Annotated in this window: 45 protein-coding genes and 1 pseudogene (1 of these 46 running past the window's edge); 39 read left to right on the top strand and 7 right to left on the bottom strand. The window is 64.5% G+C overall.

Features of this window, described 5'->3' with window-relative positions; translation table 11 throughout:
* The coding region (locus tag RLDS_RS48280; RefSeq protein ID WP_021224335.1) for a zincin-like metallopeptidase domain-containing protein at window positions 1-503 on the top strand (503 nt) is incomplete at its 5' end.
* 3 nt (window positions 504-506) lie between these two features.
* On the opposite strand, the gene RLDS_RS48275 is transcribed toward RLDS_RS48280, so the two are convergent.
* Entirely contained in the window at window positions 507-923 is a 417-nt protein-coding gene (locus tag RLDS_RS48275) for a MerR family transcriptional regulator (RefSeq protein ID WP_016744720.1), read from the bottom strand.
* 74 nt (window positions 924-997) lie between these two features.
* On the opposite strand from RLDS_RS48275, the gene RLDS_RS48270 reads away from it, so the two are divergent.
* From RLDS_RS48270 to RLDS_RS0128690, 8 genes and pseudogenes are all read left to right on the top strand, one after another.
* Entirely contained in the window at window positions 998-1,357 is a 360-nt protein-coding gene (locus RLDS_RS48270) for a hypothetical protein (RefSeq protein ID WP_021224336.1), read from the top strand.
* The gene (locus RLDS_RS48265; RefSeq protein WP_021224337.1) at window positions 1,350-1,574 is read left to right on the top strand and encodes a GDCCVxC domain-containing (seleno)protein; all 225 of its coding nucleotides are present in this window, start codon (window positions 1,350-1,352) and stop codon (window positions 1,572-1,574) included. The genes RLDS_RS48270 and RLDS_RS48265 overlap by 8 nt, the downstream gene beginning before the upstream one ends.
* A 12-nt stretch (window positions 1,575-1,586) precedes the next feature.
* On the top strand, window positions 1,587-2,366 hold the full coding sequence (gene merB, locus RLDS_RS48260; protein ID WP_021224338.1) for an organomercurial lyase: 780 nt from the start codon (window positions 1,587-1,589) through the stop codon (window positions 2,364-2,366).
* Window positions 2,348-3,697, top strand: a complete 1,350-nt coding sequence (locus RLDS_RS48255) for a dihydrolipoyl dehydrogenase family protein (RefSeq protein WP_016744716.1) — start codon at window positions 2,348-2,350, stop codon at window positions 3,695-3,697. Before merB ends, RLDS_RS48255 begins: the two co-directional genes overlap by 19 nt.
* A gap of 378 nt (window positions 3,698-4,075) precedes the next feature.
* Window positions 4,076-4,339, top strand: a pseudogene (locus tag RLDS_RS57040) (zincin-like metallopeptidase domain-containing protein); the annotation flags it as partial.
* The gene (locus tag RLDS_RS48245) at window positions 4,336-4,791 is read left to right on the top strand and encodes a DUF2958 domain-containing protein (RefSeq protein ID WP_021227604.1); all 456 of its coding nucleotides are present in this window, start codon (window positions 4,336-4,338) and stop codon (window positions 4,789-4,791) included. The pseudogene RLDS_RS57040 and the gene RLDS_RS48245, both read left to right, overlap by 4 nt.
* An 88-nt stretch (window positions 4,792-4,879) precedes the next feature.
* Complete coding sequence (locus tag RLDS_RS48240) at window positions 4,880-6,778, top strand: ParB/RepB/Spo0J family partition protein (protein ID WP_021227603.1); 1,899 nt, start codon at window positions 4,880-4,882, stop codon at window positions 6,776-6,778.
* A complete protein-coding gene (locus RLDS_RS0128690; protein WP_021227602.1) occupies window positions 6,778-7,329 on the top strand; it encodes a hypothetical protein in 552 nt (183 codons plus the stop codon). The genes RLDS_RS48240 and RLDS_RS0128690 overlap by 1 nt, the downstream gene beginning before the upstream one ends.
* 50 nt (window positions 7,330-7,379) lie before the next feature.
* Here RLDS_RS0128690 and RLDS_RS56370 read toward each other — a convergent pair whose 3' ends face one another.
* On the bottom strand, window positions 7,380-7,556 hold the full coding sequence (locus RLDS_RS56370) for a hypothetical protein (RefSeq protein ID WP_161626749.1): 177 nt from the start codon (window positions 7,554-7,556) through the stop codon (window positions 7,380-7,382).
* 938 nt (window positions 7,557-8,494) lie between these two features.
* Between RLDS_RS56370 and RLDS_RS48235 the strand changes: the two genes are divergently transcribed.
* The 6 genes from RLDS_RS48235 (at window position 8,495) to rlxS (ending at window position 13,117) form a co-directional block, all read left to right on the top strand.
* Window positions 8,495-8,812, top strand: coding sequence for a DUF736 domain-containing protein (locus RLDS_RS48235; RefSeq protein WP_021227600.1), 318 nt, complete (start codon window positions 8,495-8,497; stop codon window positions 8,810-8,812).
* A 225-nt stretch (window positions 8,813-9,037) separates the two neighbouring features.
* Window positions 9,038-9,277 carry a helix-turn-helix domain-containing protein gene (locus RLDS_RS48230; protein ID WP_021227599.1) on the top strand — a complete coding sequence of 80 codons (240 nt, stop codon included), beginning with the start codon at window positions 9,038-9,040 and terminating at the stop codon, window positions 9,275-9,277.
* Window positions 9,270-9,857 carry a S26 family signal peptidase gene (locus RLDS_RS48225; RefSeq protein WP_021227598.1) on the top strand — a complete coding sequence of 196 codons (588 nt, stop codon included), beginning with the start codon at window positions 9,270-9,272 and terminating at the stop codon, window positions 9,855-9,857. Before RLDS_RS48230 ends, RLDS_RS48225 begins: the two co-directional genes overlap by 8 nt.
* On the top strand, window positions 9,845-10,501 hold the full coding sequence (locus tag RLDS_RS48220; protein ID WP_021227597.1) for a lytic transglycosylase domain-containing protein: 657 nt from the start codon (window positions 9,845-9,847) through the stop codon (window positions 10,499-10,501). The genes RLDS_RS48225 and RLDS_RS48220 overlap by 13 nt, the downstream gene beginning before the upstream one ends.
* 210 nt (window positions 10,502-10,711) lie before the next feature.
* On the top strand, window positions 10,712-10,840 hold the full coding sequence (locus tag RLDS_RS57225; RefSeq protein WP_021227596.1) for a hypothetical protein: 129 nt from the start codon (window positions 10,712-10,714) through the stop codon (window positions 10,838-10,840).
* A 300-nt stretch (window positions 10,841-11,140) separates the two neighbouring features.
* Complete coding sequence (gene rlxS / locus RLDS_RS48215; protein WP_021227595.1) at window positions 11,141-13,117, top strand: relaxase/mobilization nuclease RlxS; 1,977 nt, start codon at window positions 11,141-11,143, stop codon at window positions 13,115-13,117.
* Window positions 13,118-13,582: 465 nt separating this feature from the next.
* Here the strand turns inward: rlxS and RLDS_RS48210 are convergent, their stop codons facing one another.
* Complete coding sequence (locus RLDS_RS48210) at window positions 13,583-14,887, bottom strand: radical SAM protein (RefSeq protein ID WP_021227594.1); 1,305 nt, start codon at window positions 14,885-14,887, stop codon at window positions 13,583-13,585.
* 130 nt (window positions 14,888-15,017) lie between these two features.
* Here RLDS_RS48210 and RLDS_RS48205 point away from each other — a divergent pair, with 130 nt between their 5' ends.
* A complete protein-coding gene (locus tag RLDS_RS48205; protein ID WP_021227593.1) occupies window positions 15,018-15,680 on the top strand; it encodes an OmpW/AlkL family protein in 663 nt (220 codons plus the stop codon).
* Window positions 15,681-15,775: 95 nt separating this feature from the next.
* The gene (locus RLDS_RS48200) at window positions 15,776-16,783 is read left to right on the top strand and encodes a 2-hydroxyacid dehydrogenase (protein ID WP_021227592.1); all 1,008 of its coding nucleotides are present in this window, start codon (window positions 15,776-15,778) and stop codon (window positions 16,781-16,783) included.
* A gap of 22 nt (window positions 16,784-16,805) precedes the next feature.
* Here RLDS_RS48200 and RLDS_RS48195 read toward each other — a convergent pair whose 3' ends face one another.
* Entirely contained in the window at window positions 16,806-17,309 is a 504-nt protein-coding gene (locus tag RLDS_RS48195) for a GNAT family N-acetyltransferase (RefSeq protein WP_040603882.1), read from the bottom strand.
* A gap of 10 nt (window positions 17,310-17,319) precedes the next feature.
* Window positions 17,320-17,682, bottom strand: a complete 363-nt coding sequence (locus tag RLDS_RS48190; RefSeq protein ID WP_021227590.1) for a hypothetical protein — start codon at window positions 17,680-17,682, stop codon at window positions 17,320-17,322.
* A 119-nt stretch (window positions 17,683-17,801) separates the two neighbouring features.
* Here RLDS_RS48190 and RLDS_RS48185 point away from each other — a divergent pair, with 119 nt between their 5' ends.
* The 13 genes from RLDS_RS48185 (at window position 17,802) to RLDS_RS54705 (ending at window position 31,568) form a co-directional block, all read left to right on the top strand.
* On the top strand, window positions 17,802-18,617 hold the full coding sequence (locus RLDS_RS48185) for a universal stress protein (protein WP_021227589.1): 816 nt from the start codon (window positions 17,802-17,804) through the stop codon (window positions 18,615-18,617).
* A 20-nt stretch (window positions 18,618-18,637) separates the two neighbouring features.
* Window positions 18,638-19,783 carry a sensor histidine kinase gene (locus RLDS_RS48180; RefSeq protein WP_021227588.1) on the top strand — a complete coding sequence of 382 codons (1,146 nt, stop codon included), beginning with the start codon at window positions 18,638-18,640 and terminating at the stop codon, window positions 19,781-19,783.
* Window positions 19,784-19,798: 15 nt separating this feature from the next.
* Entirely contained in the window at window positions 19,799-20,404 is a 606-nt protein-coding gene (gene fixJ, locus RLDS_RS48175) for a response regulator FixJ (protein WP_021227587.1), read from the top strand.
* A 131-nt stretch (window positions 20,405-20,535) separates the two neighbouring features.
* Window positions 20,536-21,279, top strand: a complete 744-nt coding sequence (locus RLDS_RS48170) for a Crp/Fnr family transcriptional regulator (protein WP_021227586.1) — start codon at window positions 20,536-20,538, stop codon at window positions 21,277-21,279.
* 147 nt (window positions 21,280-21,426) lie between these two features.
* Entirely contained in the window at window positions 21,427-23,085 is a 1,659-nt protein-coding gene (gene ccoN / locus RLDS_RS48165; protein ID WP_031298779.1) for a cytochrome-c oxidase, cbb3-type subunit I, read from the top strand.
* Window positions 23,086-23,097: 12 nt separating this feature from the next.
* Entirely contained in the window at window positions 23,098-23,832 is a 735-nt protein-coding gene (gene ccoO / locus RLDS_RS48160) for a cytochrome-c oxidase, cbb3-type subunit II (protein WP_021227584.1), read from the top strand.
* Entirely contained in the window at window positions 23,829-24,005 is a 177-nt protein-coding gene (locus RLDS_RS48155; protein WP_021227583.1) for a cbb3-type cytochrome c oxidase subunit 3, read from the top strand. The genes ccoO and RLDS_RS48155 overlap by 4 nt, the downstream gene beginning before the upstream one ends.
* Window positions 23,998-24,918 carry a cytochrome-c oxidase, cbb3-type subunit III gene (gene ccoP, locus RLDS_RS48150; RefSeq protein ID WP_021227582.1) on the top strand — a complete coding sequence of 307 codons (921 nt, stop codon included), beginning with the start codon at window positions 23,998-24,000 and terminating at the stop codon, window positions 24,916-24,918. The genes RLDS_RS48155 and ccoP overlap by 8 nt, the downstream gene beginning before the upstream one ends.
* Window positions 24,919-24,939: 21 nt before the next feature.
* A complete protein-coding gene (gene ccoG, locus RLDS_RS48145) occupies window positions 24,940-26,376 on the top strand; it encodes a cytochrome c oxidase accessory protein CcoG (protein ID WP_021227581.1) in 1,437 nt (478 codons plus the stop codon).
* Complete coding sequence (locus RLDS_RS48140) at window positions 26,376-26,849, top strand: FixH family protein (protein ID WP_021227580.1); 474 nt, start codon at window positions 26,376-26,378, stop codon at window positions 26,847-26,849. The genes ccoG and RLDS_RS48140 overlap by 1 nt, the downstream gene beginning before the upstream one ends.
* Entirely contained in the window at window positions 26,849-28,984 is a 2,136-nt protein-coding gene (locus tag RLDS_RS48135; protein WP_021227579.1) for a heavy metal translocating P-type ATPase, read from the top strand. The genes RLDS_RS48140 and RLDS_RS48135 overlap by 1 nt, the downstream gene beginning before the upstream one ends.
* The gene (gene ccoS, locus RLDS_RS48130; protein WP_021227578.1) at window positions 28,981-29,127 is read left to right on the top strand and encodes a cbb3-type cytochrome oxidase assembly protein CcoS; all 147 of its coding nucleotides are present in this window, start codon (window positions 28,981-28,983) and stop codon (window positions 29,125-29,127) included. The genes RLDS_RS48135 and ccoS overlap by 4 nt, the downstream gene beginning before the upstream one ends.
* Window positions 29,128-30,302: 1,175 nt before the next feature.
* Window positions 30,303-31,568, top strand: a complete 1,266-nt coding sequence (locus RLDS_RS54705; RefSeq protein WP_021227575.1) for a GGDEF domain-containing protein — start codon at window positions 30,303-30,305, stop codon at window positions 31,566-31,568.
* A gap of 399 nt (window positions 31,569-31,967) precedes the next feature.
* On the opposite strand, the gene RLDS_RS48115 is transcribed toward RLDS_RS54705, so the two are convergent.
* Window positions 31,968-32,600 (bottom strand): tyrosine-type recombinase/integrase, encoded by a 633-nt coding sequence (locus RLDS_RS48115; RefSeq protein WP_021227574.1) that lies wholly within the window; start codon window positions 32,598-32,600, stop codon window positions 31,968-31,970.
* Between the two features lie 362 nt (window positions 32,601-32,962).
* Window positions 32,963-33,388, bottom strand: a complete 426-nt coding sequence (locus tag RLDS_RS48110) for an RrF2 family transcriptional regulator (protein ID WP_009824050.1) — start codon at window positions 33,386-33,388, stop codon at window positions 32,963-32,965.
* A 92-nt stretch (window positions 33,389-33,480) separates the two neighbouring features.
* On the opposite strand from RLDS_RS48110, the gene RLDS_RS48105 reads away from it, so the two are divergent.
* The 9 genes from RLDS_RS48105 to RLDS_RS48065 all read left to right on the top strand — a co-directional run.
* Window positions 33,481-33,918, top strand: a complete 438-nt coding sequence (locus tag RLDS_RS48105) for a group III truncated hemoglobin (RefSeq protein ID WP_009824051.1) — start codon at window positions 33,481-33,483, stop codon at window positions 33,916-33,918.
* A gap of 16 nt (window positions 33,919-33,934) precedes the next feature.
* Complete coding sequence (locus RLDS_RS48100) at window positions 33,935-34,621, top strand: alternative oxidase (RefSeq protein ID WP_021227573.1); 687 nt, start codon at window positions 33,935-33,937, stop codon at window positions 34,619-34,621.
* Window positions 34,622-34,623: 2 nt separating this feature from the next.
* Complete coding sequence (locus RLDS_RS48095; RefSeq protein WP_009824053.1) at window positions 34,624-34,902, top strand: DUF1971 domain-containing protein; 279 nt, start codon at window positions 34,624-34,626, stop codon at window positions 34,900-34,902.
* A gap of 49 nt (window positions 34,903-34,951) precedes the next feature.
* Entirely contained in the window at window positions 34,952-36,163 is a 1,212-nt protein-coding gene (hmpA, locus tag RLDS_RS48090) for an NO-inducible flavohemoprotein (protein ID WP_021227572.1), read from the top strand.
* A 56-nt stretch (window positions 36,164-36,219) separates the two neighbouring features.
* On the top strand, window positions 36,220-37,245 hold the full coding sequence (locus tag RLDS_RS48085) for an HPP family protein (RefSeq protein WP_009824055.1): 1,026 nt from the start codon (window positions 36,220-36,222) through the stop codon (window positions 37,243-37,245).
* Window positions 37,246-37,530: 285 nt separating this feature from the next.
* Window positions 37,531-38,112 carry an ANTAR domain-containing response regulator gene (locus tag RLDS_RS48080; RefSeq protein ID WP_009824056.1) on the top strand — a complete coding sequence of 194 codons (582 nt, stop codon included), beginning with the start codon at window positions 37,531-37,533 and terminating at the stop codon, window positions 38,110-38,112.
* Window positions 38,109-39,323 carry a CmpA/NrtA family ABC transporter substrate-binding protein gene (locus tag RLDS_RS48075; protein ID WP_009824057.1) on the top strand — a complete coding sequence of 405 codons (1,215 nt, stop codon included), beginning with the start codon at window positions 38,109-38,111 and terminating at the stop codon, window positions 39,321-39,323. The genes RLDS_RS48080 and RLDS_RS48075 overlap by 4 nt, the downstream gene beginning before the upstream one ends.
* A 218-nt stretch (window positions 39,324-39,541) precedes the next feature.
* Window positions 39,542-40,786 carry a nitrate/nitrite transporter gene (locus RLDS_RS48070; RefSeq protein WP_009824058.1) on the top strand — a complete coding sequence of 415 codons (1,245 nt, stop codon included), beginning with the start codon at window positions 39,542-39,544 and terminating at the stop codon, window positions 40,784-40,786.
* 79 nt (window positions 40,787-40,865) lie between these two features.
* Window positions 40,866-41,104 carry the start of a hypothetical protein gene (locus RLDS_RS48065; protein ID WP_009824059.1) on the top strand. It continues 970 nt past the right edge of the window, so the window shows 239 of its 1,209 coding nt (coding positions 1-239); its start codon is at window positions 40,866-40,868; the stop codon falls past the right edge of the window.

Genomic DNA, 41,104 nt, shown 5'->3' with positions numbered 1-41,104 from the left:
CGTTCAGCCTGTTCAACGCCGATCAGGTCGATGGCTACGCGCCCGAACCGGCGCCGGACCTGCCTGAGAGCGAACGCCTCGCCGCCGCCGAAGCCTTCATCGCCGCGCTCGGCATCGATACTGTCTACGGCTCGGCCAGCGCCTATTATCATATCGCCGAAGACCGCATTCACATGCCGGATTTCAGCGCCTTCCACGATGCCCACGGCTTCTACGCCACCCACATTCACGAAGCGGCTCATGCCAGTGGCGCAGCCCATCGGCTTGACCGGGATTTCAGCGCCAAGTGGACCAGGCACGCGCTCGCCATGGAGGAAGCGACCGCCGAACTGACCGCATCGTTCCTGCTCGCCGATCTTGGGATCGCGCACGAACCGCGACCCGATCATGCGGCCTACATCGCCTCCTGGCTGCAACTGCTCAAGGACGAGCCTCGGGCGATCTTCACCGCGGCGAGCAAGGCGCAGGCGGCAGCCGACTGGATGCACGCCCGACAGCCGTAATGCTCACGCGACCCGCACTTCGGCGCCAAGTGTGTCGAGCAGCGGACAGCCCGGATCCCGACCGGCATCGCAGGCGCGCACCGAGTCGGCCAGAACCCGTTCCATCCGCTTGAGGTCCGCGATCCGCGCGCGTACGTCCTTCAGGTGCGACGCCGCGAGCTCGCGCACCTCGGCGCAGGAGGCCTGACCGCCAACCGCGAGTCCGAGCAAGGCGCGTACCTCGTCCAGGGTAAAGCCCAGCTCCCTCGCGCGGCGCACGAAGCCCAGGCGAGCCACGTCCTCCCGGCCATAGCTGCGGTAGCGGCCCCGCCGCGGCGGAGCGGGCAGCAGCCCGATCCGCTCGTAATAGCGGATCGTCTCGATGTTGCATCCGGTGCGGCGTGAGAGTTCGCCGATCTGGATCGCGCCGGTTGCGGCCATCCCCAAAATACCTCTTGAGTCTGTAGTCGCTACAGATGTTAGGACAGCTCAATGCCCGCCACAAGGAGTCGCCCGTGACCCAGACGCCAAGCCCGCCTAAGGGGATCGGCACCGCCACGCTCACGCTGGCGGGGATCGCTGCGGCGTTCGGCGTCGCCGCCTGCTGTGCGCTGCCGATCCTCTTCGCATCCGCCGGGATCGGCGCAGCTTGGCTCGGCGGCGTGGCCATTGTCGCCGCGCCGTATCGCACGCCGCTTCTCCTCATTGGCGCATTGTGCCTGCTTGCCGGCGCGGCGCTGCTGTTGCGCCAGCAAGTTACGGCGGCGCGCTGTGGGCCGGGCGGCATATGCACGCCGCGCTGGATGCGTGTTCTCACGCTCATCGGATTGCTGCTCGGTGCGGCCCTGCTCTGGGCAGGCTATCGCTATGTCTGATGCCACCCCCGAGCTGCGCTCGACGCTGACCTGTCCCCACTGCGGTCATCGGGCGACGGAGACCATGCCGACCAATGCCTGCCAGTATTTCTACGACTGCCGGGGTTGCGGCGCGGTCCTCAAGCCCAAGCCGGGCGATTGCTGCGTCTATTGCTCCTACGGCGACGTGCCCTGTCCGCCGATCCAGGAGAGCGGCGGCAAGGCGTGCTGCGGCTGAGGAGGGCGGGCGATGGCGCGCGCATCATCCGCTGAAGCCGCCTTTGGATCGACGGTTACATTTCCCGGCGGTGCCGTTGTCCCGGACTGGAGCGCAGTCACAACACCCAGCGCCCGCGCAGCCCTGACGGCACTGTTCGCGGCGTTCATCGGTTCGAAGTGGCGCGGGATGGACGGCGTCGAGGAGCGGGTCCGGCGCGCCGTGCTTCAAGCCTATGCTGCCGATGGTCGCTCGCCGGTGCCGGCACAGATCGCCGCCGCATCGGGACTCCCCTCCGGCGAGGTCGGCTCGGCCCTGCAGCGGCTCGCCGGGCGCGATCTCGTGGTCCTCGACGGCGCGGGCCGGGTGACCGGCGCCTATCCGTTCACCGACGGCCCCAGCGAACATCAAGTCGAAGTCAGCGGAGTGACCATGAGCGCCATGTGCGCCATCGACGCGTTGGGGATCGGCGCCATGCTGGAGCGGGACTGCATGATCCGCTCGGCCTGCCGCCAGTGCCGGCGCACGCTCGCCATCCATACCCCCAGCCGCGGCCGCGAGCTGGAAGAGGTTGAGCCGGGCGCGATCGTCGTCTGGTCCGGCCGTCGCTATGCCAGTGGCTGCGCGGCATCGTCGCTCTGCACCTTGCAGGCCTTCTTCTGCGATGACGATCATCTGGCGGCCTGGTGCGCGAGCGGTCCGGTCGGAGCCGATGACGGCATTCGTCTGTGCCTGGCCGAAGCGCTCGAGGTTGGGCGCGCGATTTTTGCGCCGATGCGGATGGAGATGCGACCATGGCTTCCTACGACCTGATCGTCATCGGCAGTGGCACGGCAGCGCAGGTCGCGGTCGGCCGGGTCCGTGCCGCTGGATGGTCCGTCGCCGTCATCGATCACCGTCCGTTCGGCGGCACCTGTGCGCTGCGTGGCTGCGATCCCAAGAGGATGCTGGTCAGCGGCGAGGAAGCGATCGACGCGGCAAGGCGCATGGCCAGACATGGCGTCGACGGCACGCTGGCGATCGACTGGCCCGACCTGATGGCGTTCAAGCGGACCTTCACCGATCCGATCCCCGCCAAGCAGGCGCACCGCTACGCCGAGCTCGGTGTCGACGCATTACACGGTGTTGCTCGCTTTGCCGGCCCAGACACGATCGTGGTGGAAGGCCGGACATTGCGGGCCCGCCATATCCTGATCGCCAGCGGCGCGCGTCCAGTCCCGCTCGGCATTCCGGGCGAAGATCTGGTGAGCACAAGCGATGCGTTCCTGGAGCTTCAGGCCCTGCCGCGCCGGATCGTGCTGATCGGCGGCGGCTATGTCGCTGCGGAGTTCTCGCATCTGGCGGCCCGAGCGGGCGCAGAGGTCACCATCCTACAGCGGGCCGAGCGGCTCCTGCCGCACTTCGATCCCGACCTGGTGGGCTGGCTGACGCCCCGGTTCGAGGCGCTCGGCATCCGCGTCGAGACCGGTGCCACCGTTACCCGGGTCGAGCGCAGCGGGAGCGGTCTGCTGGTCCACGCCGAGCGCCAGGGCGAGCCTGATCTCAGCGTCGCCGCCGATCTCGTCGTTCATGCCGCCGGGCGCGGTCCTGACCTCAAGGCGCTCGACCTGTCCGCCGGCGAGGTGGCGGTGCAGGACGGGCGCCTGCAGCTCGACGCGCATCTGCGGAGCATTTCCAACCCGCGGGTCTATGCCGCCGGCGACGCTGCCGGAGTCGGGCCGCGGCTGACGCCGGTGTCCAGCCACGATGCCAAGGTAGTTGCCGCCAACCTCCTGGATGGCCCGACGCACCAGCCGGACTATCGCGGCGTGCCGAGCGTGGCCTTCACTCTGCCGCCGATCGCCGCCGTCGGACTGTCAGAGGAGGCGGCGCGCCGCGGCGGCGTCGCGCTCCGGGTCAACGCAGCCTCGACGCCAGACTGGTTCACCGCCCGCCGCCTCGCCGAGCCGGTCTACGGCCATAAGCTGCTGATCGACGAGGACACGGACCTCATCCTCGGCGCGCATCTCGTGGGGCCGAACGCCGACGAGGTAATCAACGTTTTCGGTCTGGCAATCCGCCACGGCCTCACCGCGGCCGATCTTCGCTCCACCATGTTCGCCTATCCGACCGGCGCCTCCGACGTCGGCTACATGCTGACTTAACGCACGAGCGCCACTGCCATGGCGGCCGATCCCTCGCGCGATCGGCCGCTTCGCGATGCATGTCGATGCGGGCTGTCGCCCGCCATTAAGCGGACGCCGCTTGCGCGGCGGCTCCGATTTTTTGGCCTCTCCCTCGATGCGGGAGTGGTCGGCGCTCCCTGCTAGGCCCGCCGCGGCGCGCTGCAAGCCTCGGCTTCGCCGGGCTGCTCCATTTCATTTCGCCCCTGCGGGTGCAGCCCGCCGCTTCAGCAGGCCTCTCCGGTCGCTCTCGCCGCCCACCCCCGCCTCGGGGGAGGCCATGGGGCTTTTGGGCAGTGCTGGAGGCAACCGATGGTTTTCACCTTCCAACCGCCATTTTGGGCTGGACTGTCAGGATATGTCGCCGAAATGGGGTCCGCCTTCCTCTGCGCGGCGCTGGGCATCGTGCCGACCGTGCGCCATGCCGATTATATCGGCTCATGGCTGGAGGTGCTGCGCGAGGATAATCGCGCCATCTTCCGCGCCGCAGGTGCCGCCAGCAAGGCGGCCGATTGGCTGCTGTCCCGCCATCGCGAATCACAGGGCGCCGTCGCGGGCATTGAGGAACCGACCAGCACCGCCGAACCGGCCAGCACCGTCGAACAGGAAAGGAAGGCGGCATGATCCTCCTCACTCCCGATATTCGTCAGGCGCTGCGCGCCAATGCTTGTCGCAGCGCTGCCAGCCGAGCGCGGGGAGAGACGTTCGATCCTCGCTGTGACGCGCGTGACTCGCTGCGACCAGCGGTCAAATTCTTCAATCCACTGGGCGCCGCCACTTGGCTGGCCACCGAACTTTATGAAGACGGCGATACGCTCTTCGGCCTCGCCGACCTTGGCTTCGGATGCCCGGAAATGGGCGTCTTCTCCCTTATGGAGATTGAGAGCGTCCGACTGCCCTACGGCATGCGGATCGAGCGCGATGAGGGATTTTATAGCCCCCACAGTCTGTCCCGCTGGGCGGCTACCGCCCGACGTGCAGGCTCTATCATTCACGCCGAACAGCTTCTGAGACACGCCGCGGCCGATGCGGCTTTCGACCTTCCGACCGATCCATTCCAAGGAGCGGCAGGATGACGCGCGGCGCGTAACGCCGCATTTCCGTAAAGCCGGGCCGCCCAACTCGCCAAAGATCGACGGCCCGGCACTCACAAGGAGTAGACCCATGAAACTCGATTTCATCCCGCTCGACAAGCTGTCAGTCAGCAAGGCCAATATGCGCTTTTCCAGAAGCGCTCCCGATGTGTCGGACATCCTGCCGACCGTGCGCAAGCGCGGCGTGATCCAGCCGATCATCGTGCGCCCCAATCCCTGTCCCGAGCTTGTCGGGCTGGAGGCGACCGAAGGTCAACGGTGCGCGCCCGATGCCTTCGAAATCCTCGCTGGTTCCCGCCGCTATCATGCCGCCATGATCGTCGCGGCGGAGAAGCGGGCCATGGGCGAGGCCGACAGCGAAATCGCGCTGCTGCCCTGCGCCATCCTTGAAGAGGGCGACGACGCCGACGCCGTGGAAGCCTCGATGATCGAAAATATGGCCCGGCGCGATGCCGATGAAGTGACCCAGTGGGAGAGCTTCACCCGGTTGGTGAAGGAAGGGCGCAAGACGCACGACATCGCCGCAACCTTCGGCCTGCCCGAACTCACCGTCAGGCGGGTGCTGGCGCTGGGCAATCTTCTGCCCCGCATCCGCCGCCTCTATGCCGCCGACGAGATCGATCGGGCGACCGTCCGCCATCTGACGCTCGCATCCAAGAGCCAGCAAAAGGCATGGCTTGCCCTGCTGGACGATGAGGATGCCCACACGCCTGTGGGCCATCAGCTAAAGGCCTGGCTCCTGGGCGGCCAGTCCATCGGCACCCATCATGCCCTGTTCGATGTCGAAGCGAGCGGCCTTGCCGTCATCGCCGACCTGTTCGGCGAGCATGCCTATTTCGCCGATGCCGACGGCTTCTGGAAGGCGCAGGACGCCGCCATCCACGACCGGCGAGAAGCCTGTCTGGACGAGGGCTGGAATGAGGTCGTCATCGTGCCGCCCGCCGAGCATTTCTCGACATGGGAATATGTGAAGGCAAGCAAGCGCCATGGTGGCCGCATCTATGTCGATGTGCGCGGCACCGGTGAAGTCATCTTCCATGAAGGCTATCTGACCCGCAAGGAAGCCGAGCGGATCGAAAAAGGGCAGTGCGCAGGAACAGGCGGGAAGGTCGTGCGCCCCGAAATCACCTCGACCATGGCGACCTATCTCGACCTTCATCGCCATGCCGCCGTGCGCGCCGCCCTCACCAGTGCCCCCACTGTCGCACTGCGCCTGATGGTGGCCCATGTCATCGTCGGTTCGCCCCTCTGGCGGGTCGATGTCGAACCGCAGACCAGCCGGAATGAAGCGGTCGCGGAAAGCATCGAGAATGCGGTCGGCGAGGCGGATTTCGACCATATGCGGCGCAAGGCGCTGGCCCTGCTCGGCTTCGACGCGGAAGAACCCGCCATCATCGGCGGGCTTGGCGGCGACTTCGGCCCCAATACCGGCCTTGTCGCGCTTTTCCTCACCCTGCTCGATCTTGATGATGCGCAGGTCATGGATCTGATCGCCATCGTCATGGGCGAAAGCCTCGCCAGCGGCAGCGCCGCCGTCGATGCCGTTGGCCTCCATCTTGGCATCGACATGGCCGACTATTGGCAGGCCGATGCCGCCTTTTTCGAGCTGCTGCGCGACCGCGAGATAGTGGGCCATCTGGTCGCGGACGTCACCAGCCCCTCGGTTGCGGCCTCCAATGCGAACGAGAAGACAAAGACCTTGAAGGCCATCATCCGTGATGCGCTCGACGGCACCAATGGCCGCGACAAGAAAGATCGCTGGGTGCCACGCTGGATGCAGTTCCCACCCTCGGGCTATTCGCAGCGTGGTGGAGCCGGAACCATCGCGGCCCATGGGGCGGCGATGAAAGCGAAGGAGGCGCATGACAGCGCCAGAGCCGAACCGGACATGCCCGATCCCGCTACCCCCGCCAGCGTCATGTCGCTGCCTGACGACGGTGAGGAAGGAGACGCCCGGCTTGCGGCCTGATGGTATCGCGCGGGCGGCGCTTCGTCGCCGCCCGCCTCGCCATTGCCTTCGAAAAATCGGCGCGCCGTCGCGGTTCCGGCCCCGGCGCGCTTATCGGGATTTTCATCATGGTAGACCGGGTTTCTCTCTCCATTACGCTGGGCGGCGATCTACCCGCCGCGCTGCGCGGCGATCTCCTTGCCTGCATCCAGAATGAAGGGCTGGCTCGCGATTATGACGCGGACGCCTTCACGGCAGACGACTTCCCGAGCGACGCATCGCTATCTCTCTACGCGCATGAGGTCGCATGGGGACGGGTCGATCTGCTGGAAGGATTTTGCGCAAGCCATGGCCTGTCCTATGTCCGCTGGTCGGGCGGCTGCGCCGCGCAGTTCGGCCCGGAACGCGCGGTGTTCAATGGAGCCGGCGAGGTTCGCCTCTTTGCTGCTGACGAAGATGATAGGCTGGTCATCGACATCGACCGCGCCAAGAGGCTGGGCAGCTATGAGGCGATCATGGCCCATTTCGCTGCGGGTGATCTGTTGGTGCCGCCCTTACGCTTTCTGGCCTGAAAATCGGTCGCGCCCCGGCCCGCATGAGCGGGCCGGGGCGCGGATCATCGCTACCGCTTGCGATCCTGTTCTTCCTTGCGCGCAGCCTCTTCTTCGGTCGTGTCGCGGGCAATATCGTCCGCATCGCCAGGCGGCTCGCTGCGACCTTCCTGCGGCACATCATCGATCTGATCGTCCTGCACATCGGCCTGATCCTGTGCGCCGTCCTTGGGATCGGGTTCCATCATCGCTCTCCTGCCGTCTGCAACCCAACCTGCGACCGTGCGCGATGTTCCGGTTGTTACGCCATGTCGCTATGGACCGATGCCTCGGTGAGATCGGCACCAGTCGGGCTTCGCGCGACCGCGCGGCCACCCGTTGGCATGGTATCTGGCCACCAGCCTCGCAGCCAGATCCCTGCCCTGAAGTCTCACCATCGCGACCGTCCGGGCATAGCTGCGGCGGACCCGCTCGAAGCGAGGATTGCTGCCTTCGATCTCGCCTTTTGAGCCATGTTTTTGCCGCTTCACCCCGGCGGCGTTCGGCCGCATATTTTGCGTTACAAGCCTGGGTTTCAGGCGCGTCGATCCCCGCGAAAGGGACGAGCTCGCCGCTCGTCAGCCGGCATGTATCGCCATCGCTGACATGGCGCAGCGTCCCTTTCGACTGCGCGCCCGAGATTGGCATAGATGGCGCGGGTTGGTCGCTTGCGCAGGCGACATGGGCGCAAGCGCCAGCAGGCCTATTGCGCCCATCCCCGCAGCATCGATCGCACGTCACCCATTCGCAGATCCATAGTGGGCATTGCGATAAGGCACGGCGCGCGGCTTGTCGAAAACGGGCCTCCATATCGAGCGGATCACGGGTTGATCGGTGCCGGGGCGTTGCGATTTTCAGGGGCTCCACAAGGATGGCGAGGGCTTGTCTTTCCTTCTTGTCACTGTCGCCGATCACGCCTGGCTGAGTGCGTTGACCTGGCAGCGTCTCGGTCGCCTCACGAAACCATCGGCCCGCCCCCATTTCCCCGCCGTTCCGGCTCCTCGCGGTCGCTTCGCTCCAAATGGCGGCGCGTCCTCCGGTCCTCCGCTTGCCGCTACGGCCTGCCGGTTCGGTGGCTCGCCTCGCGCTGCCGAACGGTCCGCACGCCCGGCGGATCGGCCGCAGGGCAGTTTGAAGGAGACTTATCATGCCTGCCATCGGATATGTTCAGCGCCTGGAAAACGGCAGCTTCAAGGGCGTCCTCAAGACCCTCGCGGTCCGCGCCGAGATCGAAATCATCCCCAATCGCGGCAAGGTCGGCGATCAGCCCGATTACCGCATCCTTACTGGCGGCAGCGAGTTGGGCGGCGGGTGGATCCGTACCGGCGAAGTCTCGGGCCGGGAATATATCCGCGTCGCCATGGCGGCCCCGGAGCTTGGCGCCCGCACCATCTATGCCAATCTTGGGCGCGCCGCCGGCCAGGATGACGAGGACAGCTATGCCCTCATCTGGAACCCGGACTGACCTGAAGACCCCCGCGCCGCACGGCGCGGGGGTCTGATCATATCGCCGAAAAAAATCAGCCAAGCGAGCAGCTGCAAAGGAGGGACCAAGCCGCCCGGGGGACTGGACCAAGGGGGTGTCGAATTTCGAAGGGCGCAAATCGACACTCCCGCGCCTGCGCTCCAACCCCGATCACCACCCCGTCGGACCGCCATTTCACCCACGCGGTCGGCAGGAGAGACGATCATGGGCGAGAGTGAAATCGCGCGCGCCGAGCAGGCGCGCAAGGGCAGTCCATTTCTCAATACCGCGCAGGCCGCCCATTATATTGGCCTGAGCTATCGCACGCTCGAACAGATGCGCTGGAACGGTCTGGGACCAAGCTTCCGCCGGCACGGTCGGTTCGTCCGCTACCATATCGACGATCTCGATAGCTGGTCGCGCAGCACCCAGGGCGACACCGACAAAGGAGGGCGCGATGCCTAAGCGCCCGCGCCGACAGGCCCCCGCGCCGTTGCTCGAATGGGTGCCGCCGCTTACCCGGCAAAGCCGGTTCAGGCGCAGGCCCATTCTTCTTCTGATCACTATCGGCACCGGCCTCATGGGTGCGGCGACGGCACTCGATTATCTGATATGCCCCGCGCCACGGCTCGTGTGGAACGCGTCGGCCAGCGCACCGATCGGCCTGTGGCGCGTTCATCCCGGCGTCCCGCTTGCACGCGGCGATATGGTCCTGGCCCATATGCCGGCAAGGGTACGCCAACTTGCCGCCTCACGTCATTATATACCGGCCAATGTTCCGCTGCTGAAGCGAATCGTCGCCCGCGACGGCGACGATGTTTGTGCGCTCGGGGACGCAATCTATGTGAATGGAGCCCCTGTCGCCAAGCGGCTCGTCCGCGACCGCATGGGCCGCATCCTGCCAAGATGGGAAGGCTGCGAGACGTTAGGGGGCAGTCGTCTTTTCCTTCTGATGGACCGCGCGGACTCTTTCGACAGCCGCTATTTCGGGCCGCTGGAACCCGAAGCGATCATCGGCAAGGCGAACCCGCTATGGCTCCGCTGATCCGCATCCTTGCCGCAGCCATGCTGCTGATGTCGCCGGATCCCGGTACGGCGCAGCGGGAGATGCCGCGCGCGGCGGCAGGCGCTGCGATCGAACGCTGGCGCCCCCTCATCACGCAAGCGGCCCAGCGCTTTGGCGTGCCCGAAGCCTGGATTGTCGCGGTCATGAAGGCGGAAAGCGGGGGGCATACGCATCTTGACGGACACCCGATCGTCAGCCGGGCAGGGGCGATGGGCCTCATGCAATTGATGCCGGGAACCTGGGCGGCGATGCGCGCCCGGCATGGTCTGGGTTCCGATCCGCACGATCCGCACGACAATATCCTGGCGGGCACGGCCTATCTGCGCATCATGTATGACAGCTTTGGCTATCCCGGCCTATTTGCAGCCTATAATGCAGGCCCAGGTCGCTATTCCGAGCATCTGCGATCAGGCCGGGCGCTGCCCGCCGAGACGCGCCTCTATATCGAGGCTACCTCGGCGAAGGCCCCCATGCCCCCTCCAGTCCTGTCGGGTACGCAGCTCTTCTTCACCCTCAATGTCGCCTTGAAGCCCGCGGCCAGCCCCGCCTCCAAGGATGACGCGACCGCGCCCCGGTCTCTCATTATCGCACCATCAGCACCGCGGGCGGAGGGTTCCAGATGACAGCGCGGCGCCCTGACGAGAGGAAAAAATCCGCTCAGTCATTCCCAGTGTCCGGCAGGCAGCAGGCCGCCTCAAGGACGATGGTACCCCCAATTTTGCTGACGCAAAATCGGCACCCCCATCGCCGCTGGCGCGGCCGCTTCGCGGTCCTTGACCCGGCCCGCTCCCTGCCGGGCGCAGCCTCCTGTCTTTCAGGATCAGGAGGTCAAAATGACACTTCAGCAGCATATCGACGAGCTTCGGGCCGAACTCGAATGGAACGAGGATCCAGCCGAAATTCGGCAGATCAAGGCCGAACTGGAGGCCGCCCTGGCGGCACGGGATCGACCCGATGGCTAAGGAGGAATTGGAAGCGGCCGGCAATGCCGCTCCTGCTCTCTCTGCTTCTCGAGGGAGGCGCCGGATCGGAAGAAAGGTCTGTGATCGTGGGGATGGGGCTAAGGCAAGATGAAAGAAATGGCGCCATGCCCTCCGGACATCACGCCATAAGCCGTTGTCTGCACATCGTTTTTTCTGACTTTTGGTATGGCGCCACTATCGGGGACATGGTGCTATGGCCGGTTCAAGCTGCTGAATTGAGGCCTTTTCTTATGGCGCCATGGCTGCTTTGGCGCGTTCCGCCCGGTCAGGTGTCCCGTCATGGAGGATGATGATGTCGAACCCCGGCTCGGCCGGATGCGCACCACGCCGATCCGGCGCGGCAGGAGCTATATGAGCCAGGTGCTGCGCGCCACCAATCTGGCGGGCGGCATGGCGGGACCGGGAGGGCAGCGTGGTCGCTTTCACGGCAACCGCTCCGGCGTGGGTGTCGGTGTTGGCCGCGTGCTCGCCTCGCGCGATCATTTCGCGGCGTGGCGGCAGCGCCGGGTCATCGTCAAATCTCGGATCGTTCGCCTTGACCGTGCCAAGGGTATGAATGCTGCCCGTGCGCACCTGCGCTACATCCAGCGCGATGGCGTCACCCGCGACGGCGCGCCGGGCCAGCTCTATTCGGCCGATCAGGACAAGGTCGATGGCCGCGCCTTCCTCGATCGGGCGGACGGCGACCCGCACCAGTTCCGCTTCATCGTTTCGCCGGAAGACGGCCAGCATTATGATGACCTCCAATCCCTGACCCGCCGCCTCATGACGCAGATGGAGCAGGATTTGGGCACGAAGCTGGATTGGGTCGCTGCCGATCACTTCAACACCGGCCGTCCCCATACCCATATCATCCTGCGCGGGAAGGATGAGCGCGGATATGATCTCGTCATTGCCCGCGACTATATCACGCAAGGCATTCGCGAGCGGGCGGCGGAGCTGGTGTCGCTGGACCTTGGCCCGCGTGCCGACATCGAGATCGAGGATCGGCTTCGTTGCGAGATGGATCAGGAGCGGTTGACCAGTATCGATCGCCGGCTGCTTCGCGACATGGATAGCGACCGCGCGGTGGTAACGTCCTTGGCCGATCCGTTGCAGCAGAGCCTGCGCGCTGGCCGGCTCCAGAAGCTCGGGCGACTGGGGCTGGCCGATGAGGTCGAACCGGGGCGCTGGCGACTGGCCGAGGGCATGGACGATGTGCTGCGCCGTATGGGGGAACGCGGCGACATCATCCGCATGATGCAGCGTGCCTTCACCGAGCATGGCCTGGAGCGGGCGCCGGGCGACTATGTGATCGCCGATCCCGCGCGGATGACGCCTATCGTCGGGCGGGTGGTCGAGCGAGGCCTGTCCGAGGAACTGGATGACCGCCATTATCTGATCGTCGACGGGATCGATGGGCGCAGCCATTATGTCGACATCGGCAAGGGCGAGGCGGTGGAGCCGATCCCGCCCGGCGCTGTCGTGCGCATCGAGCCGGAATCGATCGAGGCGCGGGCGGTGGACCGCACGATTGCCGAGGTCGCCGCTGCCCATGGCGGGCGCTATTCCATCGACCTGCATCTGCGTCATGATCCAGCCGCGACCGAGAGCTTTGCTGAAACCCATGTCCGCAGGCTGGAGGCCATGCGTAAAGCCAAGGGTAGCGTGGAGCGCGAGGCGGATGGCACATGGGTTATCGCGCCTGACCATGTCGAGCGGGCGGCGGCGTTCGAGGCGCACCGTGCGAAGGCAACACCCGTGATCGTCCATACCCTGGCTTCCCTGCCGCTGGATCGGCAGGCCGGAGCCGACGGCGCAACCTGGCTCGATCGCGAACTGCTCTCGGCCGATCCGATGCCGCTGCGTGAGGCCGGGTTCGGGGCCGAGGTCCGGGAAGCCATTGACCGGCGACGGCAGTGGCTGATCGCGGAAGGGCTGGCACAGGAAGAACAGGGACGCGTGATGGTCCGCGCGAACCTGCTCTCGACGCTACGCCGTCGGGAACTGAACCTGATCACCGGTCAGCTCTCCGACCAGCTCGGCCTCGCCTATACCGAGCCCAGGCCGGGCGAGCGGATTGACGGCATTTATCGTCGCCCCGTCGAGCTTGCTTCCGGCCGCTACGCCCTGATTGAGAACAGCCGGGAGTTCACCCTCGTTCCGTGGCGGCCGGTTCTGGATCGCCACATCGGCAAGAAGGTGTCCGGCCTCATGCGCGGTGACAGCATCAATTGGACGATCGGCAGGCAGCGCAGCGGGCCGTCGATTTCATGATGGGGGAATGACTGGGTCTGGCCGGTAGGCGAATGACCGCTTCGAATGTGGAATGGAGGGATAGCTGACGTTCACAGCGCGGCAGTTTGCGACGACTTAAAGCCGTTCCGACGCCGCGGACGGAATGTCGAGTTACGCCAGAACCGGTCATTCAAGGCTTAATCAGCCGGCAAGCGCATCCGCGTGACTTTACGCAGTTCAGCGGCTCATCTTCATTTTTTTGGAAGCGCTCACCTTTTTAGATCCAGCGGATCGCCGAAACCGCTCCGCCTCTCGCGATCGGCGTTGCACAGCAGAACATGGCAGGCACTGCCCTGCGCGGGTTGTCTTGGCGTATGGCGACGGTCGATCGGAACCCAGCCAGGCGGCGGCGCGCCGCAAAATGGGATGGAGCGCGCAACCGCCGGTGCCGGCAGAGCCCCCGCCGCCAGATTGAGGCAAGCAGAAGCCGCTAGCCATGCCGCGCTAGACCGCATGGCTGAAGCGCCTTTCCTCAGCCGCCAGATAGGCGTCGAACCGTGCTGCAATGACCCGCGCATAGGGACGAGCGGCCGGTGTCAGAAGCATGCGTCCCTCGCTGCGCCGGACTAGCCCCAGCGCCTCGAAATCCGACAGATCGGGCATGGGTGTCGCACCCGGATGGGCCTCGCCCCGGCAGAGCAGTGCCTCTATGATGCGCCCCCGCCGCCGGTCTTCCCCATCGCGGATGAGCCCGCGAGAGGCAGTAAGCCGGTCGGCGGCGATCCGCTCGCGCCAGGCCCCGGCGCGCTTCTCATTCTGAACCAGCAGATCGGGAAAGGCGCTGATCGCGCTCGCGCCCATTCCGATGAGTATGTCGGCGTCATCGTCGGTGAAGCCCTGGAAATTGCGCCGCAGTCGCCCCTCGCGCGTGGCCTGCGCCAGCCCGTCGCCGGGGAGGGCGAAATGATCGAAACCGATCGCTTCATACCCTGCGGCGATCAGCCGCTCGTGCCCCTGCGCCGCCATGGCGAAGCGGGTTGCCAGATCCGGCAGGTCGTTGGCGTCGATCCGCTGCTGGCGCGGCAGAAGGCGTGGCATATGGGCATAGCCAAACAGCGCGATCCGTGCGGGCGCAAGCACGATGCTGGCGTCCAGCGTAGCGATGAGGTCTTCAATTGTCTGTCCCGGCAGGCCGTACATCAGGTCGAAACCGGTCGCCACGCCGGCGCGGGCGAAGCCCTCCACCGCGCGCTTCACCAGGTCGTGCGGCTGAATGCGACCGATCCGCGCCTGCACCGCCGGTGCGAAGGTCTGCACGCCCAGATTGACGCGACTTACCCCCATAGCCGCCATCGTCGTGATCCACTGGTTGTCCAGTCGGCGGGGGTCCAGCTCCACCGAGATCTGCGCATCATGCGCATCGAAACAGCGGCTCAGTTGTTGCGACAACCGGACGAAATCAACCAGCGGCAGGGAATTGGGACTGCCTCCCCCAAAGGCGATGCGCCGCACCCGGCCGCGGCCGGACAAGCGCGTCGTAATAATTGCTATTTCGCGCTCCAGCGCCTCGATATAGGCAGTCAGGCGTTGGATGCGATTAGCCGCTCCGGTGTTGCAGCCGCAATACCAGCAGATATCATGACAATAGGGAATATGGACATAGAGGGAGAGCGACGTGTCCGTCTCCAGTGCGTCCAGCCGTGCCATCAATTCAGCCTCTCCCACAGCATCGCTGAACTGGGCTGCGGTGGGATAGCTGGTGTAGCGCGGCACCGGCCGCGCGAGCAGATCGGGATAATAGGTCCACATACGCACGTGATCGCACGGGCGCGGTCAGTGCACATTGCGCCATGTCAAATAACGCGTTGCGCCGGATCAATGTCCAATCGGCCGATGGGGCTCAAAGGGCAGTCACCAACCAGAAGGGAAGGAGACCCCTATGAACAGGACAGTCCTATTGCTGGGCGCCGCAGCCATTGCCGCCGCGCTCGCCACGCCGGCGCAGGCGAAACAGGGCGATGTGCTGATCCGCCTGCGCGGCATCATCGTCGCGCCCAACGAAAAAAGTGGTAGTGTGCTGCCTGGGTTCCCCGGCGAAAAGGTGAGCATCGATAATGCAATCACGCCGGAGATCGACTTCACCTGGATGGCGGCCGACCATATCGGCTTCGAACTGATCGCAGCGACCACCAAGCATAGCGCCAGTGGTCGTACCGGCACGACGGGCAGCATCGGCAAGCTCGCTTCCACCTGGGTGCTGCCACCGACCCTCACGGCGCAATATCATTTCGTGCCCCAGGGCAAGGTGCGTCCATATGCAGGTGCCGGCATCAACTACACGCTGTTCTACAATGAGGACGCTTCCACGGCTCTGGAGGGCGCTGTCGGCAAGACCAAGGTGCACATGTCCGACAGCTTCGGCTGGGCGGCGCAGGCCGGCGTGGACATCGACCTGACCGATAAGGTCTTCCTGAACTTCGACATCAAATATATCGACATCGACACCGACGCGCGGCTTAGCACGAGCGCTGCGGGCGTACAGAAGGTCCATGTGGAGCTAGACCCACTGGTCTTCGGCGTTGGCTTGGGTATGCGCTTCTGACCTCCGAGAGGGGTGCCGCCGCTGAAACGGTGCCCTTTTCCGTTTGCGGGTATCCGAACCATTGACCGCCCAACTGGTCCTGCCACTATGCGGCCATGCGCATCGCGATCTTTGGCACCAAGGACTATGATCGGCAGTTCCTGAGCGGGGCCAATGTCGTGCACGGGCATGAGCTCCATTTCCTGGAACCCCGGCTGGATGAGAGCACGGCGCCTCTGGCGCAGGGGTTTCCGGCTGTTTGCATCTTCGTCAACGACCGGGCCGACGCTGCCGTGCTGGAACGGCTGGCGGCGCAGGGCACGCGACTGGTGGCGTTGCGCTGTGCGGGGTACAACAATGTGGACCTCCGGACTGCGGCGCGGCTGGGTGTCGCTGTCGTACGGGTGCCAGCCTATTCGCCGCATGCCGTCGCCGAGTTCACTATTGCGCTGCTGCTGGCACTCGACCGCAAGGTGCATCGCGCCTGGGCGCGGGTGCGGGAGAATAATTTTTCGTTGGACGGCCTGATTGGCCGCAACCTGCACGGTCGTACCGCAGGTGTCATCGGCACCGGCCGGATCGGCGCGCTGGTGGCGCGCACGCTACAACTAGGCTTCGGCTGCCAAGTGTTGGCGAGCGACGTCGTCGAGGATCCGGAGCTGGCGGCGATGGGCGTCTCCTATGTGCCGCCCGCCGAGTTGTTGGAGCGGGCCGAGATCGTCTCGCTGCATTGCCCGCTGACACCGCAGACGCGCCATATCATCGACGCCGATGCAATCGCGAAGGCGCGCGAGGGGCTGGTAATCGTCAACACGAGCCGTGGTGCGCTCATCGACACGCGGGCGCTGATCGCCGGACTCAAGGCCCGCAGGATCGGCGGCGTCGCGCTCGACGTCTATGAGCAGGAGGCCGATCTCTTCTTCGAGGACCTGTCGAACGAGATCATCGAAGACGACGATTTCCAGCGCCTGCTGACCTTCCCCAATGTTCTCGTTACCGGCCACCAGGCCTTCCTGACGCAGGAGGCGCTCGAAGGCATTGCCGAGACGACGCTGGCGAACATTAGCGATTTCGAGGCGGGACGGCCTCTTGCGAACAGCATCGATCCGGCGCTGGCACGGTAGCGCCTCTCGGTGCCAGCGCTGTTCAGAAACAGCGCTCCAGCATCACTAGGGTAGCATCGCCATCCACGGCTCGCGCGGAGAAACCCTTCTCCCGCTCCAGCGAGATCGCGGCGTGATTTTCGCGACTTTCGATCGAACGCAGCCGGCGGATGCCCCAGTGCCGGGCCTCGACGGCTGCGTGATCGAGCAGAGTCCAGCCGATGCCGCGTCCCTTATAGTCAGCATCGATGGAGATCGCGACTTCTGCGCTCTCCCCGGTCCGGTCGGCTGCGAGCGTGGCGGCAGCGATAATCTCGTCCGTGCCGGGCAGGAAGGCGAGGAAGGTCTCGCGCCGGTGATAGTCGAAGTCGATGATGTCCTTTGCTTGCGCCGCCGTCAGGTGGCGGATCGAGGACAGGAAGCGGAACCGGCGATCCTCGTCCGACACCCGGTCGAAGAAGTCGATCACCGCGGCGGCATCGGCGGGCGTGGCAGGGCGGACCGCGAGGCTGAAGCCGGCGCGGGTTTCGAGATAAATCATAGCCATGTCCTTTCGTTTAGGCGGGCGCGAGGCCCTTGACCAAGAAGGGGAGCTGCGCGCCGTCGGGCTCCGTCAGCGTCAGATAGCTGCCCGGCCGGACGCTGTGCGCGTCCAGCCGGAATATCCTTTCGTCATCCTCTTCCCCGCGGGCATAGGACAGCACCCACCCCTCCGGCGTCCGCAGCAGATAACCGCGCCGATCCGGCTCGTTCGGCCAGAAGCGGCGGGCGGTCGCCAGTTCAGGGTGGGTCCGATATTCCTGCTCGTCGATCAGCCCGTCGGATTGCAGCGGCAGGCGCAGCACATAGCTGCGCGCCGCCGAACCATTGGGGAAACCCTCCGTGCGGGCCAGTTCCAGGCGTATCGTCGTCCATGTCATGGCCTCTCTTTCCGGTTTCCGGGCGTCCGAAGAAATAAGGACTATCCCTGATGGTGCGATCCCGGACCTCCGGCCTAAGAAAAGGCGATCGGAAGCATCCGCTCGGAAAGGCCGGGGCCATGAAATCGATATTGCTTCATATCCATGACGATCTGGGTCAGGAAAGCCGGCTTCAGGCCGCCTTCGACATCGCGCGGGCGACCAGTGCCCATATCCGCTGCGTTCAGGTGACGATGCTGCCGGATTTGGTGGCGGCCGATCTCTATGGCGGTGCGGGCTTCGCGCCGACGATCATGGCGGAACTGCGGGACATCGACCGCAAGGCGCGGACGGAGGTCGAGGCGCGGCTGGCGCGGGAAGGCGTGCAATGGGACTGGATTCAGTGCGAGGGCGAGGCCGTGAGCGGTATCCTGTCCGCCGCACGCCTGGCCGACCTGATCGTGGCAACCCTGCCGCGAGGGCCGCGCAGCGGCATGCACGACCCGCTTTCCATCGTCCCGGACCTGGCGCTGGGCCGCTGCGGACCGGTACTGGGCGTACCGCAGGCGGCGACGCGCTTCGCCGTTGCCGGGCGGGCTCTGGTGGCCTGGGACGGGTCGCAGGAAGCCGGCGCTGCGCTCCGCTCCGCCGTTCCGCTCCTCAAACTGGCGGATGCGGTGCTGGTCGTGACGATCGAGGAGGGCGGGAAGGATGTCTTGCCGGCCACTGACGCGCTGGAATATCTGTCCCGCCATGGCATCGAGGCCGAATTGCGTAGCTGGCCGCGGCAGGAGCAAACTGTTGACGAGGCGCTGCTGCGCGTCGTGGGCGACCTAGCGATCGATTGGATCGTCATGGGCGCATACGGCCATAGCCGGTTGCGCGAAACGGTGTTTGGCGGCGTAACCCGCCGCCTGCTGCGCGACGCGCCCGTCCCGCTCTTGCTGGCGCACTGAAAGGGCGGCATGGTCGCGGCATGGCGGTGGCGGATGACGAAACGGACGGGCTGAGCGCGCGCGCGCACAGCTTGGAGCAGGCCCTCCTGGGATCGATCCTGGCGACCGTGCCCGATGCGCTGATCGTCATCGACATGGCAGGGCGCATCGTGTCCTTCGGCGCGGCGGCGCAGCGCATGTTTCAATATGCCGAAAGCGATGTGCTGGGCGAGAATATCTCGATGCTGATGCCATCCCCGGATCGGGAGCGGCACGACGGCTATATCGGCCATTATCTGACGACGGGCGAAAAACGGATCATCGGCATAGGACGGCTGACCAGCGCGCGGCGGCGGGACGGGTCCACTTTCCCCATCGAACTGTCAGTGGGCGAGGTGAACGACGGGACGCGGCGGCTATTCACCGGCTTCATCCGCGATCTCACCGAACGGCAGCAGGCGGAGCGGCGTGTCGCCGATCTCCAGGCGGAACTGGCCCATGCCAGCCGCCTGACCGCAATGGGCACACTGGCCTCCGCCCTCGCGCACGAGCTGAACCAGCCGCTGACCGCGATCGCCAACTATATGGAGGCAGGGCGCGACCTGCTGGACGCCGAAGGCCCGGTCGATCGCGACATGCTGCACGAGGCGATGGCCGAAAGTGCCGGCCAAGCTCTCCGCGCGGGGGAGATCATCCGGTCGCTGCGCGAATTCATCCGGCAGGGCGAAACCCTGCGCCGGCCCGAGGCGCTGCGCGGCGTTCTTGCAGAGGGCGTCGCGCTGGCCTTTATCGGTGTGGACAGCCGGGGCATCGATATGGACATCGCCGTCGACCGGCAGGTGGACAAGGTGCTGGTCAACCGGGTGCAACTCCAGCAGGTGATCATCAACCTGGTCAAGAATGCGGTAGAGGCGATGCAGAACTGCCCCGCGCGCATTCTGCGCCTGACTGCCAACCCGACGGAGAACGGCCGTGTGGAGGTCGTTGTCGCCGATAGCGGGCCGGGACTGGACCCGGAAATGTCGCGCACCCTCTTCACCCCCTTCACCACCACCAAAGCGCAGGGGATGGGCCTCGGCCTCTCGATCAGCCAGACCATCGTGGAGGGGCATGGCGGCCGCATCTGGGCCACGCCGTCGCAATGGGGCGGCACCGCCTTCCATTTCACCCTGGACGCCGCGGACTAGCAACGGAAGACCGGCATGAGCGAACCCTACATCATCTATGTCGTGGACGATGACGAGGCGATCCGCCGCTCGCTGTCCTTCATGCTCCGGACCAGCGGCTATGCCGTGCGCCTGTTCGCGGGCGGTCTGGAGTTCCTGAAGGAGGCGGGCACGCTGCCGCGCGGCTGTGTGCTGCTCGACGTGCGCATGCCCGACATTGACGGGCTGGAGGTGCAGCGGGAACTGCGCGCGCGCGGCATTACCCTGCCGGTCGTAATCATGACCGGCCATGGCGATGTCGACATGGCGGTCGCGGCGATGAAGACGGGCGCCAGCGACTTCATCGAAAAGCCCTTTGAGAAGGCAGCGCTGCTTGCCTGTATCGAGGCCGCCAAGGCGCTGTCCCTGGCGGAACGCGGCGCCATCGCGCGCGCTGAGGAGGCGCGGGCGCGGCTCAACGTGCTGACGGATCGCGAACGCGACGTGCTGGACGGGCTCGTGCAGGGCCTGCCCAATAAGAGCATCGCCTACGATCTGGGGATCAGTCCCAGGACAGTGGAAATTCACCGTGCCAACCTGATGCAAAAGCTGAGGGTGAAGAGTCTGGCTGAGGCGCTGCGTATCGCCTTTCATGCCGGATAGAGGAGGCGAAGAAATCATCAGCTTGATGAGTGAAGCCTGACACGCAATTTCCAGTTTCATTCCTTCGACGCCGCCCACCGATAGGGACATTTACGGATAGGTCGCGGCCTGCGCTCTCGTCATCCAGCGGCATGGATATGCGATTTGACATGACGCAAAATGGCGCCTTCTCGACCCCGGCACGATCCTGCGGCAGCCAGTGCTGCAACGCTTGCGTCGTCCGCGACCGTGCCATCTGCGCGGACCTTAACGAAGGTGATCGCGATGCGCTGAGCCGCCTGGGACGGCGGGTCACTTTGCAGGCCGGTCAAACCGTTATGTGGGAAGGGGACGATAGCATGGTCGTCGCCAATGTGATTGAAGGCACGCTGAAGCTCGCCACATCCACGGGTGACGGGCGCGAGCAGATTGTCGGCGTCGTCTATGCCGCCGACTTCATCGGCCGCCCTTTCGGCGCACGAACGCCGCATAGTGTTACGGCGTTGACCAACGCGCGGCTGTGTCTTTTCCCGCGTGGCGGTTTCGATGGTTTCGCCATGCGGCACGGGGAATTGCAGCATCGCTTGTTGCAACGAACGCTGGATGATCTCGACCGGACCCGCGCCTGGATGCTCCTGCTGGGCCGCAAGTCTGCGCGGGAGAAAGTCGCCACTTTCCTCCTCGACATGAGCCGGCGGCTGCACGCGGACAGGGACGGCGTGATCGCGCTCCCGCTGTCGCGGCAGCAGATCGCCGACATTCTGGGCATTACCATTGAAACGGTCTCCCGGCAGCTGACCGAGATGAAACGTGACGGCTTCATCGACTTGGTCGGGCGACGCGGCGTGCGGCCGGTGAACATGGCTGCACTGGAAGGGCTGTCTGAGGCGGCCTGACGCTTGCCTGTCAGGCTCATTCACCGCGAACACCTCAGCCTACGCATTTTCCCGTAAAGACCCGCCGCATCGCTTTTGACAGAGGTCGGGGCATAGCGGCGGGCACTTTCCAACAGGGCGCCGCTAAGCCTTTGCGGGGATAGATCCATGGACAGACTGGTAATGCGGACAGGCGGCTGGTTCGCGCTGGCGCTGCTCGCCTTCGCGGCGATGCTGGCGGCGCGCGACAGCGGCTTTTCCGTTCATATGGGGATCGTGAGCGCGGTGGCGCTCGGCCTCGCCATCTACGGCGTGCGCACCGCCGATTATACAGCCTTCGCGCGAGGACTGGTCAGGATGCCGCCTGATCGGGGGCGCTATTATGACGATGTGATCCGCTGGGGCGTGATCGCCACCGTCTTCTGGGGCCTCGCCGGTTTCTTGGCGGGCCTCTACATCGCGTTACAGCTTGCCTTCCCGGCGCTCAACCTCGGCCTGGAATATACCAGCTTCGGGCGGCTGCGGCCGCTACACACCTCGGCTGTCATCTTCGCCTTTGGCGGCAATGCGCTGATCGCGACCAGCTTCTACGTTGTCCAGCGCACCTGCCGTGCCCGGCTCTTCTTTCCCGCGCTCGCGAACTTCGTCTTCTGGGGATACCAGCTTTTCATCGTGCTGGCCGCCACCGGCTACCTGATGGGCGTAACCGAGGGCCGCGAATATGCCGAACCCGAATGGTATGTCGACCTGTGGCTGACCATCGTCTGGGTCGCCTATCTCGTGGTCTTCGGCGGCACGATCCTGAAGCGCAGCGAGCCACACATCTATGTGGCAAACTGGTTCTACCTGTCGTTCATCCTGACGATCGCGATGCTGCACATCGTCAACAACCTGACGGTGCCGGTCAGCTTCCTGGGCTCCAAAAGCTATAGCGCCTTTGCGGGCGTGCAGGATGCGCTGACCCAGTGGTGGTACGGCCACAATGCGGTCGGCTTCTTCCTGACCGCCGGCTTCCTCGCCATGATGTATTATTTCGTGCCCAAGCAGGCCGAGCGGCCGGTCTACAGCTATCGCCTGTCGATCATCCACTTCTGGTCGCTGATCTTCCTCTATATCTGGGCGGGTCCGCACCACCTGCATTACACCGCGCTGCCCGACTGGGCGCAGACGCTGGGCATGGTCTTCTCGATCATGCTGTGGATGCCGAGCTGGGGTGGCATGATCAACGGCCTGATGACGCTGAATGGCGCCTGGGACAAAATCCGCACCGACCCGATCATCCGCATGATGGTGATGGCGCTCGCCTTTTACGGCATGTCGACCTTCGAAGGGCCGATGATGTCGGTGAAGGCGGTCAACAGCCTTTCGCACTATACCGACTGGACCATCGGCCATGTCCATTCCGGCGCGCTCGGCTGGAACGGCATGATCACCTTCGCCTCGCTCTACTATCTCGCCCCGCGCCTGTGGAAGCGCGAGCGGCTCTATTCGCTGCGCCTCGTCAACTGGCACTTCTGGCTCGCGACGGTGGGTATCGTCCTCTACGCCGCGTCGATGTGGGTCGCGGGCATCATGCAGGGGCTGATGTGGCGCGAATATGGGTCGGACGGCTATCTGGTCTACGCCTTCTCGGAAGTCGTGAGCGCCATGCTGCCCATGTACCTGATCCGCGCGGCCGGTGGCCTGCTCTACCTGTCGGGCGCGATCATCATGGCCTGGAACATCGGCCGTACCATCGCCGGCAGCCCGCTGCGCGTGGAGAAGCCGATGCACGACGCGGCATACGACCCGGCGGTCGACAAGCCGCTGATCGCCCAGCCCGTTTAAGGAGACGCCCTCATGGCATCCCGTTTTTTCGACCATGGCAAGCTCGAGCGCAATGTCTCGCTGCTGGGCATCGCCGCTCTGATCGTCGTGGCCATCGGCGGCATCGTGGAGATCGCGCCCCTCTTCTGGATCGACAACACGATCGAGAAGGTGGAGGGGATGCGCCCCTACACGCCGCTGGAGCTGGCGGGCCGCAACATCTACATCCGCGAAGGCTGCTACAACTGCCATAGCCAGATGATCCGCCCCTTCCGGGACGAGACCGAGCGCTACGGCCATTACAGCCTCGCCGCCGAGAGCATGTTCGACCATCCGTTCCAATGGGGGTCGAAGCGCACCGGTCCGGACCTTGCCCGAGTAGGCGGTCGCTATTCGGACGAATGGCATGTCCAGCACCTGAAGGACCCGCGCGCGGTGGTGCCGGAATCGATCATGCCGACCTATCCCTTCCTCGCGGAGCGTGATCTGAAGCCGGGCGACATGGCCGCGCATCTGACGGCGCTGTCCGACGTCGGCGTGCCCTACAGCAAGGATGACGTCGACAAGGCCAATGCCGACCTTGCCGCCCAGGCCGACCCGACAGCTGACGCCGCCGACCTGCTGAAGCGCTATCCCAAGGCGCAGGTGCGCGATTTTGACGGCGACCCGAACAGGCTCACCGAGATGGATGCACTGGTCGCCTATCTCCAGATGCTGGGTACGCTGGTCGACGTGAACGCCGCCGAGCCGCAGGAGGTGGAGCGATGAGCAGCTATGACACGCTGCGGCATTTCGCCGACAGCTGGGGGCTGGTGTTCATGGGGGCGAGCTACCTCGTCCTGGTGGGCTGGCATTTCCTGCCGCGCGGCCGCGCGCACAGCCGCGCCGCATCCACGATGATCTTCAAGGACCGTGAAGAGACGGAGGCCGATCATGGCTGACGAGAAGCATATCGACCCCGCGACTGGCACGGAGCTCAAGGGGCATGAATGGGACGGCATCCGGGAACTGGACACGCCGCTGCCCCGCTGGTGGCTGTGGACCTTCTACGCCACCATCCTCTTCGCGATCGCCTATACCATCGCCTATCCCGCCTGGCCGATGATCCACAGCGCCACCCAGGGCATGCTCGGCTGGTCCAGCCGGGGCGCGCTGGACAAGGAACTGACCACGCGCGAGGCACAGGTCGCGCCGATCCGCAAGGCGATCGCCGAAACGCTGATCGAGGCGCTGCCGGGCCAGCCGCAGCTCATGCAGGCAGCGGTCGAGGGCGGGCGGGCGGCGTTCCGGGTGCATTGCGTGCAGTGCCATGGGTCGGGCGCGGCGGGATCGAAGGGTTATCCCAACCTCAATGACGACGACTGGCTGTGGGGCGGGAACCTGGCGACGATCGAGAAGACGATCTTCGATGGCGTGCGCAATCCCGATCATGCGGCGACCCGCATGTCGCAGATGCCCGCATTCGGCCGGGATCAGTTGCTGACCGAGCCGCAAGTGGACGATGTGGTCGCCTATGTGCGCACCATCAGCCGGCAGGATCGTCCCGGCGCGGCGGCGCAGCGCGGCGCAAGGCTCTTCGCTGACAATTGCGCCGTCTGCCACGGCCCCACTGGGCACGGCAGTCGCGAACTCGGCGCGCCCAATCTCACCGACGGCATCTGGCTCTATGGCGGCGACCCCGACACAATCCGGGAGACCGTGTGGAACAGCCGTCAGGGCGTGATGCCTCGTTGGGGCGACAAGCTCGACAGCGCGACCGTACGGATGCTCGCTGCTTATGTTCACAGCCTTGGGGGCGGCGAGGCGGCACCGGTCGTTGCGACTGCCGAAGAGGTGCGCGATGGCGGCAAATAAGCTCGCTCGGGGGTAGGCAGCATGCTGATGCCTGCGGGCTCCTCCGACCTCTACGAAAAGCGCAAGGGCGTCTATCCCAAGGCGGTGGACGGCTTCTATCGCCGCTTGAAATGGGCGGTGATGGTGGCGACGCTCGCCATCTACTGGGTGACGCCGTGGCTACGCTGGGATCGCGGGCCCTATGCGCCCGATCAGGCGGTGCTGATCGACCTCGCCCATCGGCGCTTCTACATGTTCGCGATCGAGATCTGGCCGCAGGAATTCTATTATGTCGCCGGCCTGCTGATCATGGCGGGGGTGGGGCTGTTCCTGGTCACCTCGGCAGTCGGGCGGGCCTGGTGCGGCTATGCCTGCCCGCAGACGGTGTGGACCGACCTCTACCAGCATGTCGAACGCTTTATCGACGGCGACCGCAACGCGCAGATCCGGCTGGCGAAGGCGCCCTGGACCCCGGCGAAGCTGGCGAGGCGCCTGCTCAAATGGACCGCATGGCTGGCCATCGCCTTCCTGACGGGCGGCGCCTGGGTCTTCTACTTTGCCGACGCGCGGACGCTCCAGCAGCAATTCTGGACCGGCGCCGCCGCGCCCGTCGCCTATGCGACGGTCGGCGTGCTGACCGCCACCACCTTAGTCCTGGGCGGTTTCATGCGCGAGCAGGTGTGCATCTACATGTGTCCCTGGCCACGCATCCAGACCGCGATGCTGGACGAGAAGTCGCTGGTCGTCACCTACAAGGACTGGCGCGGGGAGAAGCGCGGCAGCCTGAAGAAGGCGGAGGCGCATCCGGGCGATTATGGCGACTGCATCGACTGCAACCAGTGCGTTGCGGTGTGCCCGACCGGCATCGACATCCGTGAAGGGCCGCAGATCGGCTGCATCACCTGCGCGCTGTGCATCGACGCCTGCGACAAGGTGATGGCACAGGTCGGCCGCCCGCGCGGCCTGATCGATTATTGCACCGAGGACGATGCGGAAGCGGAGAAAAAGGGCGCAGCGCCTCAACCGGTGTTGAGGACGCTGCTGCGTCCCCGCACCATCGCCTATTTCACGCTGTGGTGCGGGATCGGCCTTGCTATGCTGTTCGCGCTCGGCGCCCGCACCCGTATAGAGATCAGCGCGCAGCAGGACCGCAATCCCATTGCCGTGCGCCTGTCCGACGGCATGGTCCGCAACGCCTATACGGTGAAGCTGCGCAACATGGAGGCGCGGCCACGCCCGATGGCGGTGACGGTCGAGGGACTGCCCGGGGCGCGCCTCTGGACCGACGGCATGACCCGTGAGGAGGCCCAAGCCGACGTCGGCACAACCGTGCCCGCCGACAGCGTCGCCAGGCTGCGCCTGTTCGTCGCCCTCCCAGGCGCCGGGCCGCAGCGCCAGGACTTCCGTTTCACCGTTCGCGCTACTGACCGCGAGGGCGGCGGCGACAGCGAGCCCGCCCGTTTCGAAAGGTCCCGATAATGTCCAACAGCCTTCCCGCGCGCCGCTTCACCGGCTGGCACATGACTGCGATCCTGGTCGCTTTCTTCGCGGTGGTGATCGCCGTCAACGTTCTGATGGCGACCGTCGCCGTCCGGTCCTTTGGCGGCACGGTGGTGGAGAACAGCTATGTCGCGAGCCAGCGCTTCAATGGCTGGTTGGCCGCTGCCCGCGCGCAGGATGGGTTGCGCTGGAAGGACGGGGTGGCGACGGATGGTGCGCGCCACGTCGTGCTGACGCTGGGCAGCGGGGCCGGCGCGCCGGTCCGGGGCGGGACTGTGAAGGCGCTCGCGCAGCATCCGCTCGGCCGGGTCGCCGATATTCCGCTCGCTTTTCGTGAGGCCGCGCCCGGCCGCTATGTCAGCGAAGCTGCGCTACCACCCGGTCGCTGGCGCGTTCGCCTCGACGTCTGGCATGGTGGCAGCGAGCAGCATCTGCTGCGGGAGATCGACTGATGGCGACACGGGCGCTGCTCCCTGAACCCGCACCGCTGGCCGAAACACGCGAAAGCCTCCTAGCCGTCCCTGGCATCCACTGCGCGGGCTGCATCTCGAAAATCGAGAACGGCCTGCCGAAGGTTAACGGTATCGAATCGGCCCGCGTCAACATGGGGGCCAGGCGCGTCGCAATCCGGCATGATGCGGCTTTGAGCCCGCCAGACCTGAAGGCGGCGCTCGCCCGGCTCGGTTTCGAGGCCGAGGCGCTGGCCGACCCTGGCCTTGACGTTGCGGCGGCGGAGAATCGGGCCTTGCTCCGAGCCCTCGCCGTTGCCGGCTTCGCCGCGATGAACATCATGCTGCTGTCGGTATCCATCTGGTCCGGTGCGGAAGGCGCCACGCGGCAGATGTTCCACTGGCTTTCCGCCCTGATCGCGCTGCCGACCGTCGCCTATGCCGGCGAGCCCTTCTTCCGTTCCGCCTGGGCGGCGTTGCGGCAAGGGCGCACCAACATGGACGTTCCGATCAGCATTGGCGTGCTGCTGACCACGAGCATGAGCCTGTTTGAGACCATAAGCGGCGGCGCGCATGCCTGGTTTGACGGGGCGGTGATGCTGCTCTTCTTCCTGCTCGCGGGACGCTGCCTCGACAGTATGATGCGCGGCCGGGCACGGGCCGGGGTCGCGGCGCTGCTGAAGCAGACGGCGCCGGGCGCGCTGGTGCTGGACGAGGCGGGACAGAGCCGGTGGTCGGAGGCCGACGTGCTTCGTCCGGGAATGCGGATGCTGGTCGCGGCGGGGGAGCGGCTGGCGGCGGACGGGCGCGTTCTAATGGGAGACAGCAGCCTCGACATCTCGTTTCTGACTGGAGAAAGCACGCCCGTTCGCGTCCAGGCGGGCGATGTCGTGCAGGCCGGGGCGCTCAACGTCGCCGGCCCGTTGACGGTCGAGGTGACGGCGGCGGGCGCCGACACGGTGATTGCAGACATCGCAAGGCTGATGGAGGAGGCGGGACAAAGCAAATCGCACTATGTCCGCCTCGCCGATCGGGCGGCGCGCTGGTACGCGCCCTGCGTCCATCTGCTCGCCGCCCTGTCTTTCATCGGCTGGACGGTCGGTGGTGCGGGCGTGCATCAGTCGCTGCTGATCGCGGTCGCGGTGCTGCTCATCACCTGTCCCTGTGCGCTCGGCCTCGCTGTGCCCGTCGCGCAAGTTGTCGCGTGCGGTGCGCTGATGCGGCAGGGCGTGCTGGTCAAGGACGGCTCCGCGCTGGAGCGGCTGGCCGAGACGACGGAAGCCGTGTTCGACAAGACGGGGACGCTGACCCTTGGCCGCCCCGTTCCGCGTCATCTCGACAGGCTCGACGGGGAAGATCATTCCATCCTGCTCGCGCTGGCGCAGGCCAGCCGCCACCCGCTGAGCGTCGCGCTGCGGCAGGCGCTGGAGGCCGAAGGCGTCCGACCCGCCACGCTGGATCCCATCCGTGAGGTGCCGGGCGAGGGGTTGTTCGCCAACCATCGCGGCGTGCCGGTCTCGTTGGCTCGGCCGCGCAGTCTGATCACCCTGTTTGAGTTGGCGAGCGAATATCGCCACGGCGCGGATGTTCACCTGCTCCCGTTCACCGACGCTCTGCGACCCGATGCGGCCGAGACGCTGGCCGCGTTGCGCGCTGCCGGCCTTCAGACACTCATCGCCAGTGGGGACCAGCCCGAGGCACTGGAGGAGATCGCACGCGCGACCGGTACAACCGCGATTGGCCGACTTCGACCTGCGGACAAGTTAGCGCTGCTCGACCGTATAAAGGCGCAGGGGCAGAAGGTGCTGATGGTCGGTGACGGGCTGAATGACGGACCTGCGCTTGCCGCAGGGCATGCCAGTATAGCGCCGGCATCGGCTAGCGACGCCAGCCAGCTCGCAGCCGATATCGTCTTCCTAGGCGACAGGCTGGCGCCGGTCGCGATCGCGCTGCGGGCCGCGCGGCGCACGATACGCGTAGTGAAGCAGAATTTCGCGCTCGCCATCTGCTACAATATATTGGCGGTGCCGCTCGCGATCGCGGGCAAGGTGACGCCGCTGGTGGCGGCGGTAGCCATGTCTTTGTCCTCGCTAATCGTCATCCTCAACGCCCTTCGTCTCAAAGACAGCGCGAAATGACAGGTCTAACCCTCCTCATCCCGCTCGCCCTGCTGTGCGGACTTATGGCACTTGCGGCCTTCTTCATGGCGCTGCGCACCGGTCAGTATGACGATCTCGACGGAGCGGCGATGCGAATGCTGGTTGAGGGCGAGGAGGACTGATCCTGACCGACACTCTGGGTCGAAGTTGTAGCGAGGACGACCGCTCACGCCTAAAATCGAACATTTGGAGGCGCCAGTGGCTAGTAGGGCAGCTGCGCGCACCAATTTTAGCCAACAGGGTGTCAACAACTCTATCCCGGGCTGAAATCGGCGAAGTCAAGGAAGACGGAGACATGGCCATCCGACAGCGACAAGCTATGCGCCAGGCAGAAACCGCGCACCGCCATTGCGTCGGGCGACGCATTCAATGCAAACTGCAGAAGCAGTCGATTTGCGGCATATATGATCACGCGGGGGTACGAGCCACCTCGGCGCCGCCATGAAAGGATATACCGCGGGGCAAGCGGAGGCCCTGTGCTGGCAGACCTCCTTCTTTCTGGCGCGAACGAGATCTCCAGGCCAAACTCAGCCGCGGCTGGTGAGCTTTAGATATTTTTCACCGTAAGCTGCCAAAATCAAGCGATCATGATGTCCCCCGCGCTTCGCAAAATGCCAATCTCTACTAGGGCGGCGCTTACCCTTTCCCTTGTGATCGGATCGCTGTTTATAGCATTTGGCGCTGCAGTGTATTTTGACATCAGGCGCCAAGCTCTGAGCGAGTCGCTAACCCGGCTCGACAGCCAGAACAGGCAAGTGGCTGCGCTTCAGGAAGGGCGTTTCACTCGTCTCCGGGCAGCGCACGACCACGCGAAGCAGTTGTTGCTGGCAGAACTTGCGGCCGGGGCCGATCCCGACGATGTAGGCAACCTGGACACTCTGTTTCCGCGCCACAATCGGGGGGGGCGGCGCAGTTCGGACTTGCTATTCGACGGTGGCCAAACACCGTTCGGCTATGTGCGTGGTGTAGGCGCCTATATCAGGACGGAACCGGATCCCCAATAGCGCGCACTCATTCTCCGTGCCACACGCGTAGCTCACGCAGTCGGAGAAGGCATTCGCCCTGACCTGAAAAGCCTGTACTTCTTCACGCCGGGAAATACGCTTATCATGTTCGCCCCAGACCGTGAGGACAGGCGTGGCTTCTACCGGAAAAGGCCCCCGAAGACCTCGACTTCCAGCAGGAGACCTTCGCGAGAATAAGCACACCTGCGCTAAATCCATCTCGAGCCACGCGATGCACGCCTCTTGTTCACATATTATACGACACTTCCGGTCGAACCTGGACTACAGGTTGCATGACTCCTGTCGACTGGAAAGGACGTCACATTGGGACGTGGGGCACGAGTCTTCTGCTTGATGATCTATTATCGGCGGATGAATTGAAAGGGCTGCCGGCGACTGACACTGTCCTTGTATCGGCGGAAGGGATGTTGATCTGGCATCCACAATATACTCACCAAAGCATAGCGGGATCGGAGCAGTTGCTGGATCTTACGCGGACGCGTGATCCAAAGCTCAAGGCATTGTGGCGGTTTATTCGAGGCAACGCCGGCAAGCCCTTTTTGGGCCATGTGCAGCAATTAGGCGCGCATGTTTCAATGCGTATGGTCAACACTCCTCGATGGTATGTGCTGACCATCCAAAATGACGAGGTGATACAATCGGGCGCGATGCGAGCCGTTGCACGCGTCGCGATAGCCGCTGTGCTTTGTCTTGCGCTGCAGGGTGTCGCTGTCGGCCTACTGCTCCGACGCTATGTGGGCAAACCACTTGCGCGCCTGACCCACCGAACGCGGATATTGACGCAGCGCTTTCAAACCGAGGGCGCTCCTCCGTCTCGCGCGAAAGTTGGGCGTGATGAGGTGGAACAACTGGCGCATGACTTCGACGATATGGCCGATAGGCTTACGCGCGTACATCGCGACCTGGAGCAGCAGGTCGCACAGAGAACCAAAGAACTGCATCGTGCCAATGTTGAACTCAGCCGGCTAGCTGACTACGACCCCCTCACCGGAGTCTTGAGTCGCCGACGGATCGTTCAGGATGTTGAGCAGCTATTGATGTTGCGGAACCCGTCTCGACTGTACATGCTCGTAATCGATGTTGATCACTTCAAATCTGTGAACGACACCTATGGCCATCTCGCTGGAGATCGCATCCTGACCGAAGTAGCGCGCGATGCACGGTCGCTGTTGAGAGATAATGACCTGTTTGGCCGAATTGGCGGCGAAGAGTTCATGGCTCTGATCGAGGCCAGCGGTTCGGACGAAGCTGCGGTAGTGGCAGAACGGCTTCGTTCCGGCATTGCCAGGACGAAGCGGGTATTCCGCGAAGGAGCAGCGGGACAGGTAAGCGTCAGCATCGGTGTTGCTAATGCTAGCAACAGGTCGTCGTTTGCCGAATTATATGCGGTAGCGGATGCGGCGCTCTACAAGGCGAAGCAGCAGGGACGCGACCAGTGTGTCATGGATGCTGCGTCAAACGCCGAGCAGATGGACTGCTCTGAACGCCTAATTGACTGGCATTCTCGTGATTGGCAGTTAAGTCAGCAGGCTAGCTAAAATCGCGCTCGTCGCCTTTGACCCGCTTTGGTCAATTTTCCAGTGGTGAGGGGTAGCCCTCCGGTGAAGGTCGCGGTTTCGCTAGGCTCGCCTTCTACAATGTGGTGCAGACGGACGTCGCGGCATTCCTTGCGGGGAGATCGGCTATCGGCAACGCGTAAGCTGCGGTCGAGACACGCGGAAGCGCCCGACGCGGCCAACGCAGGAGACCGAGCGCGACAAGAACCCGTCGCAACCTGCGCGCGCCAATGGTGAAGGCTTATCGGCTATCTCGAACTTCAGGTCGATCACGACGGCTTCTAGCTGAGTCGGTCATTCAGGGCATCTGGCTTGAAGGACCGGAATGTCCCAAACTCGATTAAGTTGGCTCCCCATCCGAAGGGGGAGCCAACTAGCTTTTCAAATTTCAGTGTTCTCGGCGAGGGCAAGGGCGTCCTCAACGTCGATGCCGAGGTAACGCACCGTATTCTCGATCTTGCTATGGCCGAGCAATATCTGGACTGCGCGCAGGTTCCCTGTCGCTCGGTAAATGATCGAGGCCTTGGTTCGGCGCAGTGAATGGGTGCCGTACTCATTTCGCATCAACCCCACTCCCGTCACCCATTCATCAACCAGCCTTGCATACTGGCGGGTGCTAAGATGGCCGTTACGATCAACACGGCTTGGAAACACGTAATCGTCTACCGTGCCGCCACGACGTTCAAGCCATGCGAGCAAGCTGGTGCGGGTATCTGGCAGCAGCTCGAATTGAACCGGTCGTCCGGTCTTCTGCTGCATCACGATTGCGCGGGTGCGAATCTGTCCACCGCTGACAATATCGCCAATCTTGATCTGCACGAGGTCGCAGCCACGCAGCTTACTGTCGATAGCAAGGTCGAAGAGAGCTCGATCTCGCAAGCGGCAGCGCTGGTTGAGGTAGAAGCGGATCTCCCAGATCTGCTTCGGCTTCAGCGCCCGCTTGGCACCGACAGTGCGCCCCGCGTTCCAGACCTGACGCTTGTGGGATGCGAGTGTGTTCTCAGGCATGTCCATGTTCGTTCTCCGATGGCCAGAATTGGCCTTCTGAAGAACGATTGCCGGCCTAATGTGGAAATGCCTCTTGGCTCGTGCCGATCAGCTTGCGCCGCTAGCCCGTGGGTCTGCAATCGGCAGCTTTCGCCAGAACCACCCCTCCGATCAACGCAGGACGGTCTGTCGACAACTCGCACGAAATTCCAACATTCGGGTGCAACGACCGTCAGCAAAAAGTCGCCGTTCTAGCGTCTTGAAAACTGCTGCTAGAGGAACTGACGCGCTGTTCGGACAGCTGGGAGTGCAAGTCGTCCACGGCGTTTCGCCGCTGCAAGACTGATTGATCAACTATGAGCACTGTGCAGAGAGAATTACCTGCTAATTCATGCATCCACAGGCGCGAGGAGGTGTGAAAAATCGCCCTTGCGCGCCAGCACGTCGGCCAGTGAGTAGCCGTCGAGTACCTTGAGGAATGCCAGCAGCGCCTCGTCGAGCACGCTAGTGAGGCCGCAGGCCGGGGCAATCACACAGGCCCCGCAGCCAACCAGATCGAAATCGTCCTCGGTCTGGCGAACCAGTGCGCCGACGTTGATCTCGTGCGGCGGGCGGGCGAGGCGGATCCCGCCGTTGCGACCGCGCACGCTTTCCAGATAGCCCGCGTTCACCAGATCGTTGACCACCTTCATCAGGTGGTTCTGCGAAATGGCAAAGGCGCGCGCAATGACTGCAATCGAGGCCAGCTCGCCCGGCTGCCGCCCGAGGTATAGCAGCACCCGCATGGCATAATCGGTGTAGCGCGTCAGGCGCATCGCAGCTCCGCAAAAATAATCATGTATTCTCATTGCATGTTTTTCAGCGTCAGTATAGATGCATCCTAGATACATGATTTGGAGTCGCAGCCATGCCAGCACTCGACATAACCGAACCCGGCCTCACCCGGCTGGTCGACGCGTTCTATGCCCGCGTCCGTTGCGATGAAGAACTCGGCCCGATCTTCAACGATGCCATCCACGACTGGCCCGAACATCTCGAGAAGCTGAGAGCCTTCTGGTCCTCCGTCATGCTCACCAGCGGACGCTACAAGGGCCAGCCGGTGCCTGCGCATGTGAAGCATCGCGATCGCATCACCCCCGCCCTGTTCGAGCGCTGGCTCGCACTCTGGGCCGAGACCACCGATGAACTGATGGCCCCCGAAGCCGCTGCTGCCTTGCAGGCCAAGGCCGCGCGGATCGCCGAGAGCCTGAAGCTCGCGATGTTTTTCCGGCTGGAAGCCCAGCCAGTGCCCGCCTCTTCCCACCGACCCGGCAGCCCCACAGCAGCCGCGACGGACCATGCCTGAAAAGGAGCATATTGCCATGACCGACATTCCGCTGGTCGATCTGACCGTTCACCACACCCCGCGCGACCTGCGTGATCGGATCGCGCTCGGCTTCACCAAGGTCTTGCGCTTGTGCGCCGATACCTTCTTCGCCAAGCGCTACGGCCATCGCGCCATCGTGCTCGAAACCGTCGCCGCCGTGCCCGGCATGGTCGGCGCCACACTCACTCACCTCAGGTGCCTGCGCCGGATGCAGGGTGACAACGGCTGGATCCGCACCCTGATGGAAGAGGCGGAGAACGAGCGGATGCACCTGATGACCTTCATCGAGGTCGCCCAGCCGTCGCTGTTCGAGCGGCTGGTGATTCTGCTGGTGCAGTGGGCGTTCTATCTCGCCTTCTTCGGCCTCTATCTGGTGAGCGCACGGACCGCGCACCGCGTGGTCGGCTATTTCGAGGAGGAGGCCGTGATCAGCTACACTCTCTACCTCAAGGAGATCGACGAGGGTCGCAGCCCGGATGTCGCCGCCCCGATGATCGCCCGTCGCTACTGGAAGCTGCCCGATACAGCCACCTTGCGCGACGTGGTGCTGGTGGTCCGCGCCGACGAAGCGCATCATCGCGACGTCAACCACGGCTTTGCCGATGAACTGGCGGGCAAGCCTGCACCGCTGAGTGTTGCTCCTTATCCCGAGCACGCGGACGATATCCGGCTGGCAGCCTGACCATGTCAAAACCGCGCCCCTATCGCTCCACCCCCGTGTTCGATCAGGATAGCCTGCCCGCTGCCCTGCGCGCCCGCCACGATACCAAGGCGGGCGTGTGGGGCGTGATCCGGGTGATCGAGGGAGAGCTCCGGCTCACCTATCTCGATCCAACCAGCGAGGTGATCCTTACCCCTGATCGGCCCGGATTGATCGAGCCGCAACAACCGCATTTCGTCACGCCACTGGGCACGATGAAAATGCAGGTCGATTTCTGGGACCGGCCTCCACCCGGTTTCTGACCACGACCTGCCCCCTTCCCGAACCACCTTTCCATCTCAGGAGAATTCCATGTCGCAGCCGCTCAGCGAGCAGACGATCGCGCTCGTCAAGGCCACGGTCCCCGCACTCGAAGCCCATGGCCTCGCCATCGTGCACGAAATGTATGCCCGCCTGTTCCAGAACCCCGAGATCGCCGCCTTGTTCAACCAGTCGCACCACGGTGATGCGGGATCGCAACCGCGCGCCTTGACCGGGGCCATCCTTGCCTATGCGAGCAACATCGAGAACCTCGCGGCACTCGCGCCGGCGGTGGAGCGCATCGCGCAAAAGCATGTCGGTTTGCAGATTTTGCCCGAGCATTACCCCTATGTCGCCGATGCCTTGCTCGGCGCGATCAAGGCGGTGCTGGACGATGCTGCGACCGATGAGATTCTCGCTGCTTGGGGCGAAGCCTACTGGTTCCTCGCCAATATCCTGATCGCGCGTGAAGATCGGCTCTATTCGGAACAGCAATCGGCCGACGGAGGCTGGAGCGGCTGGCGCGAGTTCAAGGTGGTCGAAGTCGTGCCGGAAAGCGCGGTCATCACCTCGTTTATCTTGTGCCCCGCCGATGGGCTCCCTGTAATGGCATACAAGCCCGGCCAGTATCTGACCTTCTGGTTCGACATCCCCGGTCATCCGTCAGTGAAGCGCAACTATTCGATTTCCGCGGCGCCCAATGGCGAGACCTATCGCATCTCGGTCAAGCGCGAACCACAGGGGCTGGCCTCGGGTTGGCTTCACGATACTGCGGGCGTCGGCAGCAGACTCAAGGTCGCAGCTCCGGCGGGCGAGTTCTTCCTTGATGATACGAGCGAACGACCGGTGGTGTTGCTGTCGGGCGGAGTGGGTCTGACGCCAATGGTCGCGATGCTGGAGGCGCTCGTGGCGAAGGGAGGCACCGCGCCGATCCACTATGTCCACGGCACACATGATCGTACCACCCAGGCAATGCGCGATCACGTCCAGGCACTGGCGGCGAGCGCCGGTTTGGTAAGTGTCACCGACTTTCATCAGCACCCGCTGGGCGACGAAGTGGCGGGGCGCGACTACGACATCGCCGGGATCATCACCGACGAATGGCTGGTGGCCAACACGCCCATTGCCGAAGCGGACTACTACATCTGCGGGCCCCGCGCCTTTCTGCGTCACGCGGTTGCCACACTCTCGCAGGCTGGTGTAGCGGCTAGTCGCATCCACTATGAATTCTTCGGACCGGCAGACGAATTGCTGGCCGCCTGAGAGGCCCCTATCCGTTGCATCGATTGAAAAGCCCCGCCTTCTGGCGTCAACCCGGCATGCATCCGGCCCGTTCGGCGATCGGTGCGGGAATCGCTCTCGCGCTGACCGGGCTTGTCACAGCCTGGCTGCTTCCCGATCCCTCGGCGCTGCCATTTCTGGTGGCGCCGATGGGGGCATCGGCGGTGCTGGTCTTCGCCCTGCCAGCCGCCCCGCTTGCCCAGCCGCGCGCGGTACTGCTCGGCAATTTCGTTTCGGCGCTTTTTGGCGTATCCGCCGTGCAGCTGTTCCCCGATCCGCTCGTGGCGGGATCGCTTGGCGCTGGTGCGGCCATTCTGGCCATGCAGCTGCTGCGCTGCACTCACCCGCCGGGCGGGGCCGTGGCCTTGTTCGCCGCTTTCGGCGGCGATGCCGTGCGAGAGGCAGGCTTTGCCTTTGCGCTTCTTCCGGTCGGGCTCAACTCGCTGCTGCTGGTGGGGCTTGGCATAGCTTTCAACAATTTGGCCGGCAGCCGCTACCCCCATCGGGCCGAAACTGCCTCAACTGCGAGTCCCCGCACAAGCGACCAACCTGCCGCCGAGCGAACCGGCTTCAGCGACAGCGACGTCGAAGCTGTGCTCGACCGGTTGGAAGACCGGCCCGATATCGAGGCCGAGGATCTTGCCAGCCTGCTGCGCGCAGTCGAAGCTGAAGCCTTCGCCCGGCGCAAGCCGCTGCCGCTGTGCTTCGACATCATGTCGCGCGACGTGATCACCTGCCGCGCCACCGACGAGATCGCGCCGACCCTCGCGCTGATGGACGAACGGTGCGTCTCGGCTCTGCCCGTGCTGGACGAGAAGGATCATGTGATCGGATTGGTCCCGCGCCATGTGCTCGCGCCAGCGTCACAGGGAACGGTGCGGGAGGTCATGCTGAAGGGCGCGTGCCTGGTGGCGGTGGACAGGCCGGCTGCTACGCTGGTGCCGCTGCTGTCCGATGGTGTGCACCATCATGCCGTGGTGGTCTGGAGCAACGGCACGCTAGCGGGGCTCATTACGCAGACTGACCTGCTCGCTGGCATGCGGCATTTGTCGGAGGATGAATGAGGAGGGGGTCTCCCGCGACTGAAATGCGAGCCATATCTGAGTAATCTGTGTGGGGTCGCTAAGATCTGCAGGACAACAACAAAATACTTTACCAGCAGCAAGCGACCAATCCCAGCTGCTAGGATCAACTGTCATGAAGGTCTGCTTCCGGCAGAAGCGGCAGCGCCTCGCATCTTCCTAAACGGTCGGACACATGGGTATGGCCAGAAAATCACGCTTCCCGGCATTGGCCTCCGCTTCCCACCGGCCTGACCGGACGTTATTGTCGCGCCCAAAGGGGACGTCATGCGGATTGTCATTATCGACGATAGCGGGCTGCGCGCGTCCGTTCTGGAAGACGGGCTGCGCGATGCCGGCTATGACGACATCCACATTGTCCCGCCGCGCGGCGCGTTCGTTGCGAGGCTGGAGCGCATGGCGCCCGATGTCGTCCTGATGGACCTGGGTAGCCCCAGCCGCGATACGCTGGAAGAAATGCTGATGGTCAGCCGGGCGCTGGCCAAGCCGATCGCGATGTTCGTGGATCAGTCGGACGACGCCATGATCGGTGCGGCGATCGACGCGGGCATATCCGCCTATGTCGTCGACGGGTTGCGCAAGGAACGCGTGAAGCCGGTGCTGGAACTGGCGGTGCGCCGCTTCAATGCCTTTGCCCGGATGCAGGCCGAACGCGACGATGCGCGCGCCGCCCTGACCGAGCGCAAGGTCATTGATCGCGCCAAGTCCATCCTGATGAACCAGCGATCCATGTCAGAACAGGATGCCTATACGCTGCTGCGATCGACCGCGATGAACCAGGGCAAGAAAATCGTCGACGTGGCGCAAGCGTTGATTACCGCCAGCGACCTGTTGGGAGGGGGAGCATGACGACGACAGTGAAGATTTCCTTTTTGCCCCTGACCGATTCAGCCGCGCTGGTCGCCGCGCGCGAGCAGGGATTTGCGCAAGAGGAAGGTATCGACCTTGATCTGGTCCGCAGCACGAGCTGGGCGACGCTGCGCGACCGCATGATTTACGGGCAGGTTCACGCCGCGCAGATGCTGGCACCGCTGGCGGTTGCGGTCACGCTGGGCCTCAGCCAGCAGCCCGCCCCCCTCGCCGCGCCGTACAAGTTGAACGTGAACGGTAACATGCTGGTGATGGCAAACGACTTCGCAAAGGCGCTGGACCCCGATGTGGCGGCGCGTCTGGCCGATCCGCTGGGCACTGCGCACGACTTTGCCGCAGCGATCGGCCTGTGGCGGCGCAAACCCGTCATCGGCGTGGTCCATCGCTTCTCCAGCCATTCGCTGATGCTGCGTTACTGGCTGGCGAGCGCGGGCGTCGATCCGGACAAGGATGTCGTGCTGCGCGTGCTGCCGCCGTCGCTGACGGTCGAGGCGATGCAGGCCGGGGAAATCGACGGATTTATCGCGGGCGAACCGTGGGGCAGCGCAGCGGTCGAAGCCGGACTGGCCGAGGCGGCGGCGATCGGCGAACGCATCTGGCAGCGCGGCGTGGAGAAGGTTCTGGCCTTCCGCGAAGCCTGGATGGAGGAGAATCCCGAAACGGTCGACAGGTTGCTGCGCGCCCTGGCACGCTCCGCCGCATGGTGCGACGATCCGGCCAGTCACGACAGGCTGTCCGAGCTGCTTTCCGATCCACGCTATATCGACCAGCCGGCGCATCTTATCCGGCGCGCCCTTGCCGGCCAGATTATGGCGCGGCCGCACGAGCCGGCTTTGGCCAGTCCCGACTTCATCCTGTTCGGCCGGGAAGCGACGCCCTTTCCATGGCGCAGTCAGGCGCTGTGGATCTACTCGCAGCTTGTGCGGTGGGGCATGGTGGATCATGACCCGGCAACGGCGACCCGCGCTGCGGCGGTTTTTCGCCCCGATATTTTCCGGCGCGCGCTGACGGGCAGAGATGTGGCAATGCCCGGCGCGAGCATGAAGGTGGAGGGCGCGGTCCAGCTGCCGCTTGCAGTCGGATCGCGTCGGGGAGACCTGACCCTTGGCCCCGACCGTTTCTTCGACGGGCGGATTTTCGATCCCGAACGAATCGAGGCATATCTCGCGGAATTTTCGCAGACGCGTTGATTTCCCGGGCGAAAATTGTGCTTTGCAACAGCCTGCAGATTCCATAAGACTATAGGAGTCGCGCGACGAAGCGCGCTTATATCGATGCGCTGTCCCAAAGGTGGGATCGCCATCCCCAATTTCTATCGCAGCAGAGCCGCTGACCGGACTTGCCCATAGGGGTGACGTCCGGGCTGCGGCTTTTTTCGTGTCTATTTTCCATTTATGGGGGAAGCACCATGGCAACCGCTTATTGGGACCGCGAACAGACTGGCGCCGCGCCGGCGCCCGCGACAAGTTTCTGGAAGGCCGGTCACACACCGACCCTGATCGCCGCCTTTCTCTATTTTGACCTCGCCTTCATGGTGTGGGTTCTGCTCGGGCCGCTGGCGCCGATGATTTCCAAGACATTGATGCTGACGCCCGCCGAAAAAGGCCTGATGGTCGCGACGCCGACGCTTGCCGGAGCCTTGCTGCGCGTCGTCAACGGCCTGCTCGTCGACCGGATCGGACCGAAGCGGTCGGGCGCGATCAGCCAAATCATCGTCATTGCCGGATTGTTCTGCGCCTGGGCGCTGGGCGTCGACAGCTTTGGCGGTACGCTGGCGCTGGGCGTCATTCTGGGCTTTGCAGGCGCAAGCTTCGCCATCGCCCTGCCGCTTGCCAGCCGCTGGTATCCGGCGGAACATCAAGGCAAGGCGATGGGCCTGGCGGGCATGGGCAATTCGGGAACGGTGCTTGCGTCGCTCTTTGCTCCCGTGCTTGCCAAGATGTTCGGCTGGAATGCCGTGCTTGGCCTCGCCTGCATCCCGCTGACGATCGTCTTTGTCGCCTATATGCTGATGGCCAAGGACGCGCCCAATGCGCCCGCACCCAAGAAGATCGTCGATTATTTCACGCCACTCAAGCAGGCTGATGCCTGGTGGCTGATGGCCTTCTACGCCGTGACGTTCGGCGGTTTCGTGGGACTTGCCGCCAGCCTGCCCATCTATTTCACCGACCAGTTCGGCCTGACGCCGATCGTTGCGGGTTATTGCACCGCAGGCTGCGTTTTCGCCGGATCGCTGGTGCGGCCGTTGGGCGGCGCGCTTGCTGACCGGATCGGCGGGGTCAAGGCGCTGACGATCGTCTATATCGTCGCGGCACTGGCGCTGGCGGGCGTGGGCTATGCCACGACTTTGGCCGGTGCGCTTGGCCTGTTCGTCCTCGCCATGCTGGCGCTGGGCACGGGTAACGGCTCGGTCTTCCAGCTCGTCCCGCAGCGTTTTCAGCCGGAAATCGGGGTGATGACGGGTCTGGTGGGCATGGCCGGCGGGATCGGCGGCTTCTACCTCGCCAGCTCGCTGGGTCTGGCAAAGCAGATCACCGGCAGCTTCGCGCCCGGCTTCCTGATCTTCGCCGGACTTGCGGTTCTGGCGGTGCTGGGCCTGACGGCGGTGAAGGCCCGGTGGCGCGCGACCTGGAGCACCGGAGCGCGCATCTGACGATCTGAAACCGGGGGCGGCGCAGCTTTTGCCGCCCCCGGTTTCATCGCTTCACCATTCGTCCGGGGGGACGCATCCCATGAAGGTTTTTATCGTAACCGCGGCCGCGCTGGTCGTCGCACGCCCCGCTTGCGCCCAGACAATTGCCCTGAAGCCGCTCGCGGAAGCACGACTGCGCTACGAGCATGTCGATCAGGATGGCTTGCCGCAAGAGAAGGCCGATGCCCTTACGGTCCGCGCCCGCGCCGGACTTACCGCGAGCAGCGGCGCGCTGTCCGCCTCCATCGTCGGGCAAGGGACGCTGGCGATCGTCGATCA

The sequence above is a fragment of the Sphingobium lactosutens DS20 genome, from assembly GCF_000445105.1.
In the GTDB taxonomy this organism is placed as follows: Bacteria; Pseudomonadota; Alphaproteobacteria; order Sphingomonadales; family Sphingomonadaceae; genus Sphingobium; species Sphingobium lactosutens.
This window is presented reverse-complemented; position numbering and strand designations above follow the sequence as displayed.

Excerpts from the sequence above, each read along its gene's own strand:
- RLDS_RS48230 (WP_021227599.1), top strand. The coding sequence starts at position 9,038 with ATGGGCGAGAGTGAAATCGCGCGCGCCGAGCAGGCGCGCAAGGGCAGT.
- RLDS_RS48070 (WP_009824058.1), top strand. The coding sequence starts at position 39,542 with ATGGCAACCGCTTATTGGGACCGCGAACAGACTGGCGCCGCGCCGGCG.
- RLDS_RS48075 (WP_009824057.1), top strand. The coding sequence starts at position 38,109 with ATGACGACGACAGTGAAGATTTCCTTTTTGCCCCTGACCGATTCAGCC.
- rlxS (WP_021227595.1), top strand. The coding sequence starts at position 11,141 with ATGGAGGATGATGATGTCGAACCCCGGCTCGGCCGGATGCGCACCACG.
- ccoN (WP_031298779.1), top strand. The coding sequence starts at position 21,427 with ATGGACAGACTGGTAATGCGGACAGGCGGCTGGTTCGCGCTGGCGCTG.
- RLDS_RS48105 (WP_009824051.1), top strand. The coding sequence starts at position 33,481 with ATGCCAGCACTCGACATAACCGAACCCGGCCTCACCCGGCTGGTCGAC.
- RLDS_RS48190 (WP_021227590.1), bottom strand. The coding sequence starts at position 17,682 with ATGACATGGACGACGATACGCCTGGAACTGGCCCGCACGGAGGGTTTC.
- RLDS_RS48170 (WP_021227586.1), top strand. The coding sequence starts at position 20,536 with ATGGATATGCGATTTGACATGACGCAAAATGGCGCCTTCTCGACCCCG.
- RLDS_RS48115 (WP_021227574.1), bottom strand. The coding sequence starts at position 32,600 with ATGGACATGCCTGAGAACACACTCGCATCCCACAAGCGTCAGGTCTGG.
- ccoG (WP_021227581.1), top strand. The coding sequence starts at position 24,940 with ATGCTGATGCCTGCGGGCTCCTCCGACCTCTACGAAAAGCGCAAGGGC.
- RLDS_RS48110 (WP_009824050.1), bottom strand. The coding sequence starts at position 33,388 with ATGCGCCTGACGCGCTACACCGATTATGCCATGCGGGTGCTGCTATAC.
- RLDS_RS48265 (WP_021224337.1), top strand. The coding sequence starts at position 1,350 with ATGTCTGATGCCACCCCCGAGCTGCGCTCGACGCTGACCTGTCCCCAC.
- RLDS_RS48225 (WP_021227598.1), top strand. The coding sequence starts at position 9,270 with ATGCCTAAGCGCCCGCGCCGACAGGCCCCCGCGCCGTTGCTCGAATGG.
- RLDS_RS48275 (WP_016744720.1), bottom strand. The coding sequence starts at position 923 with ATGGCCGCAACCGGCGCGATCCAGATCGGCGAACTCTCACGCCGCACC.
- RLDS_RS48185 (WP_021227589.1), top strand. The coding sequence starts at position 17,802 with ATGAAATCGATATTGCTTCATATCCATGACGATCTGGGTCAGGAAAGC.
- RLDS_RS48235 (WP_021227600.1), top strand. The coding sequence starts at position 8,495 with ATGCCTGCCATCGGATATGTTCAGCGCCTGGAAAACGGCAGCTTCAAG.
- hmpA (WP_021227572.1), top strand. The coding sequence starts at position 34,952 with ATGTCGCAGCCGCTCAGCGAGCAGACGATCGCGCTCGTCAAGGCCACG.
- RLDS_RS48140 (WP_021227580.1), top strand. The coding sequence starts at position 26,376 with ATGTCCAACAGCCTTCCCGCGCGCCGCTTCACCGGCTGGCACATGACT.
- RLDS_RS48135 (WP_021227579.1), top strand. The coding sequence starts at position 26,849 with ATGGCGACACGGGCGCTGCTCCCTGAACCCGCACCGCTGGCCGAAACA.
- ccoS (WP_021227578.1), top strand. The coding sequence starts at position 28,981 with ATGACAGGTCTAACCCTCCTCATCCCGCTCGCCCTGCTGTGCGGACTT.
- RLDS_RS57225 (WP_021227596.1), top strand. The coding sequence starts at position 10,712 with ATGACACTTCAGCAGCATATCGACGAGCTTCGGGCCGAACTCGAATGG.
- RLDS_RS48245 (WP_021227604.1), top strand. The coding sequence starts at position 4,336 with ATGATCCTCCTCACTCCCGATATTCGTCAGGCGCTGCGCGCCAATGCT.
- RLDS_RS48100 (WP_021227573.1), top strand. The coding sequence starts at position 33,935 with ATGACCGACATTCCGCTGGTCGATCTGACCGTTCACCACACCCCGCGC.
- ccoP (WP_021227582.1), top strand. The coding sequence starts at position 23,998 with ATGGCTGACGAGAAGCATATCGACCCCGCGACTGGCACGGAGCTCAAG.
- RLDS_RS56370 (WP_161626749.1), bottom strand. The coding sequence starts at position 7,556 with ATGATGGAACCCGATCCCAAGGACGGCGCACAGGATCAGGCCGATGTG.
- merB (WP_021224338.1), top strand. The coding sequence starts at position 1,587 with ATGGCGCGCGCATCATCCGCTGAAGCCGCCTTTGGATCGACGGTTACA.
- RLDS_RS48095 (WP_009824053.1), top strand. The coding sequence starts at position 34,624 with ATGTCAAAACCGCGCCCCTATCGCTCCACCCCCGTGTTCGATCAGGAT.
- RLDS_RS48180 (WP_021227588.1), top strand. The coding sequence starts at position 18,638 with ATGGCGGTGGCGGATGACGAAACGGACGGGCTGAGCGCGCGCGCGCAC.
- RLDS_RS48210 (WP_021227594.1), bottom strand. The coding sequence starts at position 14,887 with ATGTGGACCTATTATCCCGATCTGCTCGCGCGGCCGGTGCCGCGCTAC.
- RLDS_RS48200 (WP_021227592.1), top strand. The coding sequence starts at position 15,776 with ATGCGCATCGCGATCTTTGGCACCAAGGACTATGATCGGCAGTTCCTG.
- RLDS_RS48085 (WP_009824055.1), top strand. The coding sequence starts at position 36,220 with ATGCATCCGGCCCGTTCGGCGATCGGTGCGGGAATCGCTCTCGCGCTG.
- fixJ (WP_021227587.1), top strand. The coding sequence starts at position 19,799 with ATGAGCGAACCCTACATCATCTATGTCGTGGACGATGACGAGGCGATC.
- RLDS_RS0128690 (WP_021227602.1), top strand. The coding sequence starts at position 6,778 with ATGGTATCGCGCGGGCGGCGCTTCGTCGCCGCCCGCCTCGCCATTGCC.
- RLDS_RS48155 (WP_021227583.1), top strand. The coding sequence starts at position 23,829 with ATGAGCAGCTATGACACGCTGCGGCATTTCGCCGACAGCTGGGGGCTG.
- RLDS_RS48255 (WP_016744716.1), top strand. The coding sequence starts at position 2,348 with ATGGCTTCCTACGACCTGATCGTCATCGGCAGTGGCACGGCAGCGCAG.
- RLDS_RS48220 (WP_021227597.1), top strand. The coding sequence starts at position 9,845 with ATGGCTCCGCTGATCCGCATCCTTGCCGCAGCCATGCTGCTGATGTCG.
- ccoO (WP_021227584.1), top strand. The coding sequence starts at position 23,098 with ATGGCATCCCGTTTTTTCGACCATGGCAAGCTCGAGCGCAATGTCTCG.
- RLDS_RS48240 (WP_021227603.1), top strand. The coding sequence starts at position 4,880 with ATGAAACTCGATTTCATCCCGCTCGACAAGCTGTCAGTCAGCAAGGCC.
- RLDS_RS48195 (WP_040603882.1), bottom strand. The coding sequence starts at position 17,309 with ATGGCTATGATTTATCTCGAAACCCGCGCCGGCTTCAGCCTCGCGGTC.
- RLDS_RS48080 (WP_009824056.1), top strand. The coding sequence starts at position 37,531 with ATGCGGATTGTCATTATCGACGATAGCGGGCTGCGCGCGTCCGTTCTG.
- RLDS_RS48205 (WP_021227593.1), top strand. The coding sequence starts at position 15,018 with ATGAACAGGACAGTCCTATTGCTGGGCGCCGCAGCCATTGCCGCCGCG.
- RLDS_RS54705 (WP_021227575.1), top strand. The coding sequence starts at position 30,303 with ATGACTCCTGTCGACTGGAAAGGACGTCACATTGGGACGTGGGGCACG.